Consider the following 55,603-nt stretch of genomic DNA (forward strand, 5'->3'; position numbering starts at 1 on the left):
AACGTTGCCCACCGCCTCAACTCCCGTCCACGCAAAACGCTCGGCTGGAAAACTCCAGCCGAGCGTTTACGTGATCTACTGACAGGCATCTGACCATCAGGTGTTGCGAGGACCCCTAGAATCCGCCCGTTCGGGTTGGGGGCTTCGTCGTACTACCCGAAAATCAGTGAGCGTGTCCGTGGCCGGTTGCGGCCTCGGACTCTTCTTCGGGCTTCTCGACGATGGAGCTCTCCGTCGTCAGGATCATGCGCGCGACGGATGCGGCGTTGACCACGGCAGATCGGGTCACCTTCACCGGATCCACCACACCGTCGGCCAGCAGGTCGCCGTACGTCAGGGTCGCAGCGTTGAAACCGTGGCCCTTCGGCAACTCGGCCACCTTGCTGACGACGACGGAACCGTCGATGCCGGCGTTGGTGGCGATCCAGAACAGCGGTGCGTTCAGTGCAGTGCGCACCACTGCGACGCCGGTGGCTTCGTCACCGGTGAGGCCGAGATCGTCGGCCAGCGACAACGCGGCCTGAGTCAGAGCGGAGCCACCGCCGGGAACGATGCCTTCTTCCACCGCAGCCTTGGCCGCTGCAACTGCATCGTCGACGCGGAACTTGCGTTCCTTGAGCTCGGTCTCGGTTGCGGCACCGACCTTGATGACGGCGATGCCTCCGGAGAGCTTCGCGAGCCGCTCTTCGAGCTTTTCACGATCCCACTCGGAGTCGGTGTTCTCGATCTCGCGACGAAGCTGGCCGACGCGGGCATCGATGTCGTCCTGCGAGCCGGCACCGTCGACGATGGTCGTCTCGTCCTTGGTGACGACGACGCGACGCGCCCGGCCGAGCAGCTCGAGGCCGGCTTCCTTCAGGCTCAGGCCGACATCTGCAGTGATGACCTGGCCCGCGGTGACGACTGCGAGGTCGTCGAGGAACGCCTTGCGACGGTCGCCGAAGAACGGAGCCTTGACGGCAACGGCCTTGATCGTCTTGCGGATGGAGTTCACGACCAGAGTCGACAGAACCTCACCCTCGGTGTCCTCGGCGATGATCAGCAACGGCTTGCCGCTCTCGGCAACCTTCTCCAACAGCGGAAGGAAGTCGGGAAGCGAGGTGATCTTCTCGCGGTACAGCAGAACGTAGGCGTCCTCGAGCACAGCTTCCTGCGTGTCGACGTCGGTGACGAAGTACGGCGAGAGGTAGCCCTTGTCGAACTGGACGCCCTCGGTGACCGACAGCTCGGTGAGCAGAGTCGAGGACTCCTCGACGGTGACTACGCCGTCTGCACCGACGCGAGTGAGCGCCTCACCGACGAGTTCGCCGATCTCGGGGTCCCGCGAGGACACGGTCGCAACCTGAGCGATGGCCTGCTTGCCCTCGACCGGGGTGGCGGCGGCGAGCAGCGCCTCGGCAACCTTGTCGGCTGCCTTGGAGATGCCGGTGCCCAGCGCGATGGGGTTGGCTCCGGCGGCGATGTTCTTCAGTCCGCCGCGGACGAGAGCCTGTGCGAGAACGGTCGCCGTGGTGGTGCCGTCGCCTGCGACGTCGTTCGTCTTGGTGGCGACGCTCTTGACCAACTGGGCGCCGAGATTCTCGAACGGATCTTCCAGGTCGATTTCACGAGCGATCGACACACCGTCGTTGGTGACCGTGGGGCCACCGAAGGCCTTGGAGAGAACGACGTGGCGACCACGCGGTCCGAGAGTGACCTTGACTGCGTCGGCGAGCTTGTCGACGCCGCGCTCGAGAGAGCGGCGTGCTTCCTCGTTGAATTGGATTTGCTTTGCCATGTTTCGGTGTTACTCCTTCGAGTAAAGAAACTCGATCGAACGCACTCCGCCCCGGGACCGACACTGAAATCGGATTCCGGGGCGGGATGCGTTGTGGCCTACTTGGCGATGACTGCCAGCACGTCGCGTGCCGACAGAATCAGGTACTCCTCGCCGGCGTACTTGATCTCGGTGCCGCCGTACTTGCTGTAGATGACGGTGTCACCTTCTTTGACGTCGACCGGGATTCGGTTGCCCTTCTCGGTGACACGGCCTTCGCCAACGGCGACGACGGTGCCCTCCTGGGGCTTCTCCTTGGCTGTGTCGGGGATGACCAGACCGGAGGCGGTCGTCGTCTCGGCCTCGTTGGCCTGGACGAGGATCTTGTCCTCGAGCGGCTTGATTTTCACGCTCGCCACGTTGAGCCCTCCAAAGTTATGGGGTACGCGTCCGGGGTCGGATCCCCGGACAGCTGTGTGTAAGTACTTCTCGTGCGGTCCTGACAAACTCGGCACGAAACTCGGTCCCGTCGTCGCGGGTGCCGGGACTTCGCTCGGTGCCAACTAGCACTCTATACACGAGAGTGCCAGCACTCAAGGGCTGGGTTCGCCAGGCTTGCGTTCGGGCGACCGACTCGGCCGGATCGCACTTCCACCCGACCCGCACCGGTCGCCTCGGCACGCGACACGGGGATTTCCACACTTTTTTCTCGACGCCGCGACACTGCCGAAGGTGCAGGTGAGGCCGCACCCGAGCCTGCGATGTAACCGACCGAGCAGATTATTACGGTCGCGCAACGGGATCGGTAACGTTACGATAACGGAGCTGTCCGAACGATAACGATCGACAGCCGTGCCACGGCTCGACAGACGAGAGGCACTGCACGACATCGGCGGAACCGAACGGTTCCCACACACGGACAACGGGGCGGAGGTACACCATGCGGGTAGGAGTCGGTGTATCCACCGGATCCGAGGGCGTGTGCGCAGCCCTGGTCACCGTCGAATCCGACGGCAGCCATGCAGTCGAGTACCGCACCGTCTCGGCGGATCGCCAGGCGAAGATCGATGTCGGTGATCTCGTGACGTCCGCGGTCGAGCTGATGGCGTCCCTCGTTCCCGGCGACCGGCAGCCCGATTCCATCGCAGTCACCTTCCGAACCGAAGAACATGCGGCGCGCATCCGCGCTGCACTCGCACACACCACGCGAGACGTTCGGCTCGTTCCGGAAGCCGCCGCCGCGTCGGCACATCTGGCCACCACCGGTCTGGTCGACGGGTACGACACCATTGCCCTGGTGGACCTGGGAGCCAGTGGACTGTCGGTGACCGTGGCCCGCCGGACCGACGGTGTCGTTCTGTCCTACGGCCGATCCGAGGCCATCGGCGGCGTCGTTCTCGACGCACTGGTCAAGGACCTCGTTCAGAACATGACGCTCGACAATCTGCGAGACGACATTCGCGACGACCGCGGAATCGGATCGGCGCGGTACCGGGCGATCAAAGAACTGCTCTCACACGAGAACGAAGCACGCATCGAGCGTTACAGCGGTGTACCGCTCACCGTGAGCCGCGCTGCTTTCGAGACCGCTGCGTCGCCCCTCTTCGACGAGGCAGCGCAGTTCGTGCGCAGCGTGTTCGACGAAAGCACCCATGAACCCGAGGCCATCGTGCTGATCGGCGGCGGTGCCCACATCCCGCTGCTGGCCACGTCTCTGACCGACACGTTCCATGCACGCATCGTTCGTCTCCCCGAGCCGGATGCCGTGCTCGCTGTGGGCGCGGCCGTCGTCGCCGCATCGGTGACCGACAACGATTACCCCCTGGTCTCGGCCGCACGCCGGACTGCGGGCCGGATGGGTCGCTACTCGGGTGCGATCGCGGCGGCCGTCGTCGCAGGCGGGCTGGTCCTCGCCTACGGGCTGCAGACGATGACCCCGGCAGACGACCCCAGCGTGTCCCCTGCCGGTAGCGCCACCGAGCCCGTCGCAGCCGGGGACGCAGGACGACCCGCAGCCGAGGGCTACTCGCCGAGCGATACGCCGACTTCGACCCGTTACTCGGCTGACCCGATCGGCCCCGCAGCGACCACAGCCGATTCCTCGCGTCCGACGTCCCGACTCCCCGCGTCCTCCGCACCGACCACCACGCCGACGCTGCGACCTGCTCCCGACCTCCCGCGGATCGACTGGCCCATGGATCCGGCACCGGAGTCGTCGTCGCCCGACGCGGGCACCAGCGTCACCGTCGAGCCGTCGACGCCGGTCTCGCCCGAGCCCACGACGACGCCCGCGCCGACCACCAGCTCGCCCGTCGAGCCGACCCCGGCCCCGGGTGAGACTCCCGAACCCACCACGCCGTCCGGCCCGATCGAGCTCAGTCCAGGACCGACACCTCGGCCCTCGGCAGGGTCGGTTCCGGAAAGCTCGGAAGTACCGACCGGATCGATCACCGTTCCCACGACGGTCGTCCGTGGCTCGGATCCCACTCCGGAATTGACCGCTCCGCCGACGGTCTGGTCACCACCACCTGCTGTGTCCGGTCAGAGCGTCGAACCCCGGACGTCACCGGACACGGCAGCGCCGCGAACCTCCGAGCCCCCTCAGGACGCTCAGCCGGGAACCTGACTGGTCGCGACCGACAGGCCGGGGTCCGTCACCGCTGTCAGAGCCGACGGTGCCGCGCCCCCGGCAACCAGGTGAGCACCGAGGGCGGCAATCATGACACCGTTGTCGGTACACAGCCGCGGCTTCGGAATTCGCAGCGTCAAACCGTTGTCGGCGCACCGTGATTCGATCAACGAGCGGATCCGCGAGTTGGCCGTTGCACCTCCACCGAGAACGACGGTATCGACGTTCACGTCGGTCGCGGCGCGAACCGCCTTCATCGTCAACACATCCGCAACGGACTCCTGGAACGACGCCGCGATGTCGGCGACCGGAATCGGATCTCCGGCCCGCTGACGGGCCTCGACGAAGCGGGCGACGGCCGTCTTGACCCCCGAGAACGAGAAGTCGTAGCGCGCGTCCCGTGGGCCGGTCATTCCGCGGGGAAAAGCAATCGCAGTCGGATCGCCTTCGCGCGCCGCATCGTCGAGCGCCGGACCGCCCGGGTAGCCCAGACCGAGCAGGCGGGCCACCTTGTCGAACGCCTCACCGGCCGCGTCGTCGACAGTGGTACCCAGCTCCGCGATGGGCTTGGACAGATCGTCGACGTGCAACAGATGAGTATGTCCACCGGAGACCAGAAGTGCCACGCACGACGGCATCGGACCGTGCTCGAGGGTGTCGACCGCGACGTGGCCGCCCAGATGATTGACGGCGTAGAAGGGGACGTCCCACGCCGCTGCGTAGGCCTTGGCAGCGGCAACTCCGACCAGCAAGGCACCGGCCAGTCCTGGTCCGATGGTCACTGCGACCGCGTCGGGACGATCGATGTCGGCGGCGGCGAGAGCGCGGCGCATCGTCGGAACCATGGCCTCGAGGTGGGCCCTCGACGCCACCTCGGGCACCACTCCGCCGTACCGGGCGTGCTCGTCGACACTGGATGCCACCTCGTCGGCCAGCAACTCGCACACACCCGAGTCGCGCCAGCGGACGATGCCGACTCCTGTTTCGTCGCAAGAGCTTTCGATACCCATGACGATCATCGGGCAGCCTCCGTCTTCTCCGGCCGACGCATGGTGAACGCATCGGCTCCGCTGGGCTGGTAGTACTTCGCCCTGGTACCCACGATCTCGAAGCCCTCACGTCGGTACAACTCGATGGCCGGGTCGTTGTCGGTGCGCACCTCGAGAAACACCGGCCCACCGTGATCGTCGGCGACGCGCAACAATTCGCTCAACAGTCGTCCGCCGATCCCCCGGCGATGGTGCGCGGGATCGACTCCGATGGTGTGCACCTCGGCCTCACCGGCGACGAATGCGCCGCGGCTCGGTTGCCCCAGCAGAGAGATTCCCGCATAACCGACGATCTCGCCGGCCTCCTTCGCCGTGACGTAATGATTGTGCGGCGCAGCCAGTTCCGCGACGAATGCGTCTGCCGACCACGGGTCGTCACCCTCGAAGAGCACCGTCTCCAGATACGCGCATCGTGCGCAGTCGTGCACCGTCATCGGTTCGATCGTCACCGTCATCGAGCGGCCTTCTCCGCAGCCCGTTCGGCGAGTGTCTTCGCGTCCGGGCGCCGTAGATAGAGCGGAACGAGCGGTCCCGGTACAGTCCCGCTGCCGATGTCGGTGGCAGCCACCCGGACCAGACCTGCCGGGGACGGGGCCTGCACGTCACGCACCGGCAACCCGAACAGTGCGGCATGCGACGCGGAACCGGCAACGGCGTCGACACCTCCGTGCTCCAGTTCGGCCGGAGCGATCACGTCGGGGCCCGCTACCCGAACCCCGGCTTCGTAACGTGCCCAATAGATTTCGCGACGACGCGCGTCCGTGACCACCAACAGCGATCCGGATTCGTCGACGTCTGCCGCGATCGCGTCGAGACTGCAGACACCGTGGACCGGCAGTCCGAGCGCATCACCGAATGCGGCCGCGGTCGCCATCCCCACCCGCAGGCCGGTGTACGGACCGGGGCCCACTCCCACGACGACGGCCGCCAGATCGGTAGCCACGATGCCGGCCTCGGCCAGGCACTCGAGGATGTGGGGAGTCAGAACCTCGGCGTGCGATCGGGCGTCGACCTTGATGCGGGTGGCGACGGTGGTGACATCGGCCCCGTCGGCAGCGGAGTCGGACAACCGCACCACACCTGCGGTGACGGCAGGGGTCGAGGTGTCCACGGCAAGTACGAGCACGAGGATCAAGGCTACCCGCCCGGTGGCCGCACCCAGCACTCCCGTAGCCGCGGCACCACGAACCCGGGATACCCGCATCGCACGCTTCGTCGAGTGCCGTTACGGGCGCGCCGGGTTTCGGTGCTCACTCGGGTAGGCGGCCGAGCGCATCGCCATTCACCCGGCGAGCACTCACCCTTCGGACGTCCGATTCCGGATCGCGTGACAAGCGCACGGAGACATGCTGATCCGTCAGGGTCTCCACCACGCCCTCGCCCCACTCGACGACGACGACGGCGTGCTCGAGATCGGTATCGAGGTCCAACGCGTCCAGCTCGTCGAACGCGGACTGCCCTGTCATACCCAGACGGTAGGCGTCGACGTGCACGAGGGCGACAGGCGGTAAACCGTTGGGGCGCACGCCTGGTCGATGCTCGCGGGCGATGACGAACGTCGGTGAGGTGACGCGACCGTGCACCCCGAGACCCGCCGCGATCCCCTTGGTCATCGCGGTCTTCCCCGCACCGAGCGGACCGTCGAGTACGACGAGATCGCCGGCGACCAGAATGTCCGCGAGCCGAGCACCGAACTCGGCAGTGTCCGTCGCCGTCGCCAGTTCGGCCTCGACGGGCAGGTCCAGCCCGGAGTTCGGTGGACTCTCGGAATCAGACAACGCCCCACCGCTTCTTCTTGGGCTCCGAGGCTCGCGCCACCAGGCGAAGGATCGCACCGTTGACCTGTTCGGGGAACTCCAACTGCACCAGGTGCCCACCTTGACGCACCCGCACCATCTCCGATTTCGGCAGCGCGTCGGTGAGTGCCTCCGAACTCGCGAAGGGAATGATCCAGTCCTCGTCGCCGCACACCACCGACACCGGAATGTTCTCGAATTCCGCCAGAGCCGCCGACTCGTCGTGCAGTTCGAGGGTCTCGAGAAAATTCACGATGGTGACAACGGAGGTGTCGTCGATCATCGACTGCGAGAATGCCACCAGCCGAGGAGACACCCGCGTTCCGTACGAGGCCGCGCGCAGCACCGGTGAAATGATGGCGCGCACCGCTCCTCGCCCGAATTGCACCAGGCCGGGTGACGTGCGTACAGCCAGTCGAAAAGCATCGACCGCCGGATTCTGCAGGCTGCGGCCGACTCCCGTCTGTGCGAGGCCGGCAGCCGTAGTGGAGATCAGCACGGCACCGATCACTCGCTGCCGGACGACGGACGACCGCTGGCGCGCCATGGAAAGAATCGACATGCCGCCCATCGAATGCCCGACCAGGACGATGCGTCCCTTGGGCACGACCGAACGGATGACCGCGTCGAGGTCGAGGCCGAGCTGACCGATGGTGCAACTGCTTGCACTGGGCACCCCGGAGCGGCCGTGACCGCGCTGGTCGTAGAACACCATGCGCACGCTCGAACCCCACTGCTGTTCGAGCGCACGTCGTTGGAAATGCCACGACGACATGCGCAGGCAGTATCCGTGCACGAACACGACGGTCAGTTGTGCATCCGCCGGCCCCACCTCACGGACCGCCAGCGGAACACCGTCGTCCGCCGTGACGATACTGCCTCGATCGGCGTCCATCAGGTCGAGATTCTCGGTTGCCAGCGGATCCTTGTTGGATCGAAACGCCGTCTCCCGCACCACTATCGCAAGACTCTCCAGCAATCCCAGCATGGTCTACTTCGTCGCCTCCCCTGAGCGCGTGCCGACGAAACGACGTCGAACACGTCCACGAACGCCGGTGACGACCTCGTAGCCAATGGTGTCGAGCGCATCCGCCCAATCCTGAGCGTGCGGCTCTCCGCTGTCCCCCGGCCCGAACAGTATCGCCTCGTCGCCGATGGCGACACCCGAGCTGTCGCCGCCGAGATCGACGACGAATTGGTCCATGCACACGCGCCCCACCGACGGGTAACGACGACCGTCGATGGTCACCTCGAAACGACCGCTGAGTCGGCGCACGACCCCGTCGGCATAACCTAGCGCTACCAGTGCGACCACGGTGTCGGTCGGAGCTGTCCAGGTGTATCCGTACGACACCGATTCACCTCGGTTCACCTTCTTGATGTGGGCCACCTGCGCGGACAATGTCATGACCGGACGCAAGCCGAAATCTCCCATATCGGGCACCGGCGACAGGCCGTACAGCGCAATACCCGGGCGCACCATGTCGAAACCGAGGTCCGGCCTGGTCAGCGTTGCCGCCGAGTTGGACAGATGCACGACGGTCGGCGAGATACCGCGCCGGCCGGCGCGCGCAACAGCGTCGCGGAGCCGCTCTGCCTGGGCGTCGTTGGCCGGGTGATTCGGTTCGTCGGCACAGGCAAGATGCGAGAACATCCCCGTCAATCGCACGGACCCCTCGGCGACGGCCGACGCGGTGGCATCCAGGACGACGTCGAGGTCCGCCCGCGCAACGCCGTTGCGATTGAGGCCGGTATCGATCTTGAGCGAGAGGTCGGCAGTGAGACCGGTCCGCCTGGCTGCGGCGATCACCGAGTTCAGCTGGCCGGCCGTGGAGACCCCGACTCCGATGTTCTCGGCGATCGCAGCACCGAAGTCCGAATCGGCCCGGTGCAGCCACGCCAGCACCGGCACGGTGATTCCGGCTGCGCGCAGTTCGAGGGCCTCGCCGATCGTCGTGACCCCGAATTCGTGCACGCCGGCCGCGACGGCAGCGTGTGCCACGGGGCCTGCCCCATGGTTGTAGGCGTCGGATTTCAGGACGGCCATCACGGCGGCGTCGCCTGCGACTTCCTGCAGAACCCGGACATTGTGGGCCACGGCATCGAGATCGACGGTTGCCAGAGCACCCGAATCCGTCCGCGGATCGGTCTCCACGTCGCCGTTACCGATAGTCACAACATTCGATAGTGCCATCCCTTCCGCACACACCACGGATCAGGTGGCACAACTCATGACACACCGTTGGGTCGGCCGGCGAGCCCAGTGCAGCTCAGACAGCGACCGAGCGGACCGTCCGGATGGCTTCTCGCAGGCTGTTCGACAACGGTGTCGCCGAGATCGGGGCGGCGAATTCGCCATCGGCTCCGTGCGCGGCATGGGCTGCGGCCAGTGCGTGCACCTTGGCCCCGCACGCGGCCGCGGTCGACGGTGCCATTCCGGTTGCGAGCAGGGCACCGAGGACGCCGGACAGCACGTCCCCGGATCCGGCGGTGGACGCGGCGGATCCGCCCGCGTCACTGACGAACGCGGTGCCGTCCGAGTCGGCGACGACCGTCGCGCGGCCCTTGAGCAGCACGGTGACGCCCCACCGAGCGGCGAGGCCTCGTACGGCCGCGACGCGGTCGGGACCGGGTTCCGATCCGGTCAGGCGGGCGAACTCAACGGCGTGCGGGGTCAACAGCGTCGGTGCAGTGCGATCGACGACCCACTGCTCGTTGTCCGCGAGGATCGTCAATGCATCGGCGTCGACGACCACCGGCAGATTCGATTCGAGAACTCGACGCACGATGTCCGCCGAGGATTCGTCAGTGCCGAAGCCGGGGCCGACGACCCACGACTGCACCCTCCCCGCTGCATCCAGATCCGGTGCGACGACGACCTCCGGGTGGTGCGAGACCACTTCTGCGCCGGCACTTCCCACGTACCGAACCATCCCGGACGTGGCGGCGACGGCTGCGCCGACACACAGCAACGCGGCCCCGGGATACGTGGCGCTGCCGGCCAACACGCCGACGACTCCCTGCGAGTACTTGTCGTCCGACGCGGTGGGAATCGGCCAGATTCGGCCTACGTCGGCCGGTTCGAAGGACTCGATCTCGGGCGACGGCAGGGTCAGCCCGATGTCGATCACGTCGATTCGGCCACAACGAGGTACGGCCAACACGTGCACCGGTTTGCGAGCGCCGAACGTGACGGTGACATCGGCGGTCACCGCCGGTCCCGACACCTCACCGGTTTCTGCATCGACGCCACTGGGGATGTCCACGGAGACGATGGGCGCGGTGATCCGGTCGACCATCCCGGCAGCGTGGGGACGTAGCGGACCCTTCCCTGATATCCCGACGATGGCGTCGATGACGAGGTCCGGATCGTCCGGCTCCGTGACGACCCGTCCCCCCGAGGCTCGCAGGGCCGCAAGACCTTCGGCGTGGGCACGGTCCGGATCGAGCAGCAGCGCGGACACCGCGACGCCGCGCCTGCGCAGGAACGCACCTGCCCACAGGCCGTCTCCGCCGTTGTCTCCCGATCCGACCAGTATCAGTACTCGTCGCCCCGCGACGCCGCCGGTTCGCGAGAAGAGCTCGCGCGCCACCACCGAGGCCAAGCCGTACGCAGCGCGGCGCATCAACGTGCCGTCGGGCAACGATTGCAGCAGCGGAGCCTCGGCGTTCCTGATCTGCTCGGGTGTGTAGTAGCCGCGCATGCCGAGGTCCTCCCGCTCGTGCCGTCGTGTGTGTCGAGCCCCGCCGGTCCTTCTACTCGACCGTGACGGACTTGGCCAGATTTCGCGGCTTGTCCACGTCGTAGCCGCGCGCCTGAGCGACCTCGGCTGCGAAGACCTGCAGCGGAATCGTCGAGAGCAACGGCTGCAGCAGTGTCGACGCCGCCGGGATCTCGATAAGGCTGTCCGCGAAAGGCCGGACCGCTTCGTCGCCCTCCTCCGCGATGACGACCGTCCGAGCGCCGCGGGCCTGGATCTCGCGGATGTTGCTGAGCATCTTCGAGTGCAGCACCGCACGGCCCTTCGGCGACGGCATGACGATGATGACCGGAACGCCGTCCTCGATCAGCGCGATCGGACCGTGCTTGAGCTCACCGGCGGCGAATCCCTCCGCATGCATGTAGGCGAGCTCCTTGAGCTTGAGCGCGCCTTCGAGAGCGACGGGGTAACCGACGTGTCGACCGAGGAACAGGATGGTCGACGACGTCGACAGCTCGCGCGCGAGCGCACGCACCGGCTCGACCGTCTCGAGCACCCGCTGCACCAACTCCGGCATCGCTTCGAGCTCGGCGAACTCGCGCGCCACCTCGTCCGGGTACTTGGTGCCGCGCGCCTGCGCCAGGGCCAAGCCGACGAGGTAGTTCGCGGTCACCTGGGCGAGAAACGCCTTGGTCGACGCGACGCCGATCTCCGGACCTGCACGCGTGTACAGAACTGCGTCGGCCTCGCGGGGAATCTGCGAGCCGTTGGTGTTGCACACCGCAAGAACGCGCGCCTTCTGGTCCTTCGCGTGCCGCACTGCTTCGAGGGTGTCGGCGGTCTCGCCGGACTGCGAGATGGCCACGACCAGGGTCGACCGATCCAGTACCGGGTCGCGATAGCGGAACTCGCTGGCCAGTTCCACTTCCACCGGCAGCCGGGTCCAGTGCTCGATGGCGTACTTGGCGAGCAGACCCGAGTGGTAGGCACTGCCACAGGCGACGACGAACACCTTGTCGACGTCACGCAGTTCCTGATCGGAGAGACGCTGCTCGTCGAGCACGATCCGGCCATTGTCGAAGTGGCCGAGCAACGTGTCGGCCACGGCGGCGGGCTGCTCCTGGATTTCCTTGAGCATGAAGTAGTCGTGGCCGCCCTTCTCGGCGGCCGCGAGGTCCCAATCGATCCGGAACGGACGCCCCTGCGCCTCGTTGCCGTCGAAATCGCTGATGTCGTAGCCATCGGCCGTGATGACGACGACCTGGTCCTGCCCGAGTTCGACGGCGTCGCGCGTGTGCTCGATGAATGCAGCGACATCGGAACCAAGGAACATCTCGCCGTCGCCGACTCCGAGCACCAGAGGGGTCGACCTACGCGCGGCGACGATCGTGTCCGCGTGATCGGAATGAGTGAAGACCAGCGTGAACGCACCCTCGAGGCGACGCAGCACTGCCTTCGCACTGGCCACGAAATCGCCCGCAGTAGGCCCGTCCGCGTATGCCCGAGCGACGAGGTGGACAGCGACCTCGGTATCGGTGTCGGACAGGAACTCCACACCCGCCGTTTCGAGTTCGGCACGCAGCGGACCGAAGTTCTCGATGATGCCGTTGTGCACCACCGCCACCGATCCGGACGCGTCGCGATGGGGGTGAGCGTTGCGGTCGGTCGGACGCCCGTGCGTCGCCCACCGCGTGTGTCCCATGCCGGTGGTCCCGACGAACGTATCGGTGCCGATGTCGTCCAATTCGGCCTCGAGGTTTGCCAGCCGCCCGGCCTTGCGCTCGACCGCGGTAGAGCCCGCGCCGTCCAGTATCGCGATTCCTGCGGAGTCGTAGCCCCGATATTCCATACGCCGAAGCGCCTCGACCACCACACCCAAAGCTGGGCGGTGGCCGACATATCCAACGATTCCGCACATGGTGCATCAGGGTACTCGGCACGACGCGCACGACCCATTCGCTCAGGTCGCCGTGTCCGGCGTCCCCACACCCGAGCACATTCGGTAGCGTCATCTCTCGTGGCGAAACCGAAGAAGCTGGCATCTGCTCTCTCCAAGCGTGGCCCGCACAAGGTACTGAGAGGGAACCTGGCCCTGGCCGGGCAACCTGGCGTCGTCTACACCCCGGCCGAAGGCTTCGGCCTGCCCGGTGTGGCGTTCGCGCACGGTTGGATGCTGCGCCCCGGCAGTTACACCGACACCCTGAAGCACCTGGCGTCGTGGGGGTTCGTCGTGGCAGCACCCGACACCGAGCGTGGCCTCGTGCCCTCGCACCGCGGACTCGCCACCGACCTGGGCACTGTGCTCGACATCATGACCGGCGTTCGCCTGGGCTCGGGCAACATCAGTGTGCATCCCGAGAATCTGGCCACAGTCGGTCACGCGATGGGCGCCGGGACCGCCGTACTCGCTGCCTCCCGACGACCGGATGTCAAAGCGGTCGCCGCCCTGTTTCCGGCACCGACGGCACCGTCGTCCGAGGACGCCGCCGCAGGCCTCGACGTGCCCGGACTGGTCGTCGGCGACAGCTCGAACGCAGATTCGCTCAACGATAATTCACTGGCTCTCGCCCAGGCCTGGCACGGACCATCCGTCCTCCGACGGATCGACGGCTCGACGGCAGACGGATTCGTCGAAGGCCGGCGAATGCTCCGCGCACTGGGAGTCAACAGCTCCGACCGCAAGACCCAGCAACGCACCCGCGCTGTACTGACCGCATTTCTGCTCTACCACCTGACCGGCGACTCCGACTACGAGGAATTGGCCGGAACGAACGGCGACATCGCCGGCACCCGTGCTGTCGATCCTCACGCGCCGCTGACCGAGCAGCCCAAGCCGAAGGCGACCGCCTCGATCAAGGCTCTACTGGGACGCGGCTGACCCTTCCGGGTTCGGCGTCGTCACACCAGCCACGATCGGGGTTGCTCGTCGGGGTCCGGTTCGACGTGTGGTGCGCCGTGCCGCCGATCCAGGTGAGCCGGGCGCAAAACCGAGCCCGCTGCCGACCGAGTGCCGTCTCCGCTCGGTTGGCCTGAAAACTCTTGTCCCGCATCGTGTCTCACTGATTCTTCTGGATGACGTAGCTGTTCTGCGGCACCCGCTATCGCCGCCCGATGCGCGTCGCGAATGCGATGCAGTTCACGACGCCACGCCGGATCCGAATTCACAGTGCACCCGCCTCGCTCAAGCCCGCGCCGGAACCCGCCGAGCTGGGCTGTGGTTCGGTGACCGGAGGGGCCACGGGAGCGGGAGGCACCTCGCTCACCTCATGAGCCTCGTTCGGGCCCTGCCGGACGGAGTGCTCCTCGTCCGAAGTTTCAGGAACGCATACCTCCGGGGTGTCTGCGGTCGATGCGGGTTGCAAGTCCGTCGGTGCACTACCCACCTGCGGCTCGTCGGCCGGTGCGACATCCACCGGCGGTGAGGTCGCTGTGTTCAGCTCGGGAGCGCCGGACTCGGCAGAAGGAGGTGCCGGTTCGATCTCGGGTTCTGCATCGGGTGTGGTTCGATCCCCCGCGGCGGGCTCCGGCGGTTCCACGGTCGCCGAAGACCGGTTCGACACCCCGACACCGCTCGGATCGACGGTCCCGGGAACTTCGACGATCTCCGGCAACCCGAAGGGACCGACGCGCAACTCGAACGTGCGCACCCCGAGGCCCGGTGTCTCGAGTCGAAGCGATACGGCCCCATCGTGTTCGAGCGCGATACGGGCACGATGGCCGTCGAGTTCGGCCTCGAGATGGCCGCGCTCGCCGACGACCTTCGATGCATCACCGAATTCCGGCGACGGGATCGAAGCGGGCGGATCATCGAGCGTTGCAGTCGGATTGGGTTCTGCGGTGGGGTCGGGTTCTGAGGCGGGGTTGGGATCTGCCCTGGGGTCGGGTTCTGCAGTGGGGTCGGCATCGGTCTCGTCGCCGAGACTCCCGTCGCCGGTCGTGTCACCGAGCGCCTCGACAACCCGGTCCACGATGACGTCCACAATGCCGTCCACGATGCCGTCGACGAGTCCGGCGACTGCATCGACCCGACTGTCTTCACGACCATTGTCGTTCTCGGTTTCGCCCCACGCCGTGGGACCGGTGGCACGTGCATCCGGAGCAGGTGCCGGTTGCGCCGGCGGAGCCGAGGCCGGCACCTCGGACGGAGGGTGGGCTGCCGATGCGGGTCCGGTGACGGCTGCCTCTCCCCCGGCTCCGCCCGTGACCGCCGCAGGGCAGTTCTCGGGCGACGACCGCTCACTCGACTTCTCGGCAACAGCCAGCGGCACCCAGCTGCGCTCGTCGAGCTCGTCGAACACGGGGTGGACGACTTCCTCGATGATCTTCACCACCAGGGCCAGGCACTCTCGAACGGCCGTGTCCGTGGCCGTGCAGGCAGACGAAACCGCTGTACACGTGCGTTGCACATGTGGCACGAACTCGCCCTCGATCCATTCTCGAGACCGGTCGGCGACCTCGGCCGCGAACTCGTCCGATACGTCTGCTCGCGCAAATCGCTCGGCCCATTCCGGAAGCGCCGGTGCCAGGCGGGCGAACACGGTTGCCCGGTCGACCGGGACGCACTCGATGCCCGAGGCCAGCAGAAGCGCATCGATTCGGTCGGGATCGTGTCCTTCCACGGCGTCGGTATCGAGGCTTCCGACGAGCTCGGCCTTGTCGGTCACAGCCTCACGCAGTACGTCCACAGCCGCGTACATCGTTTGCAGCGCATCCTCGACCGAGTCGAGAAGCACCCCTGCTCTCTCCTGCTCGGTGGCCACATATCGCTGGGCCGTCTCACCGGTGTCACCGTGCCACCGCAGTCGAAGAACGATCAGGAGCTGCGTCTGCTCGTCCAATTGTTCACCCAGCGCCGCAGCCATAGCCCCGACCGCATCTGCGTCGGACGCCAGAGCCTCCAGGTTCAGGCCGCGCTGCTCGTCGTACCGTGCACACACCTCGTCGTAGCGCGGGACTTCGCTGCCGGGAACGCGCTCGGCCAACGGCAGGAAACGCTCGAAATACAGCAGCCCGACGGCATTGGCGTCGAGAATCTCGTCGACCGATGCTGCCTTGGCGGGCGAGGTGGAAGAAACAGTCACCGCAACGAGTCGATCGCGTGGGCACCGGCGTCGTCCTGTATTTCGTACGCGCTCATCGCGGCGACGAGGGCATCCGCGATGTCGTCGACCGACGACCGCCACACCCCGACGGCTCGCCCGAGCCCGGAGTGGGCGTCGAGATAGGCCGCGCCCAGGTCTCCGTAGTTCCGTCCTGCGGCGGCGGTACCGAATGCCGGTGATGCGATCGAATCGGCTCCCGCACCCAGGGCCTCCGCCGACGCCGTCATCGAGTCCGCCACCTCGCGCACGCGGACCACGTCCACCCAGAATCCGTCGCTCATCGCCCGCCCGTTCCCGCTCGAAGTGCCCCTTTCCCACTATGACGTGCGCCGACTCCCATCGGTTCCCCGGCGAGCGGTAACGTCCCGATACGAAACGTCGGTAACAGACAACCGAGCAGCTCCACCAGCTACTCGAGAACGAGGAGTCCCATGCACATCGGAACGATGCTGAACTACAGCGGTGGTTTCACCGAGACCGTTGCCGAGGTAGCCGAACTCGAGAAGGCGGGCCTCGACATCATCTTCGTGCCCGAGGCCTATTCTTTCGACGCCGTCAGTCAACTCGGGTTCCTTGCGGCCAAGACGAGCACGATCAAGATCGCGTCGGGCATCTTCCAGATCTACACGAGAACGCCGTCGCTGACGGCCATGACGGCCGCCGGCCTCGACTACGTTTCCGACGGGCGCTTCGTTCTCGGACTCGGCGCATCCGGGCCACAGGTCGTCGAGGGTTTCCACGGCGTCAAGTACGACGCACCCATCGCCAGAACCCGTGAGGTCATCGAGATCTGCCGCCAGGTGTGGCGTCGAGAAAAAGTGCAGTATCAGGGCAAGCACTACCAGATCCCGTTGCCGGCGGACAAGGGAACCGGCTTGGGCAAACCACTCAAGCTGATCAATCACCCTGTGCGCGAACGCATTCCGGTCGTCATCGCCGCTCTCGGACCGAAGAACGTCGAGCTCACCGCAGAGATCGCAGAGGGCTGGCAGCCCATCTTCTACTTCCCGGAGAAGGCGGCCGACGTGTGGGGCGAATCGCTGGCCGCAGGCAAGGCCAAACGCGATCCGTCACTCGGCGAACTCGAGGTGTTCGCCAGTCCCACCCTGGCCATCGGCGAGGACGCCGACAAGTACCTCCCCTGGGTCAAGCCGCACCTGGCGCTCTACATCGGCGGCATGGGAGCCAAGGGAAAGAACTTCTACAACTCCCTTGCTCAGCGCTACGGCTACGAAGCCGAGGCCGAGAAGATTCAGGATCTGTACCTCGCCGGCAAGAAAGAGGAAGCAGCAGCGGCGGTTCCGGACGAGCTCGCGCGTTCGGTGAATCTCATCGGACCGGAGAGCTACGTCAAGGAGCGCGTGGCAGCCTTCGCCGAAGCCGGCGTGACGACACTCAACGTCGCACCGTTGGCCGAGGACACCGCAGGACGCGTCGCGCAGCTCACCGCGTTGCGAGAACTCACCGCCTGACGATCGGACACCGCCTGACGATCAGACCGCCGCGACCCGGCCCGCCAACTCCTCGGCGAGCCGGGTCGCGACGTCGAGTTCCGACGCTTCCACCATCACTCGCACGAGCTGTTCGGTCCCGCTGGGACGCAACAGAACTCGCCCCGATTGGCCGAGCTCGAGCTCGGCGACGGCCACGGCGTCCGACACCGACGGTGCCGACGCCACCGCAGCTTTGTCCGAGACACGTACGTTGATCAACACCTGGGGCAGCGTGCGCATCGGCGACGCCAGATCCGCCAGGGTGCGTCCGGTCCGGGCCATCCGCTCCATCACACGCAGCGCGGTCGCGATCCCGTCGCCGGTCGTCCCGATCGCAGGGAGTACGACGTGTCCGCTCTGCTCACCACCGAGTGCGTACCCTCCGCGGCGCAACTCCTCGAGGACGTATCGATCACCGACTGCGGTGGTACGCAACGTGATTCCCGCTTCGCGCATCGCGATGTGGAGCCCGAGGTTGCTCATGACGGTGGCGACCAACGTGTTGTCGGTCAGCGTGCCGTTCTCACTCATCGCGATGGCCAGCACAGCCATGATCGCGTCCCCGTCCACCACCGCACCGGAGGCATCGACCGCGAGGCAGCGGTCGGCGTCGCCGTCGTGCGCGATCCCGAGGTCGGCCCCGTGCTCGACGACAGCCTTCTGCAGCCCTTCCAGGTGCGTCGAACCACACCCGTCGTTGATGTTCAGCCCGTCTGGCTCGGCGTTGATCGCCACGACCGTCGCACCGGCCCGGCGGTAGATCTCCGGTCCGACCGTCGAGGCTGCACCGTGCGAGCAATCCACCACGACGGTGACACCGTCGAGTCGGTGCGAGAGCGGTGCGACGAGGTGCCCGGCATAGAGCTCGGCAGCGTCGGGAGCGACGTCGATGCGACCGATGGCAGCGCCGGTCACATCGACCGGCTTCTCGGTGCGGCCGTCCACCCCGAGCAACGCCTCGATGCGATCTTCCATGTCGTCGTCGAGCTTGTGCCCGCCTGCGGCGAAGATCTTGATTCCGTTGTCGGGCATCGCATTGTGCGAGGCGGAGATCATCACGCCCAGCGCCGCGCCGTATTCGCCGGTGAGGTAGGCGACCGCGGGGGTCGGCAGCACGCCCACGTCGATCACGTCGACACCCGAGGCAGTGAGCCCGGCCGACACTGCGGCACCGAGCATCGAACCGCTGATTCTGGGGTCACGGCCGACGACCGCTGTCCGTCGACCACCGTCGACATCCGGTGCCAGCACGGCGGCGGCAGCCCGGGCGATGGTCATCGCGAGCTCTGCCGTCAGGACCCCGCCTGCGAGTCCCCTCACTCCGTCGGTGCCGAACAATCGCGCCATGAATGAAGACCCCTTCGAACAGAGAGAACATCGTCGGAAAATGCCTCGAGGGCAGGCATCCGATCTTGCTGGAGCCTGCCCTCGAGGATGGAACGGGTAAGACGCGTCAGCGCTTGGAGTACTGCGACGCCTTACGGGCCTTCTTCAGGCCGTACTTCTTGCGCTCGACCGCACGCGCGTCACGCGTGAGGTAGCCGGCGGCCTTGAGAGCCGGGCGATCGTCCGGGGTGAGCTCGATCAGCGCACGCGAGATGGCCAGACGCAGCGCGCCTGCCTGTCCCGACGGTCCGCCACCGTGCAGCAGTGCCACGATGTCGAAGGACTCTGCGCGGTCGACCAGCACCAGAGGAGCCTTGATCAGCTGCTGGTGCACCTTGTTCGGGAAGTAATCCTCGAGGGTGCGGCCGTTGAGCTTGAATCCACCGGTGCCCGAGGACAACCGAACACGAGCGACGGCTTCTTTGCGGCGGCCGACGGTCTGGATCGGGCGATCGAACACGATGGGGGCCGGAGCTGCAGCAGCTTCGATTTCCGTGGCCACCTCGGGATCTTCCACTGCCACGAACTCGTCGGCGGCGATCTCTTCGATGTTCTCCTGCGACGTCACGTCATTTCCCTCCGGCGCCGTCACTGGGACACCTGCTTGATCTCGAACGGAACGGGCTGCTGAGCGGCATGCGGGTGGTTCGGTCCCGCGTAGACCTTCAGCTTGCTCGCGATGGCATTTCCGAGCTTGTTCTTCGGGATCATGCCGACAACGGCCTTCTCCACGAGACGGTCGGGGTTGTTCTCGAGCACCTGACGCGTCGAGCGCGACTTCAGACCGCCCGGATGGCCGGAGTGGTGGTGGTGGAACTTGCCATCGAGCTTGTTGCCACTGATGGCAACTTTCTCGGCGTTGATGATGACGACGAAGTCGCCACCGTCGACGTTGGGTGCGTAGGTGGGCTTGTGCTTACCGCGGAGCAGTGTCGCGGCCTGGACGGCGAGGCGTCCGAGCACGACGTCCGTGGCGTCGATCACATGCCACGTCCGGGTGGTGTCCCCGGCCTTCGGGGCGTAAGTAGACACAGAAAATTCCTGTCTTCATGATGTCGCTGCTGGCCAAGACGTGTGGATGCCCTCGGCGGCCAGTTGAGACCCGAGGACAAGAGCTCTGCGCATCGAAGAAATGCGGCGAGCCCATACACGCCAACGGGGAACGATACCGGGAGCCGGCACCCAGGTCAAAACGCCTCCGACGCGGAAGACCGGCTCAGGACAGGCGAACGCACCGCACACAGCGGCGGGCCGCAGGCAATGCCTCGAGCCTGATCGCCGGTATCGACTCTCCGCACCGCTCGCACGTGCCGTACGTCCCGAGATCCCACCGCGTGGACGCGGCGTCGAGCTCGCGCATCTCGGACTCGGTGTCGGAGATCAGGGCCGCGATCTTGGCACGCTCGAAGGCGATGGTGGAACCCTCCGGGTCGTGTTCGTCGTCGTCGGTGGTCCACCGGCTGCCTTCGATGACCGACGCGAGCTCGTCGCGAAGGGAGTGCAGGCGGTGTTCGGCGCGAGAACGCTCGGCATCGATCGCCGTCCCGAAATCCGTCATCCGTCCAGTACACACCGCCACCACAACCCGCGCCAGGTGCCGCGCCCCTCGACAGTCGTCTGCCCCGACCGACAAGTGCCGATCGGGGCATACGACGCTCGTGGTCTACGGTCAGCGCGCCATGCGCGCCTTGTTCGCCATCTCCACCCCGTGCATGGCCTCGCCGCCGGTGCGGGCGGCCGCGACGAGGCTCGACAGAATGAGATTGAGCTCGTCGGATGCGGAGTTCCACTGACGCTGGAGTTCGTAATAGGACGTCATCGCGTCGCCCTCCCACGATTCGTAGAGTCTCTTCGCAGTGCCGTCCACGTCGGCGAGAAGGTCTTTGGTCACGTTCGCCTGCTTGTTCATCGCCTCGGTCAACGCCGCGATCTGAGCGAAGTCGTACTTCATGTCGAATCAGTCTCCTAAATAGAGCTCGGTCGTGTGGTCGGTCGTTCGGTGGCCGGTCGTGCCGTCAGTTGAACGTGGTCAGTCCCGAACCGAGCGATCCCGCCACCTGGTTCACAGCCGCCACGTTGTCGTCGTCCGCATCGGAGTAGCCGTGGCCGTTGGTCTTGATGTCCGCCGAGATCTGCTCGAGCGCGCTGCGCATCTTCTGGGCACTGGTGTCCCACTGCGACATGACATCCTGAAACGACTTGCCGGCCTTGCCCACCCACGCCTCGGCGGTCTGCTCGACGATGGAACGCACGGCCGAGTTGGACGCATCGATCGACACGCTCAGGCCCTCGATCGTCGCCCCGGCAGCAACGAGCTCCTGCGGTGTGACGGTGACGCCGTTCGACGAACCCATAGATTCCGGTCCCCCTGGATATCCCACTTCGACTCCTCTGCTTCGATTTTCGTATTCACGTACGCCCGCGGCGCACATGACGCTCGACCGAGGGACCGCGTGCGGCCCGCTCACTCCCCTACATCTCCTTGGACGCAGCCACCCCTTGGTTCGGTTCCGGCATACGGCGAAAATTTGCGCGGCGGCCTCAACTCATCGGCACGATCTCCAGAGTCTGGGTGGCCAGATCACATTCGGTGTCGATCGCGGACGAGTCCGGTCCCTCGAACTGGCAGCCAATGCTCACCTGCACATCCGATTCGACCAGCACACGCCACAACACAGTGGACGCATCGGCCGGCCGCTCGACGTACGAGATCCCCACCCGACCTCCGAAATCACGGGCAGGCTCCAGCGATCCGATCGGGGAGTCGGGTCCACGCGCGTCGACTGCCGCACCGAGCTCGGACGCAACCTGTTCGAGCGTCGAGCCGGGCACCAGTTCCTGCACTGTGACGACGATGCGACGCTCGGGTGCTGTCGGCGGAATCAACACCATCCGGGCCGGGTCCTCCATCCTGGTCCAGGTCGCCGGTAGTCGCAGCGACGCCCGGCCCGAGACGAACGTCGCCGACGGGATCACCGACGGTGACTCGCTCGTCGCCGATACTGCTGTCGCCGAGGTCGTTTCGGTCGCGGGGGTCGTTTCGGTCGCGGGGGTGGCTTCGGTCGCCGATGCCGCCAGGGTGGCAGGCACCTCGAACGGCGGCGAGGTCGCGACGGCCACCTCTTGCGGAGACCGAAGGACGAACGTCAGTGCAACGACACCACCGGCAACGATGACCGATGCGGCCACCGCACCGAACACTCGAACCGGCAATCCGCTTCTTCGGGGAGGTGGCACCGCGACGGTCACTTCATCGAGCCATGCCGCCGAGCGCCCTGCCGCGGCTCGCCCTGGCGGGGCAGTTTCCACCTCAGCTCCCGCACGTCGATACAGAGACCTGGCGACGTCGAGTCCGGTCAGCCATCGTGCCGGATCTTCCGCAGCGGGGCTCGAGCTCGAACCCGACTCCGCCACGATGAAAATGTCCTCGGGACATTGCGACACCGACGATCGAAGGTAGTCGTCGGCTCGTCGTCGCCAGCTGTCGTCTCGTTCTCCGACAGCAAGTACTGCACCGATGTCGCCGCCGTGAGTTCTTGCCTCGTCCACCAGGACGACCGTCGTGTCGAGGGTGCCCACTTCGATCACCACCGCAGCAGCCGGTGCGCGTTCTCCCGCCGATGCGACCGCGGCGATCGCCGTCTCCACGACGACGACCTCGCTCGCCGACGTGGCGAACACGGCTCGGAGGAGCTCTCGACGCTCGTCGCCCCACGTCGAGGGATACGCGATCTCGAGCAGATCGAGTCGGTCGTGTATCCCGGCTCCCTGCAGCGCCGACCACACGATCCCGTGCAGGACTTCGCCGCGATCCCACACTGCGTCGCCCACGAGGATCGATCGATCGTCGAGACACAGCAGCGGAGGGACCTCGGTGTCCGCGCCCGCCCGCCCGAAGACGAGTCGACCACCCTCCGATACCGCGTATGCGGATCCGACGTGTTCGCGTGGACCCTGCAGCGTCGCACCGGACGCGACGACAGCAATCTCCGAATGACTCAGGTGCACAGCCGCGTAACGCCACTGCGGCCTCGTCAACTCGAGTGCCCGAGCTGCACGAGCGCGGGGCCGGACCGATCGACGAACACTCCACGTCCGGGCGGCATCGGGCTCGGACGCACGGTGCCGATCAAGCTCCCCTCGTCTCGGCTCCCGCTCATGACCAATCCCGGGGTCACCAGGTCGCGTAGCCGCCCGATCACCGGGTCGAACAGCACCCGCCCCGCCCGAACACTGCCGGTGACCACCGCGAGACGAATCGGCTGCATCGTGTCGGCACCGGACCCGGCGCGATCGTCGCTCATCCTTCTCCTCCACAACATTCGTCGCCGACTATTGCCGGTCGAGTCTCCCGGGTGGCAGCATTGCGCGCGGCCAACATGTCGGCGGGTGGATAGTCGACCCGCACCAGGGCAAGTCCGTGGGCCGGGGCCACTGCCACCTCGCTCGCGCGTTCTCGACGACCGAGCAGGGAACGTGCCCAGTCGGGGGTTCGTCGTCCTTCACCGACGGCCTGCATCGCCCCGACCAGACTGCGCACCATCGACCAGCAGAACGCATCGGCGCTGACGTACGCGGTCAATCGATCCCCCTCGCGTTCCCAGTCGAAGCGCTGCAGTTCTCGCACCGTCGTGGCACCGTCTCGCCTCTTGCAGAACGCTGCGAAATCGTGCAGTCCGATCAGTGCCTGCGACGCCTCGCGTACCGCGTCCAGATCGATCGGCCGAGGCCAGGACACGACTCCGGCGACATCCAGAGGATCGACGCCGTAGAGCGCTGTGCCGAATCGGTACTCGTAGTGACGGCGATATGCCGAGAACCGAGCGTCGAAGTCGGGCGAGACCCCCGTGATCGCACGAACCCGGACGTCGGCGGGAAGGAAGCGCGCCATTCTTCGAATCAACCGGTCGTGCTCGTCCGGCACACCCACGGCGTCGAAATGTGCAACCTGACCGGTCGCGTGAACTCCGGCGTCGGTTCGACCGGCCACCGTCAGCTCGACCGGTTGACGGAGCACAGTGGAGAAAGCCTCCTCGAGCACGCCGCACACGGTTCGGATACCGGGTTGCCGAGCCCAGCCGGAGAAGTGCGTGCCGTCGTACGAGATGTCGAGCCGGTATCTGGTGGGGACCGACAAAGCGGGCCCGCCATCTCCTGAGGAAATGGCGGGCCCGCTTCGGTCGTGCTCGGAGCTCACAAGGACTAGTCCTTCTTCGCATCCTCGGCCTCGGGGGCGTCCGACGCGTGAGCGTCGTTGTCCTCGATGCCTTCGATGACTGCGTCGGCGTTGGCCACCTCGGCGTCGGTCGCGTCGGCTTCGACAGCCTCGACGACGTTGTCGTCTGCCGTGTCTTCGGCCGGAGCCTCGGTTGCGGCGGGAGCAGCCTTCGATGCCTTCACGCGGCGTGCGCGGTCGGCTTCGTTGGACACCGTCTGCTCGTTGACGAGCTCGATGATGGCCATCGGCGAGTTGTCACCCTTACGGGGGACGGTCTTGATGATGCGCGTGTAGCCACCGTCGCGATCGGCGAAGAAAGGCCCGATCTCGGCGAAGAGCTTGTGCACGACATCTTTGTTGTTGATCGTCTTGAGAACCTCACGACGATGGGCCAGATCACCCTTCTTGGCATGGGTGACGAGCTTCTCGGCGTGGGGACGAAGGCGCTTGGCCTTCGACTCGGTGGTGGTGATGCGGCCGTGCTCGAAGAGTGACGTCGCCAGGTTGGCCAGGATGGCCTTCTGGTGTGACGCCGACCCGCCGAGACGGCGGCCCTTGGTGGGCTTGGGCATGATGAATCTCCTAGTAAGAGCTCCAGCGAGCTGATTACAGCTGTTCTGTCTCGGCGTAGTCCTGCTCGGCGCCTTCGGTATCGCCGAAGGAGCCTGCGTCGGTGTCACTCCACGTGCCGGTGGTGGCGTCGTAGCCAGGCACGGTGCTCGGATCGAACGACGCGGGGCTGTCCTTGAGGGAAAGGCCGAGCGAGTGCAGCTTGACCTTCACCTCGTCGATGGACTTCTGCCCGAAGTTACGGATGTCGAGCAGATCGGACTCGGTACGACCAACCAACTCACCGACGGTGTGAACACCTTCGCGCTTGAGGCAGTTGTAGGAACGAACCGTCAGGTCCAGATCCTCGATGGGGAGTCCGAAGGATGCGATGTGATCGGCCTCGGCGGGCGAGGGTCCGATCTCGATGCCTTCTGCTTCGACGTTCAGCTCACGGGCGAGGCCGAAGAGCTCAACCAGGGTCTTGCCCGCCGAAGCGAGCGCGTCCCGCGCGGTGATGGAATTCTTGGTCTCCACGTCGAGAACGAGCCGATCGAAGTCGGTGCGCTGTTCGACGCGGGTGGCCTCCACCTTGTAGGTGACCTTGAGCACGGGCGAGTAGATCGAGTCGACCGGAATACGGCCGATCTCGGCACCCGATGCCTTGTTCTGAACGGCGGGGACGTAGCCGCGACCGCGCTCGACGACGAGCTCGATCTCCAACTTGCCCTTGTCGTTCAGGGTCGCGATGTGCAGATCCGGATTGTTCACCGTGACGCCGGCCGGAGGCACGATGTCGCCTGCGGTGACAGCGCCGGGGCCCTGCTTGCGGACGTACATGGTGACCGGCTCGTCTTCTTCGGAGCTCACCACGAGTCCCTTGAGGTTCAGGATGATGTCGGTGACATCTTCCTTGACTCCGGGAACGGTGGTGAATTCGTGGAGGACGCCGTCGATACGGATGCTGGTGACAGCAGCGCCGGGGATCGACGACAGCAGGGTGCGGCGGAGCGAGTTGCCGAGTGTGTAACCGAAACCGGGCTCGAGCGGCTCGATGACGAATTTCGAGCGGTTGTCGGCGATGACCTCTTCGGTCAGCGTCGGGCGCTGTGAAATGAGCATTCTGTGTTCCTCCTGTACGGGCGTCCGCTATTTGACGCCCACGTGTGGAGGCGAAGACGCATGTGAGCCTCGCGGGGAGACTCACATGCGTGCTGCGCCTTACTTCGAGTAGTACTCGACGATGAGCTGCTCCTGGAGCGGCACATCGATCTGTGCGCGCTCCGGCACCCGGTGAACCAGGATGCGAAGACGGTTGGGGACGACCTGCAGCCACGGAGCCACCGGACGATCGCCGTAGCTCTCACGAGCGATCTGGATCGGCAGGGTCTGCGCGGACTTCTCGCGGACATCGATGATGTCGTACTGCGAGACGCGGTAGCTGGGGATGTCCACTCGCTTGTTGTTCACGAGGAAGTGGCCATGGGTGACCAGCTGGCGTGCCTGACGACGCGTACGTGCGAGACCCGCACGGTAGACGACGTTGTCGAGGCGAGTCTCGAGGATGGTCAGCAGGTTCTCACCGGTCTTGCCGGCGGCCCTGTTGGCTTCCTTGTAGTACAGACGGAACTGCTTCTCCATGACGCCGTAGGTGAAGCGAGCCTTCTGCTTCTCCTGCAGCTGGAGCAGGTACTCGCTCTCCTTGATCCGCGCGCGGCCGTGCTGGCCGGGCGGGTAGGGACGACGCTCGAACGCCTGGTCGCCTCCGACGAGGTCGACGCGCAGACGACGCGACTTGCGGGTGATAGGACCGGTATAACGTGCCATTTTCTAAACCTTTCCTTCCCGCTAGACCCGACGCCGCTTGGGCGGACGGCAGCCGTTGTGCGGCTGAGGGGTGACATCGGAGATGGTGCCGACCTCGAGGCCTGCGGCCTGAAGTGAGCGGATCGCGGTCTCACGGCCGGAGCCGGGACCCTTGACGAACACGTCGACCTTCTTGACGCCGTGCTCCTGAGCCTTGCGCGCAGCGTTCTCGGCTGCGAGCTGTGCGGCGAACGGAGTCGACTTGCGCGAGCCCTTGAAGCCCACGTGTCCCGAGGACGCCCACGAGATGACGTTTCCGGCGGGGTCGGTGATCGACACGATCGTGTTGTTGAACGTGCTCTTGATGTGCGCAGATCCGTGCGGGACGTTCTTCTTGTCCCTGCGACGCGTCTTCTGCGCCTTCTTCGGACCGGTACCGCGTGCTTTGGGGGGCATTACTTCGCCTTCTTCTTGCCGGCAATGGTGCGCTTGGGTCCCTTACGGGTACGCGCATTGGTCTTGGTGCGCTGTCCACGGACGGGCAGACCACGACGGTGGCGAAGACCCTGGTAGCAGCCGATTTCGATCTTGCGTCGGATGTCGGCCTGCACCTCGCGGCGCAGATCGCCCTCGACCTTGAGGGACTCGTTGATGTAATCGCTGAGCTTGCGCAGATCGTCGTCGCCGAGATCCTTGCTGCGCAGGTCGGGGCTGACGCCCGTTGCTGCGAGAATTTCCTTGGAGCGGGTACGGCCGACGCCGTAGATGTAAGTCAGTGCGATCTCCATGCGCTTTTCGCGCGGCAGATCCACACCTGCGAGACGTGCCATGTGGCATTTCCTTTTCTTGTCCGGAGGTCTGCTCCCAGTCCGTCCCCTGTGTCCTTCTCACCGCTGGGGTGGGAAGCGTCTTTCAACAAACTCAGTGGGGCCCCGGCCTCCGTGCCGGGGGTCTGCCGCAACGCGTGTGTTGCGGTTGGTGCTGGGAGGTCATCTTCTAGCTGTTGCCAAGCCGACGTGCGTGATGCTCGGTGGTTATCCCTGACGCTGCTTGTGACGCAGGTTGTCGCAGATCACCATGACGCGTCCGTTACGACGAATCACCTTGCACTTCTCGCAGATCTTCTTGACGCTCGGCTGAACCTTCACGTCGTTGATCTCCTGTGTGTAGCTCGGACGCGCTGCGAGCAGCGGACCGAGCATGGTTCTCCCCGACCGGACATGGCCGAGGAAGCTCTTACTTGTAGCGGTAAACGATGCGTCCACGCGTGAGGTCGTAGGGCGAAAGCTCTACCACGACGCGATCCTCGGGAAGGATGCGGATGTAGTGCTGACGCATCTTTCCGCTGATGTGGGCGAGTACCTTGTGGCCGTTTTCGAGCTCAATGCGAAACATCGCATTGGGCAGCGGTTCGACAACTCGGCCCTCTACCTCGATAGCACCGTCTTTCTTGGCCATATCCTCCGCGATCCTGGCTCTCACACCTGGTTGATTGCATCTGTTTCCGTTACCGTGATGCCCACTGACCGACTCCTCGGAACCGAGTCGGAGTATCGCCGGAGGGCCGCACAGCCCTCGAGGCATGCGAACATCCGGTACGCAGGGCGCACCGTCGATCTATGTTACCGGCAAAGACAGATCTGGCCAAATGCGCGCGAAGCGGGCACGAAACGCGTCGGATGGCGACGTTAGATTAACTGAGCTAACCTTTCGTCCGCCCGCCATCGTTCAGCCACCGAGCCCGCAAGGTGCCCTCTTGAGTTCCAACCCGTCCGGCCCAGCCGTCTCCGTGATCATTCCCGTACACAACGCCAGAGATGTGCTCGACGAGCAACTACGCGCGCTCGCACACCAGGACTACGACGCCCCGTTCGAGGTCGTCGTCAGCGACAACGGCTCGACCGACGGAGTGCGCGAGTTCGTGGAGGACCACGCGCTACGGGCCCACTTGAATCTGAAGTACGTCGATTCGTCCGGCACCCCAGGCGCGTCGCATGCCCGCAATCGCGGAGCGGAAGCAGCCGAGGGCCCGCTGCTGGCCTTCTGCGATGCCGACGACGTCGTACACCCGACATGGCTGCGGCGCATCACCGCCGAACTGGACAGCTACGACCTCGTGGGAACCGGCCTGAGCACCGAGGCGCTGAACTCCGAAGCGACGCGCGCCGCAGTTCCGTTCGCCCCACCTTCGAATCAGGGCAAGTCGCCCTTTCGCCCGTTCGTCATCGGGGCGAGTATGGCGTGCCGCGCGTCGACCTACCGAGATCTCGGCGGGATGCTCGAATTCGTTCATGCCAGCGAGGACATGGAATTCTCCTGGCGCGCACAGCAATCGGGTGCCCGCCTGCACTTCATAGCCGAGCCGCTGGTCGAATATCGTTTGCGCACCGGCCGCCGGGACAATTGGAAGCAGGCCGGGGCACTGGGATACGGATCGGCCCACGTCCGCGGAATGTATCGGGCTGCCGGATGCCCGCCGTTCCGAATCCGCACAATTTCCGTAGCGCTCCTCGCGCTCGCGGTACGAAACCCGTTGCTGCCGACCGCAGTGACTCGGATGCCGACTCGCCTCTGGCTACGCCTGACGGCCGCCCACCTCGGACTCATCCGAGGGGGCCGCCGGTACTCGTCACTCACCTGGTGAGCGTTGACCTGGTAGTTCTAACGAGGCCGAACCGTCAGGATTCGCGGGCCGTCCTCGGTCACCGCGACCGTGTGTTCCCAGTGCGCCGCACGAGAACCATCGGTGGTCACCACGGTCCACCCGTCGTCGAGAATGTCGGTCTCGTAGGTACCGAGCGTCAACATCGGTTCGATGGCCAGCGTGGAACCCACCACGAGCTCCGGTCCTTTGCCCGGCGCGCCCTCGTTCGCGAGGAACGGGTCCATATGCATTTCGCGGCCGATTCCGTGGCCGCCGTAACCGTCGACAATTCCGTATTTGCGACCGTGAGCATCCTCGGCCGCGTGCGTACCGGACTCGATGGCGTGGGAGATGTCGGTCAGACGATTGCCGGGGATCATCGCAGCGATCCCGGCCTCCATGGAAAGCCTGGTCGCGTCGCTCAGCAACGCATCGGCCTCGATGATGTCGCCGACGCCGAACGTCCACGCCGAATCTCCGTGCCAACCGTCCAGAACGGCACCGCAGTCGATGGACACGAGATCACCGGCGACCAACAACTCGTCCGCCGACGGAATGCCGTGCACGACGCGGTCGTTCACCGAGGAGCAGATGCTGCCGGTGAAACCGTGGTACCCCAGGAAAGAGGGCACCGCACCGGCATCACGGATGACCGCCTCGGCAACTCGGTCGAGTTCGAGCGTCGAGACCCCGGGCTTGGCTGCATCTCGTACGGCGACGAGAGCGGCACCTACCACGGCACCGGCTGCCGCCATCGCGTCGAGCTCACCAGCGCTCTTGAACGGGACGACTTTTCGTTTACGGCCGAACGCCATTACTTGCCGTGGTCCTCGATGGACTTCAGCGCGCGGGCGTTGACTTCGTCCACCTCACCGATCGCATCGACGGTGACCAGCTTGTCGGAGTAGTAGTCCAACAGCGGTGCCGTCTCGTCGCGGTACACCTTGAGCCGATTACGGATGACGTCCTCTTTGTCGTCCTCACGGCCGCGCGCCAGCATACGGTCCACGACGACGTCCTCGTCGACGACGAAGGACAGCACTGCATCGAGATGCGCGTTCAGGTCGGAGAGGATGTCGACCAGAGCTTCGGCCTGACCGACCGAACGCGGGAAACCGTCGAGCAGGAATCCGTTGACGGCGTCGGGCTCGGCGAGTCGACTGCGCACCATGTCCACGGTGAGTTCGCTCGGCACGAGGTCGCCCGCGTCGAGGTACTTCTTCGCTTCCAATCCGAGCGGGGTCTTCTCGCCGATGTTGGCGCGAAAGAGATCGCCTGTCGAAATGTGTGGCACGCCCAGCTTCTCGGAGAGGAGGACGGCCTGAGTGCCTTTGCCGGCACCGGGGGGACCGAGCAGAACAAGTCTCACTTGAGGAACCCTTCGTAGTTACGCTGCATCAGCTGGCTTTCGATCTGCTTCACGGTGTCGAGGCCCACGCTGACCATGATCAACACGGCGGTACCACCGAACGGAAGGTTTTGAGCTCCGCCCGAACTGCCGATGTCGAGGAACAGGTTGGGAAGCACCGCAATGGTGCCCAGGTACACCGCACCGGGCAGCGTGATGCGACTGAGAACGTAGTTGAGGTAATCGGCTGTCGGCTTACCCGGTCGGATACCCGGGATGAATCCACCGAACTTCTTCATCTCGTCGGCCCGCTCTTCGGGGTTGAACGTGATCGCCACGTAGAAGTACGTGAAGAAGACGATCAGCCCGAAGAAGATAGCGATGTACACCGGGTTCGCCGGGTTCACCAGATACTCGTTGATGATCCGCTGCCACCAGCTCGGATCGGTTGCGGTGCTGGCGGACGTGAGCTGGGCGATGAGATTGGGTAGGTAGAGGAGCGAGGACGCGAAGATCACCGGGATGACGCCGGCCTGGTTGACCTTGAGCGGCAGATACGTGGACGAGCCGCCGTACATCTTCCGGCCGACCATGCGCTTGGCGTACTGGACCGGGATTCGGCGCTGACCCTGCTCGACGAAGACCACACCGGTGATGATGAGGAACGCTGCGAAGCAGACGAACCCGAAGACCAACCCGCCGCGGCTCTCCAGAATCGAGTTGCCCTCGGACGGGATGCGCGAGGCAATTCCGGCGAAGATCAGCAGCGACATTCCGTTGCCGACACCGCGCTCGGTGATGACCTCGCCGAACCACATCACGACGGCTGCGCCTGCAGTCATGACCAGCACGATGATGACGAGCCCGAAGATGGACTGGTCGGCGATGATGTCCTGCTGACATCCCTGGAGCAATTGGCCGCGCGAAGCGAGGGCCACCAGGCCGGTCGCCTGCAGGATGGCCAGTGCGATCGACAGGTAACGCGTGTATTGCGTCATCTTGGCCTGGCCCGACTGTCCCTCCTTGCGGAGTTCCTCGAACTTGGGAATGACGACGGTGAGCAGCTGCACGATGATGCTGGCGGTGATGTACGGCATGATGCCGATCGCGAACACCGAGAGCTGGAGGAGCGCTCCACCGGAGAACAAGTTGATCAACGAGTAGATGCCCGCCGAATCTCCACCGGAGACCTGGTCGATGCATGCTCGGACATTGGCGTAGTCGACACCCGGCGACGGCAGTGTTGCACCGAAGCGATACAGGGCCACCAGACCGAGCGTGAAGAGGATCTTCCGTCTCAGGTCAGGAGTCCTGAGGGCCGACACGAAGGCGGAAAGCAAAGATCCTCCTGGCACGACTGCGTTGACGCCGCGAGTGCTTCGTCGGGAGCGACTGATGCTCCCGTGAGCCTCACGAGCATGGACTGCGGACGACATACATCGACCGCATCGGTACGAACTTCTCTGAACTCTAGAACTCTAACAGTGCGCATCGAACGGACCGACGGTCAGTGTTGGACCCTGGCCGATCGGTCGACACACACGACATTCCGTGTAGGCAACGATGGCCGCAGCTCAGCTCCGAGAGCTGTGGCTGCGGCCATCGTCACGAACTGCTGCTCGACGCGCTGCTACTCAGCACATCGAAGCAATGCTCATACCTCGGTTGCAGAACCGCCGGCAGCGGCGATCTTTTCCTTGGCGGAGCCCGTGAACTTGTTGGCCGAGATATCGACCTTCACGGTGAGGTTTCCGTCTCCGAGAACCTTGACGAGCTCGTTCTTGCGAACAGCTCCCTTGGCGATCAGCTCGGGGATACCGATCTGACCACCCTCGGGGAACAGGCGCTCGATGTCGCGCAGGTTCACGACCTGGAACACGACACGGTTGCGGTTGGTGAAGCCCTTGAGCTTCGGGAGCCGCATGTGGAGGGGCATCTGGCCACCCTCGAAGCGTGCCGGCACGTTCTTGCGTGCGCCGGTTCCCTTGGTACCGCGACCTGCGGTCTTGCCGCGCTTGCCACCTTCACCACGGCCGACGCGAATCTTCGTCGACTTGGATCCGGCTGCGGGGCGCAGGTGGTGCAGTTTGATGGTCATGGTTAGACCTCCTCAACAGTTACGAGGTGGCGCACCGTGTTGACCAGTCCGCGGTTCTGCGGGTTGTCCTCGCGGACGACCGTCTGGCGGATGCCCTTGAGCCCGAGAGTACGCAGGCTGTCACGCTGGTTCGCCTTCTGGCCGATGGTGCTCTTGATCTGAGTGACCTTCAGCTGAGCCATTACTTCACCGCTCCTGCCTGTGCGCGTGCGCGCAGCATTCCGGCGGGTGCAACCTCTTCGAGGGTCAGGCCGCGGCGAGCCGCAACTTCCTCGGGACGCTGCAGACCCTTGAGGGCTGCGACGGTCGCGTGCACGACGTTGATGGCGTTGTCGCTACCGAGCGACTTCGACAGCACGTCGTGGACACCGGCGCACTCCAACACTGCGCGAACAGCACCACCGGCGATGACGCCGGTACCGGCGCTGGCCGGACGCAACATGACGACGCCGGCAGCGGCTTCGCCCTGGATGGGGTGGGTGATGGTGCCGGCGATCATCGGGACGCGGAAGAAGCTCTTGCGAGCCTCCTCGACACCCTTCTGGATGGCCGCGGGAACTTCCTTGGCCTTGCCGTAGCCGACGCCGACCAGTCCGTTGCCGTCACCGACGATGACGAGGGCGGTGAAGCTGAAGCGTCGACCACCCTTGACCACCTTGGAGACGCGGTTGATCGTGACGACCTTCTCGATGAAGTTCGACTTGTCCGCAGCGTTGCCGCCACGGCCGTTGTCACGACGATCGCGACCGCCACCACCGCGGTTGTCGCCGCGCTGGTTGTTGTCGCCACCTGCGTTGGGGCCACTGTTCTGTCCGGCGGGGCCGCTTCCGCCGTCACGCCGTTGACGTCCCGGCATCAGGCTGTCCTTCCGTTGTCAGTCATTGTCATCATCAGAACGTCAACCCGCCTTCGCGGGCAGCGTCTGCGAGTGCCGCGATGCGGCCGCTGTAGTTGTTGCCGCCGCGGTCGAACACGACTGCCTCGACGCCGGCTGCCTTCGCACGGCTGGCGATGAGCTCGCCGACCTTCGCGCTGACGGCCTTCTTGTCGCCCTCGAGTGCGCGCACATCGGCTTCGATGCTCGACGCGCTGGCCAGCGTGTGGCCCGCCAGGTCGTCGATCAACTGCACGTGGATGTGACGCGAGGACCGGTTGACGACCAAGCGCGGACGCTCGGGCGTTCCGGAGATCTTCTTGCGAAGGCGGAAGTGACGACGTGCCTTCGACAGGCGACGCTTCGTCGAGACGTCGGTGCCGCGCGGTGTGCGCTTGACGACGTTCGCCTTGTCTGCTGTTTGCTGGCTCATATCACTTACCCGTCTTTCCGACCTTGCGGCGGATCACTTCACCCTCGTAGCGGATGCCCTTACCCTTGTACGGGTCCGGACGCCGCAGACGACGAATGTTGGCAGAGATCTGACCGACCTTCTGCTTGTCGATGCCGACAACGGTGAATCGCGTGGGCGACTCGACCGTGAACGTGATGCCCTCGGGTGCTTCGATCAGCACGGGATGGCTGTAACCGAGTGCGAACTCGAGGTCCTTGCCCTTGAGTACGACGCGGTAACCGACGCCGTGAATCTCCATCTTGGTGGTGTAACCGTTGGTGACACCGGTGATGAGGTTCGCGACGAGAGTGCGCGAGAGACCATGCAGCGAGCGGCTCTTACGCTCGTCGTCGGGCCGAGTGACGGCGATGGTGCCGTCGTCGGCGCGGGCGATCTTGATGGGCTCGGCGACTGTCAGGCTCAGGGCACCCTTGGGGCCCTTGACCGCAACGTCCTGGCCGTCGATGGTGATATCGACGCCAGCGGGGACTGCGACCGGCAATTTTCCAATACGTGACATGGTGTGGCCTCCCCTACCAGACGTAGGCGAGGACTTCTCCGCCCACACCCTGCTTGGCAGCCTGACGCTCCGTGAGCAGACCGGTGGACGTGGAGATGATCGCCACGCCCAGGCCGCCGAGAACCTTGGGCAGATTGGTGGATTTTGCGTACACCCGGAGACCGGGCTTGGAGACGCGTCGCACGCCGGCGAGGCTGCGCTCACGGCTCGGGCCGTACTTCAGATCGACGATGAGGGTCTTGCCCACCTCGGCGTCTTCCGTGCGGTAATCGGAGATGTAGCCCTCGCGCTTGAGGATCTCGGCGATGTTCGCCTTGAGCTTCGAGTGGGGAAGCTTCACCTCGTCGTGGTACGCCGAGTTGGCGTTGCGCAGACGGGTCAAGAAGTCTGCAATTGGATCGGTCATCGTCATGGTGTGACCTGTGCACCTTTCTCGCAGCGGTTCCCATGCAGCACGCGCGGGCTGGTGCCTTCCGGTTCCGGAGAACCCATCGGGCCTGGCTCGTCACATCGTGGGCCTACAGCGAAGTGAACATGTCCTGACCGACTGTTGCCGGTCAGGGGTTGCGCTCCAAGCAATGCATCGCTGCACTGCCAGGTGTTACGAGCTTCCGCATGTTCAATGCTGACGTGCGGAGAACTCGAGGTTGCGTTTGTTGTATTGCAAGGACTCGCGTGCAGGCACGACGAAGCCCGGGCAACCGCTCTAGTGTAGGCATCGCGCACCCGAAGACCAAATCGCCTTACCATTGCGGGACAGCTCGGGTCCAGTCGGACACCCCGACGAGTACTTCTTCGCTAACGTCGGACCATGACGGACTCGAAGGCAGTCGACATCGACCACCTCACCCACACTCTGCGTGACCGCAACATCGCAGGGGTGACGATCGGCTGGGTCGACAACAACGGCATCGTCCGATCACGCACCGTGCCCACCGCAGAATTGACTGCAGTCGCACGGCGTGGAGTGGGAGTCACCGCGGTGTTCGCGGTATTCGATTCGCATGACGGGATCACATTCGCCCACGAAGGACTGTCGACACCGTCCGGCGATGTGCGGTTGATTCCGGTGATCGAGAGCGCGTCGAGCGTGGTCGCCCTGTCCGGACAGCCGGGGCTGGCCTGGGCGCACGGACGACAGGTCTCGGCAGACGGCACACCGTGGCCCTACGATCAGCGCTCAGTTCTCGAGCGGCAGGTGCAGAAGGCGTCCGATGCCGGTTTCGAGGTACGGGCCGGATTCGAGATCGAGTTCGCCCTGACTCGCGAGTCGGACGGACTGTCCGCTCATCGCGGACCTGCCTACTCGGCGAACGCACTCCGCGATGTCGATCAATTCGTCGTTCTATTGCTCGAGGCGCTGTCTGCGAATGGCCTCGACATCGGGCAGATTCATGCCGAGTACGGCGGCTCCCAGCTGGAGATCGCATTGAGTCCACTCGATCCACTTGCTGCGGCCGACGCGCAGGTACTCGCGCGGCAGACCATCCACTCAGCGGCCAAAGCCCAGGGCCTGAGGGCAAGCTTCGCTCCCCTGCCCTCGTCGAGCAGTGCGGGTAACGGATGGCACCTACACACATCACTGGTTCGCGACGGTCACAACGCTCTGACCGGCGACGGAGAGTACGGACTGTCCGACACCGGGCAGGCGTACATCGCGGGCCTCGTTCGAGAACTCCCGGGACTCACTGCCATCACGGCACCGAGTTCGGGGTCACTGCTGCGTCGTCGACCGGGGTACTGGGCAGGTGCCTTCGGATTCTGGGGCGTCGAGAACCGCGAAGCTGCAGTGCGACTCGTACCGGCCACGCCCCTTCTCGGCCCGGAACACACCAACGTCGAGTTGAAGGCGTGCGACGCGTCCGCCAATCCGTACCTGGCGCTGGCCGTCACGATCGCGGCCGGTCTGGCGGGAGTGGTGGATTCGGCGCAGTTGCCGCCTCCGGTCCAGGAGGACGTAGGAGGTTGGGACGATGCTCGTCGGGATGCCGCGGGGATCTCGCCTCTCGCGACGACCCACGCGCAGCAGCGCGAAGACCTCCTGTCGTCCGCACTGGTCCGAGACGTGTTGGGCATGGAACTTCTGGGCGCGTTCGTCGCCTGCCGGGACGCCGATGCCACGTGGGCGGAGAGTCATACCGAGGACGAACTGCTCGAATCGTTGCGTTGGATCTACTGAGATGCTGCGCAGGTTCGCCGGGGCAACCACCATCGTCTCGGCCCTCGATCATGCTCTGCCGCAACCGGATCAACTCTGCGGACCGTTCTCGGCATCGGTTGCGCTGACGGCCGTCATGGGCGACGACGCACCGGGCGTGACGGCACTCGCGGTCGCGTCGAGGTCCGCGATCTGGCCGGGTGCAATCGACTCGGCCCGTCCTCCCGGAACCCCCCGAATCACCGACGGGTGGGATCTACTGCCGAGAGCCGCATCGATCGACGCAGCCGGGACCACGGCAGCAGGTCTCACGGAGGGCATCGAGACCGCGACCGATCACCGCGTCGCCGTGGTTCCCATCGTGGGGCCCTCCGTCGAGCGATTGCGTCTGCTACTCGACCGTCTTGCCGACGGGCCTTTCCGCTTCGCATCGTTGGCGAATGTACATACTGCAGAGTTGACCGACTTCGACTGGAACGTAGGACATTTCGTGACCGTCTGGGGATTCGATCCAGTCGAGGACGTAGTGGCGATTGCCGACACCTACCGGGAACTCGGAGACCCGGACATGCCGCCTGGATGTAGAACCGTCTCCACCGATGCCCTCGCGTCGGCGATGTCCGAGCGTGGCCTGCTGCTGATCGTCGACAGCCAGGATCATCATGCGGCGGTGGATCTGGTCCGCTCTCTGGATCTACGACACGACGTGTGGTAGGTGTGAAAGTCAGGACCTGAGCAACGCAAAATGGGCGTGGGTTCCTTTCGGAACCCACGCCCATCAGCGTGGTGTGGTGAAGCCCGGAGGCCTCAGATCACCAGGAGCTCTTGCGAACTCCGGGAAGCTCTCCGGCGTGTGCCATCTCGCGCACGCAGATACGGCAGAGGCCGAACTTGCGGAACACGGAATGGGGACGGCCGCAGCGGTTGCAGCGAGTGTATGCACGCACCGCGAACTTCGGCTTCTTGTTGGCCTTGTTGACCAATGCCTTCTTCGCCATGGACTCAGTTCTCCTTGAACGGGAAGCCGAGGTGCTTGAGCAGCGCGCGGCCTTCTTCGTTGTTGGTTGCGGTGGTTACTACGGTGATGTCCATGCCGCGCGGACGGTCGATCTTGTCCACGTCGATCTCGTGGAACATCGACTGCTCGTTGAGGCCGAACGTGTAGTTTCCGTTGCCGTCGAACTGCGTGCCCGAGAGGCCGCGGAAGTCCCTGATTCGGGGAAGGGCAATGGAGACCAGACGGTCGAGGAACTCCCACATGCGGTCGCCACGGAGGGTGACGCGTGCGCCGATGGGCATTCCTTCGCGCAGCTTGAACTGTGCGATGGACTTGCGCGCCTTGCGGATCTCCGGCTTCTGGCCGGTGATGGCAGCGAGGTCTGCAACTGCGCCGTTGATCAGCTTGGCGTCACGGGCGGCGTCGCCGACACCCATGTTGACGACGACCTTGACGATGCCGGGGATCTGCATGACGTTCTCGTATGCAAACTCGGTGTTCAGGGCGTCTTTGATCTCGGCGCGGTAGCGCGCCTTGAGGCGGGGCTGTTCGCCCGCGATGTTCTCGGTGGTAGTCATCTCAGATGTCCTTCCCGTTCTTGCGGGAAACACGAACGCGCTTGCCGGATTCTTCGTCGGTCCGGTAGCCCACGCGAGTGGGGTTTCCGTCCGAGTCGACAACTGCGACGTTCGATACGTGGATCGGGGCTTCCTGAGTGACGATGCCACCCGAGGATGCGCCGCGCTGGTTGGCAGAGACCGCGGTGTGCTTCTTGATGCGGTTCACGCCTTCGACCAGAACCTTGGAGTCAGCGGGGTAGGCCTGAATGACCTTGCCCTTGGCACCCTTGTCCTTGCCTGCGATCACGAGAACGGTGTCGCCCTTGTGCACCTTCATTTACAGCACCTCCGGGGCGAGCGAGACGATCTTCATGAACTTCTTCTCACGCAGCTCGCGGCCGACCGGGCCGAAGATGCGGGTTCCACGGGGGTCGTGGTCCGGCTTGATCAGCACTGCAGCGTTCTCGTCGAAACGGATGTACGAGCCATCCGGACGGCGACGCTCCTTGACGGTGCGGACGATGACGGCCTTGACGACCTCACCCTTCTTGATGTTTCCACCGGGAATGGCGTCTTTCACCGTAGCTACGATGATGTCGCCGATTCCGGCGTAGCGACGTGACGAACCACCGAGAACGCGGATGCAAAGGATTTCCTTCGCGCCCGTGTTATCAGCGACGCGTACTCGCGACTCCTGCTGAATCACTAACTTCTCCTTGACCTGGATGTACGTACGTGCCGGATTTCCGTCCCGACACGCGCGGTCGGCTGCCGAGAGCGGGCGCACGAAGACACACCGCTGCCACAGGCAACCGGTCAAGTGTAGGGGAACGGGCCTCCAGGATCCAAATCGCTCCAGACGCTTCGGCGAAAGCTCGGCGCACGCTGGAAACGAACCACCGGTATGGTTTCCCTGGTGACAGCCCAGTATCCCGCAGCGGTGGCTACATGAAGGATTCGCACGTCGATGATTGGCGGCTTCCGCTCGACCGTGCTGCATGCCTGATTGGGGCACCTGGCGATGCCATCACTGTTGCTCTCGACGACTTATCCGCAGCAGGACCGGCGGTCATCAGAGTTCACGTCGAACCCTCGAATACGCAGTCGCAATACATCGCGCAAATTCTGGGCGCTCTCACCAAAGCCGCAATCGACCTCTTCCCAGCTTGGCTGGCCGACGCGGAAACCGTGCACGGACACAGCTCGCTCGACTACGCCGCAGTTCGGATACATGCACGACGCCTGGCGGCGCGCAGCGGTCACTACGGGCCATTCCTGTCCGATCTCGCCGAACGATCACTATCCGGCGAACCAACGTCGCATCGCAGTCGCTTCTCCGATGCTGAGGTCGCGGAAGGTCTAGCCGGCGTGCTGGGAGCCAGCTGGGAAAAAGACAAGGTAGCGCTCGTGGTCAGCTCGGACCAGCTGACCACATCTCGACAGCATTCACTCGCTTCGGCATCGGAATGGCTGGCTGCCCGTGGGTTCGCCATCTGGCTCGTGGACAACCCAGTTCCAACCGTCGAGCGAATGTCCGTCGTCTACGTGACATTGCCGGAATACCTGCAGGCTGTCGACAACACCGACCACCACAGACAGCAAGAACCAACCGCCGAGTACAAGGCGGTCGCAGGAAGGCCCCATCCAGGCAGCGCCGTCGAGAAACATATCGAAAGAGAGTTATCCAATCGGGCCTGGGCCACCGGTCGGCGGCTGAACCATCCATTCCAATACAGCCCGATCGCTCAACTGTATTTTCTCGACATCGCCTGGCTCGACGACTTGTTCGTCGTCGAGCTCGATGGCTACGAACACTCCTCTCCATGGCGTCGCGCGCGCGACCGGAGGCGGGACGACTTCCTTCGCGGTCTGGGCTTTCAGGTTCTCCGCATTCCGAACGAACGCGTGCTGTCGAACATATGGCAAGTTATCGACGAGATAGAGGCCGCTCTACGACAACATCGCCACAACCGAACCTCCACGTCGAACACCCTCACCGCCGCGAAAGAAGGACAACACCCGTGACTACCGATCTGACATTCGTCGAACGGACCACACTGCTCGTACTGATGGCGGAGTCTCGACCGGTGCGGTTGACTGAGCTGTCGACCCTCGGGTCCGGACTCCCGGTGAAGCCACGCAACAAACTGGTCGACGCCGGACTGATTTCCGTCGAGAAGGTCGGTCCCGGGATGGTCGTCGAACTTACGGACGCGGGGTGGGCTCGAGGCAGCGAGGAGTTTGGTGCCGAGGCTCCCTCACAAGCGAGCCGCAGTGGTGGAAAGGCCTTGTATACGCTTCTTCGTGCCATGCGAAGGTACTTCGACCGCGTTGGGATCGAGCCGAACGAAGTCTTCCTCCCCGCCCAGGGCGAGTCCACATCCACCGAGCCGGCATCGCCTACGCCGGCGAAGGAGCCGGATGCCGCGGATGGTCGGGCGGTCGCCCCCAACACGGACGTCGACATCGAAACCCGAATTCGCTCCGCTTACTACCGACTTGCCCGCGAGCCGAAGGCATTCGTGTCGCTAACCCGACTCCGGGCCGATCTCGCCGGACTGGACCGAGGCGCAGTCGATGACGTGCTCAGCTCGCTTTACCGCGAACAGAAGATCAACCTGATTCCTGAAGCGAACCAGAAGGCTCTCACTGGCGAAGATCGTTCTGCTGCACTGCATATCGGCGGCCAGAACCGAAACAATATGGCAGTCAGATGACGATGACTTCTGCAGAACACGACGCGCTGTCTTCGATTCAGCTGACGTGGGCACCCACACCCGACGATGTGTGGCGCACCAACGACCTTCACGTCGACGGAATCAACGAAGCCGCCGTCGAGAGCGTGATCAAGTCCTTCGACAGTGCGCGCACTCGCCCCGTGTCCAAGCCCTTGGGCGTCGTGATCCAAGGGGCTGCGGGGTCTGGAAAGACGCACATGCTCGGTCAGATTCGAGAGCGAGTTCAGCAGCGCGGCGGATACTTCTTCCTCATCGAATTGTTGGACGAGAAGGCATTCTGGGATTCGGTGCTGCACGGAATTCTGACGGACCTCGAGCGGCCGACACCGAACTTCGACACTCAGCTCGAGAAACTTCTATGGGATCTCGGCACTTTGGCCGGCCTCGGTCGAGTCGAATGCCGAGCAATACAGGGTGAACGAACAGTATCGCCCGAGCTGATTACGCAGTTCATCGATTCGCTACGTCGCAAGTACCCGAAAATCAGAGACACACGCCACATCTTGCGGGCCCTGGTTCTGGCCGCCAGCGCGGATTTCGACCTCCAAGACCTCGGCGATGCATTCCTCAGATCGAACGACGCGCTCGACCACCAGCAGCGCACATTTTGGGGACTGCCAAATGCGGTGCTGACGTCGCAGCAAGTTGCCCGGGACATTTCTTGGCTGCTGTCCCTCAGCGCGCCGACAATTGTTGCGATCGACCAGATCGACACCCTCATAGCCCAATCTCGTCAGCAGACCGACGCCGAAACCGGCTCGTTCACTCCTGAGCAGGGAACACAACTGGACAGTATTGCCCACGGGCTCATGGGGTTACGTGAGAACCTGGTCAGTACTGTTCCAGTTGTCTCCTGCCTTCCGGCAGCGTGGACCTTCATTGCCGACAACACGGTCGAGTCCGTCAAAGACCGCTATCCAGTCAAGGAATACCTGAGTCAGATTCCGACCCGAGAGATCGGCGTCGAAATCGTGGCGAAGAGATTCGCGGCGCAATACGCAGAAGCCGGCTTCACTCCCCCGCATCCGACGTGGCCGATTGCGCCCGAAGCCTTCAACGACGTCATCACTTACAACCCTCGAACGCTCCTCCGGGCTGTAAACGACCACATACAATTCTGCTTGCGCAACAACAAGATCACTGAGCTCTCCGACCTCGGCAAGAGTCCCGTCAAAATCGACGAGACTACAACGCCACCGCTTGAGACGGATTTGGCGAAACTCGACGAACGGTTTGCCGAGCTCAAGGCCGATGCCGATCTCGCCGCTCTCGATGCAGATGACGAGGACGACGAGGTACCAGCGATTCTCGGTGCAGGGCTGGACGCCTGGATTGCCGAGACGGGTGTCGTCGAGCACAAGTTCACGCGCGATGCCGACCCCGGGCGCAAACCGGCCCTACACGGCCGAATCCGACGAATTCTCGACGACATCACCGACGATCAGGAACACTGGGGCTTCCGCGCAATCGCCGCTACCCATCCCATTTCGGTTCAAAACCGAATTCAAAAAGCATGTACTGCAGCAGGTTTGACCCAGGGTACCGCCAAGCGCCGTCTGGTGATTCTGCGCAACACGCCGTGGCCGGGCGGGCCCAAGACAGTTAAGACCGTGAGTGCGTTCGAGGAGGCGGGCGGGATCGTTGTCCAATTCAGCGAGGCCGACCTGCGAACCTTGTCCGCCCTGCGGACCATGAGGGACCAGAAGGTAGAGAACCTACAACAGTGGCTCGTGGCGCGGCGACCTGCTCATCAGGTGGCGTTGTTCCGTGAGGTGCTCCCGGACCGTACCGGCGATTCCAACTCAGCCGAACGGACGGCCACCCAGCCGCCGACCACCGAACTCGGCCTCTTCCCATCGAACGAGGTGGGCCCGGCGAAGGCCGAGTCCAAGAACTCATCCACAAGCGCACCGAGCCGCACACCCACTCTGTCGGACAACTCGATCCCACTGGGCACACCCGCGGACGGCGGCCCAGAGGTGAGTGTCGAGTTGGAGACCCTACGCAAGCACACTGCGATCTTCGCCGGATCCGGCTCGGGCAAAACGGTTCTGATTCGCCGACTCCTCGAGGAATGCGCATTGAAGGGAGTTTCTGCCATCGTGCTCGACCCGAACAACGACCTATCTCGATTGGGGGTCGAATGGCCCATCGGCGAACGGACGTGGGCCGATGGGGATGAGGCGAAGGCTCGCGGCTACTTCGACGGGAGTGAAGTCGTCGTGTGGACTCCGCGCCGAAATGCGGGTCGCCCATTGAGCTTTCAGCCGCTGCCGAATTTTGCGGACGTCATCGACAACCCGGACGAATTCGACTCGGCAGTCGAGAGCGCGCTGGCATCACTTGCACCTCAGGCGATGGCAATTGGCCGCACGGCCAAGGGACGCCAGATGATGGCCGTTCTCCGACAAGCACTCGTCGATTTCGGGCATCGATCGCAAGGGAGCCTCGACGATTTCATCGAACTCCTCGAAAATTTCCCGGAGGATGCGAGCACGCTCAAGAACGGGGTCAAGATTGCTTCGGACCTGGCTGAGAACCTCAAGGCATCCACGACGACGGACCCCCTGTTCGGCGGTGCGGGCGCATCGGCTGATCCGGGCATGCTGCTGACACCGAGCGCTGGCAAGCGAGCGCGGATTTCGGTGATCAACATGTCGGGATTGACGACGGCATCGCAGAAGGAGAACTTCGTCAACCAGCTTCAAATGGCGCTCTTTGCCTGGATCAAGAAGAACCCTGCCGGGGACAAGCCCTTGGGCGGGCTCTTCGTTCTCGACGAAGCACAGAATTTCGCCCCATCCGACCGCACCACGATCTGCCTACACAGCACTCTGGCGTTGGTGTCGCAGGCGCGGAAGTACGGCCTGGGAATGGTGTTCGCAACACAGGCTCCGAAGGGACTCAACAACAAGATTCCAGGTAATTGCGCGACGCAGTTCTACGGGCGACTGAACGCCCCGGTTCAGATCGAAGCCGCCAAAGAGGTAGCCCGAGTCAAGGGCGGGACCGTCCCTGATATCGGGAAACTTCCAGCCGGTGAGTTCTACACGGCCGTCGAGGAATCGGTGTTCGTTCGAACCAGGACACGGCTGTGCCTGTCGTACCACCCCAAGAGTCCTCCTACAGAGGAAGAAGTCCTCGCTCTGGCCAACCCTGCGACTGAGGCTGGGCGGATTCCAACGATGCCCAGGGACTGAGTCCAGCGATGGCGGCACGCGCGGCCGTCGCGGAATACACGTCATACGGGCCATGTACGGTTTTCGGTGACAGGTTGCAGGCTCGAACGGCGCAACTTGAGGGGCGTTGATTGTGTCCGCTAGCGGCGGCCCACAGGCTGGTGGCGTACGTTCGAGCGCCTGTCGGACAACGGAGGGAGCTACTCATGGGCGACCGGCTTACCAACTCGGAGGCGGCTGTACTACTCGTGTTGATGGCAGAAGCGAGAGCCGTTTCCAACCCGGAGCTCGCGCGCCTCGGACCACAACTTGGAAGGGCGTCGCGAGAGAAGCTCGTGCACATGGGACTCATCAAGGTCGACGCGTCCAACAGACAAGTGCGCGTCGAGCTGACCGACCGAGGCTGGAAGTACTGCACAGATCTGATGGGCACCGAACCGGCCGATAGGTCGAACGGATCCGATCGCGCGCTGTTTACCGTTCTTGCAGGCATCCAGCGGTGGTTGGATCAGTCCGGGTCTCGGCCATCCGAGATCTTCTCACCGCGGCAGCCTGAAGATAGAGCAGGCGGGCAGGCAAAAGATACCGTCGACATCGAGGCCTCGATTCGCACCGCGTACGCGTCGCTCGCACGTGAACCCGGTAGCACCGTTCGGCTGTCTCGCTTGCGAAACGAGTTGCGAGACATACCTCGTGCCGATCTCGACGATGCACTCGCACGGCTGCGCCGCGCCGCGGACGTCTCGCTGATACCCGAGGAAAACCAGAAGACGCTGACCGACGAAGAGCGCGCCGCAGCCGTCGTCGTCGGTAATCAGCAGAACCACCTTCTCTCGATCGAATCATGATGGGCGTGAACTCCACGATGACGGACAACGAGCAGATCCGGGCTCTGGAATCGGTACGGCTGAGCTGGGCCCCGACCCCCGACGACGTGTGGCGTTCGCAGTCCAACGTGCACGTTCCCGGTATGCACGAGCGGGTGTTCCTCGAGGTGATGAACGCCTACGACGACGCGGACACGTCGGATGACGCCAGCCCGCTCGGAGTCGTCGTACGCGGGCCGGCCGGATCCGGCAAGACGCATCTGCTGGGGCAGGTGCGCGAGGAGGTGCAGCAGAAGGGCGGGTACTTCTTCCTGATCAGGCTGCTCGACGCCGCGGGCTTCTGGCGGTCGACTCTCATGGGGATGCTCGACGACCTGATGCGGCCCTCCGGCCAAGGATCCGACAGCCAACTCGCACTTCTGCTGCGTCGCTTGTGCACGATCGGCGACATTCCCGACGAACAACGCGCAAAGATCATGGGCGAGAACATGATCGACGCCGAAACGCTGAACGACTTCGTCACCGCCGTATACAAGGTCCACCCTCGACATCGGCGTACCTCGCAGCACACGCTGCGCGCCTTGGTGCTGTCCATCGCCCCCGATTCGGCCGTCCAGGATCTCGGTGACGCATACCTGCAGTCGATCGACGACGTCGATGCCGAAGAATTCTCGCCCTGGGGAATCCGCCGGGCCGAGCTCGGTCACCAAGGCATCGCCGAGAACATCTCACGACTGCTGGCCATCACCGGTCCGACAATTCTTGCGATAGACCAGATCGACACGTTGGTCGCGCAATCCCGAACGGGATCGGATCAGGAGTTCGCCGACGCACAGGAAGACAAGGTCGTCGAGCAACTGGCGCACGGTCTGATGTCGCTGCGCGAAACGCTTCCTCGCACCGCGTCGGTTCTCTCGGCACTGTCGAGCGCGTGGGAGTTGATCGCTGCCCGCGGTGTGGCACCGATGCGCGACCGCTTCCGAGTGACGCAGCCTCTCAAGCCGATTCCGTCGTCCGACATCGGACGCCTGTTACTGGGCCGCCGTCTGGCGGCGTGCTTTCTCGAGGCCGGCTTCACCCCGCCGCATCCGACGTGGCCGGTGGCACCCGACGCATTCGAGCAGGCCCCGGACTTCACTCCGCGGCAGCTGCTGATCGCGGTCGACCGTCACATCAGGCACTGCCTCGACACCGGCGTCGCGTCGGAGTTGGAGAGTTTCACGGACAAGTCCGGGCCCGCGGATGCGCAGGACCTCCCCAAAGCACGGGTCGACGAACTCGACATACTCGACGATCGCTACGCAGAACTGCGCAAACAGGTCGACGTCTCCATTCCGCTGAAGCCCGACAGTGAGGACTCGATCGTCCCCGCACTCCTGTCTGCGGGCCTGACCGCGTGGATCCACGAGCATCAGTCCTCGGACGACAGCCTTGCCCAGGACCCACCTCCGAGCGGCAAGCCTGCCCTGCATGCCAGGCTGCGACATACCGTCGACACCGATACGGACGACGAGGAGCACTGGTGCTTCCGCGCGGTCACCTCCGGCAACGCCAGGGCCGCGTTGGCCCGTGTGGAGCGTGCAGTGACCACGGCCGGCCTCAGGGCAGACATGCCGAAACGGCGACTGATCCTCATCAGAAACGACCCGTGGCCGAATGGCGCGAAGACCGAGCAGACCGTCGCCGCTCTGCGACGTGCCGGCGGCATTGTCGTTCCGTTCGGCGACGAGGACCGCAGGGCCTTGGCGGCTCTGTCGGTCCTGCTGGCCGAGAACTCCCCCGCTCTCACGTCGTGGTTGCTCGCGCGCAAGCCCGCACACGAGGTCGAACTGTTCTCCTCCGTGTTGCCTGCAGTCAGCGTCGTCGACGACGACACCGCATTGATCGAACCCGAGAACACCGTCGCGGCCGAACCGATTGCGAGCCGCCGGCCGTCGATCGTCGCCGGGTCGGAAGTGAGCACCGGTGCGGACGTCGCAATCCAACTCGAGGCGCTCCGTAAGCACACAGCGATCTTCGCGGGTTCCGGATCAGGGAAGACGGTACTGATTCGCCGACTGGTGGAAGAATGTGCGCTGCAAGGTGTTTCGGCGATCGTGTTGGACGTCAACAACGACCTGGCTCGCCTCGGCACCGCGTGGCCCGAGGACGAACGGACGTGGCCGCCGGGCGACGAGGCCAAGGCGGCGGCGTATCTACGCGACACCGACGTCGTGGTGTGGACGCCCCGCAAGTCGGCGGGCCGACCGCTGAGCTTTCAGCCACTGCCCGATTTCGTCAGCGTTCTCGGTGATGCCGACGAGTTCGATTCCTCCGTCGAATCCGCATTGGCGTCGCTCGAGCCCGCCGCCGGCGTCCTGGGTACTTCCCAGAAGGCGAAACACGGCCGCGCAGTGCTGAAGTCGGCGCTCGATCTCTTCGGTCGACGCCCACAGGGCGGCACGCTGGCGGACTTCATCGACCTGCTCGAAGAATTGCCCGAGGACACCAGCGACCTGCGCGATGCCGTACGGATCGCGCAGGGACTGGCCGAAAATCTGAAGGCTGCCGTGGCCAACGACCCCATGTTCGCAGGGGCGGGCACCCCGGTCGACCCGGCAGTGCTGCTGACTCCGGCCGACGGAAAGAAGGCCCGAGTATCGGTGATCAATCTGGCGGGCCTGACCACCGACGAGCAGAAGCAGAGCTTCGTCAATCAGCTGCAGATGGGCCTGTTCTCCTGGATCAAGAAGAACCCCGCGGGTGACCGGCCGCTCGGCGGACTGTTCGTGATGGACGAGGCGCAGAACTTCGCCCCCTCCGATCGCACGACCGCAGCGACACACAGCACACTTGCGCTGGCGTCGCAGGCGCGGAAGTACGGTCTCGGTCTCGTATTTGCCACGCAGGCACCGAAGGGGTTGCACAACCGCATCGCCGGAAACGCGTCGACGCAGTTCTACGGACTGCTCAACAGCCCGTCCCAGGTCGAGGCGGCCAAGGAGATGGCCCGCGTCAAAGGCGGCTCGGTACCCGATGTCGGCCGTTTGCCCGCGGGGCAGTTCTACGCTGCCGTCGAGGGCGCAGAGTTCCGGCGAACCGCCACTCCCCTGTGCCTGTCCTACCACCCGAAGAGCCCGCCGACCGAGGAAGAAGTCATCGAACTCGCGCGTTCCTGACAGCACGCGTCGACACTGGCACACTGGATCCGATGAAAAACCTCGCTCGCGGGGAGAACTGCCCCGCTCCGACCGGCCGGCTGACGGTGACACTTGCCGCCTCGACGTCGGTCGACGTCTCCGCGCTGCTGTTGGGGCCGGACGGACGGGTGCGTTCGGACGCGGATCTGGTGTTCTACAACCAACCCGAGGGCGCGGGCCTCGAGTACCAGCGCGGACCTTCCGGCCATCTCGTCCTGATCGATCCCTCCGCGATTCCAGCCGATATCGAGACCGTTGCCATCGCGGCATCGCTGGACGGTACCGGTCCGGCAACGTTCGCTGCCGCCGGCCCGACATCGGTGACCGTCTCCGACGCGTCGGGCGGTGCGATCGTCGGATTCACCGCCGACGCACTCGGCGACGAGAGTGCTCTCGTCATCCTGGAGTTCTATCGCCGCAACCAGCAATGGAAAATTCGGGCGGTGGGCCAGGGGTACGCCGATGGGTTGGCGGGCCTGGCCACCGCGTTCGGTATCAGCGTCGAGGACGACGATCCGCCCACACCCGAGGCACCGACGGCACCGCCCTCGCACCGAAGCGAAGCGATCGTGAATTCACCTGTCCCACAAGGAGTCCTGGCCATGAGAAGTGAACTGTTCGCGCCCGCCCACGCCGAAGTTCCCGGATCGGGGATTCAGAAACAGGGCAGCAAGATGTGCCGGGTCGGCATGAACGGCGAGATCATGGCTCGGGCCGGCTCGATGGTCGCGTACCAGGGCACTCTGCAGTTCGAGGCCAAGGGCTCCGGGGGTATAGGTCGAGCCCTCAAACAAGCCCTGTCCGGCGAAGGCGTCCCCCTGATGAAGGTCACGGGCCAGGGCGACCTGTTCCTCGCCAACGCCGCACAGGACGTTCATCTGATCGATCTCGACGGTACGGACGGGCTGACCATCAACGGGGCCAACGTTCTCGCGTTCGACTCCTCGCTGAGTTACGACATCAAGCGTGTCCAGGGTGCCGCTGCGGGTGGAAACGCGGGGTTCTTCAACTGTGTGTTCACCGGTCGGGGCCGTATCGCCATCACCACCGACGGAGTGCCGGTCGTCCTGAACGTCGACCAGCCGACGTTCGCCGACCCGCAGGCAGCAGTTGCGTGGTCATCGTCTCTGCAGACGAGAGTGAAGAAGAACGACTCGTTCGGGCTCGGAACGTTGATCGGCCGCTCGACCGGAGAGAGGTTCACGCTGGAATTCGCCGGCCAGGGGTTCGTGGTGGTGCAGCCGTCGGAACAGCCGCCGGGTGGACTGGTCGGCGGTACCGGTGGCGGCGAGCAAGCAGGCGTCGGCGGAGCGCTGGGCGGCTTGCTGGGCAGGTAGGCCGCACGCTTCGGAAAGCACAAATGCCCGCCCCCGGGAAGGGAGCGGGCATTTTTGTGCAGGTCCTACTTGGCCTTTTCGAGAACCTCGACCAGTCGCCAGTGCTTCGTGGCGGACAGCGGACGGGTCTCCATGAGCTGAACGCGATCGCCTACGCCGGCGTCGCCCTTCTCGTCATGTGCCTTGACCTTGGTGGTGCGACGAATGATCTTGCTGTAGAGGGGGTGCTTGACCCTGTCCTCGAGCTCGACGACGATCGTCTTCTCCATCTTGTCGGATACGACGTAGCCGATCCGAGTCTTGCGGTTGTTGCGCTCTTCAGTCACAGTCTTTTCCTCGCTCATGCCGCGTCACCTGCAGTGTCCTCGGAAGGACCAGATGCCAAGCCGAGCTCACGCTCGCGCAGGACGGTGTAGATGCGCGCGATCTCGTGACGGACGGTGCGCAGTCGACGGTTGTTGTCCAACTGGCCGGTAGCCATCTGGAAACGAAGGTTGAACAGCTCTTCCTTCGACTCACGCAGCTTGGTGACCAGCTCTTCACCGGTGAGCTCGCGGAGCTCTGCGGCTGGGGTTCCGGTAGCCATCAGAACTGCTCCTCCCTGGTGATGATGCGTGCCTTGATGGGCAGCTTGTGGATGGCGCGAGTCAGTGCCTCACGCGCAATGGTCTCGTCGGGGTACGACAGCTCGAAGAGCACGCGACCCGGCTTGACGTTCGCGATCCACCACTCGGGCGAACCCTTACCGGAACCCATGCGGGTCTCGGCAGGCTTCTTGGTGAGCGGGCGGTCCGGGAAGATGTTGATCCAGACCTTGCCGCCACGCTTGATGTGGCGAGTGATCGCGATACGAGCGGACTCGATCTGACGGTTGGTGATGTAGGCGGGCTCGAGAGCCTGAATACCGTAGTCACCGAATGTCACCTGAGTTCCGCCCTTGGCGGCACCCGAACGCTTCGGGTGGTGCTGCTTGCGGTGCTTGACCCGGCGGGGGATCAACATGCGTCAGCCCTCCTGAGTGGGCTCGGTCGGGGCCGGAGCCTCGGTTGCGGATGCCGCGCGGCCGGCCTCGGTGCTGGTCGCCGTGGTGCCCGAGGCACCGCTGCGACGCGGACGAGTGGGACGCTCACGACGGGGACGGTCTGCACCGGCGGCCGGAGCCGCAGCGGCAGCGAGTTCACGCCGTCCGCCGACGATGTCGCCCTTGTAGATCCAGACCTTGACGCCGATGCGGCCGAAGGTGGTCTTGGCCTCGTACAGCCCGTAGTCGATGTCGGCGCGGAGCGTGTGCAGGGGAACGCGTCCCTCGCGGTAGAACTCCGAGCGAGACATTTCAGCGCCACCGAGACGGCCGGAGCACTGAACACGGATGCCCTTGACGTTCGGCTGACGCATGGCCGACTGGATAGCCTTACGCATTGCGCGACGGAATGCGACGCGGTTGCTGAGCTGCTCGGCAACACCCTGCGCCACGAGCTGAGCCTCGGACTCGGCGTTCTTGACCTCGAGGATGTTGAGCTGAACCTGCTTGCCGGTCAGCTTCTCGAGAGCTCCGCGGATGCGGTCGGCCTCGGCGCCACGGCGACCGATGACGATGCCCGGACGTGCCGTGTGGATGTCCACGCGAACACGGTCACGAGTGCGCTCGATCTCGACCTTGGCGATACCCGCGCGCTCCATGCCGGTGGCGAGGAGCTTGCGGATCTCGACGTCTTCCTTGACGTACTCCGAGTACTGCTTGTCTGCGTACCAACGCGACTTCCAGTCAGTGGTGATACCCAAGCGGAAGCCGTGCGGGTTGATTTTCTGACCCACTACTGAGCCCCTTCCTTGGACGCCTGGCCCTTACGACGGTTACGAGACGTTCCGCCGGTCTTGGGCAGGCTTTCGACGATCACCGTGATGTGGCTGGTGCGCTTGCGGATCCGGAATGCCCGGCCCTGAGCACGCGGCTGGAATCGCTTGAGGGTGGTGCCCTCGTCGACGAATGCAGTGGCGACGATCAGCGTGCTGGGATCGAGATCCAGGTTGTTCTCGGCGTTGGCGGCTGCGGACGCGATCACCTTGGCGACCGGCTCGCTCGCTGCCTGCGGCGCGAACTTGAGGATGTTGAGCGCGTCCTCGACGGAGCGCCCACGAACCAGATCCACGACGCGACGTGCCTTCATCGGCGTGACGCGAACGTGTTTCGCTACGGCCTTGGCAGTCGGATTGGCGGTGGGGGTGAAGTTGGTCATCGCCTCTTCGCCTTCCGGTCGTCCTTGATGTGACCCTTGAACGTGCGGGTCGGTGCGAACTCTCCGAGCTTGTGGCCGACCATCGAGTCGGACACGAACACCGGTACGTGCTTGCGACCGTCGTGGACGGCGAAAGTGTGACCGATGAAGTCGGGGAGGATTGTTGATCGACGGGACCAGGTCTTGATGACCTGCTTGGTTCCCTTGTCGTTCTGGACGTCAACCTTCGCGAGGAGGTGATCGTCTACGAACGGGCCTTTCTTCAGGCTGCGTGGCATTCTGAACTCCCTCCTAGCGCTTGTTCTTGCCGGTACGACGACGACGGACGATGAGCTTGTCGCTCGCCTTGTTCTTGCGGGTACGGCCTTCAGGCTGTCCCCAGGGGCTGACCGGGTGGCGTCCACCGGAGGTCTTGCCCTCGCCGCCACCGTGCGGGTGGTCGACCGGGTTCATCACGACACCACGAACGGTCGGGCGCTTGCCCTTCCAGCGCATGCGGCCGGCCTTGCCCCAGTTGATGTTCGACTGCTCGGCGTTGCCGACCTCGCCGACGGTTGCGCGGCAGCGCACGTCGACGCGACGGATTTCACCGGACGGCATACGCAGCGTGGCGTAGGGGCCTTCCTTACCGAGGAGCTGGATGCTCGCTCCGGCGGAGCGGGCCATCTTCGCGCCACCACCCGGACGGAGCTCGACCGCGTGAATGGTCGTACCCGTCGGGATGTTGCGCAGGGGCAGGTTGTTGCCGGGCTTGATGTCGGCATTGGCACCCTGCTCGATCGGCGAGCCCTGGGCGATGCCCTTGGGTGCGACGATGTAGCGCTTCTCGCCGTCTGCGAAGTGCAGCAGTGCGATGTTCGCGGTGCGGTTGGGGTCGTACTCGATGTGAGCGACCTTGGCCGGCACGCCGTCCTTGTCGTTGCGACGGAAATCGATGAGACGGTACGCACGCTTGTGACCGCCACCCTTGTGCCGGGTGGTGATACGACCGTGTGCGTTACGTCCACCGCGACCGTGCAGCGGGCGGATCAGCGACTTCTCGGGGGTCGAACGCGTGATCTCAGCGAAGTCGGACACGCTGGAGCCACGACGGCCCGGGGTTGTCGGCTTGTATTTACGGATTGCCATGAGTCTTCTCGTCCTCTATATCCGAAGAGTCCCAGTCGCTTACGCGACCGGACCTCCGAAGATCTCGATGGGCTTGCTGTCGGCGGAGAGCGTTACGAGCGCGCGCTTGGTGTCCTTGCGCTTGCCGTAACCGAACCGGGTCCGCTTACGCTTGCCCTGACGGTTCATCGTGTTGACGCTGGTCACGGTGACGTCGAAGATCTTCTCGACGGCAATCTTGATCTGCGTCTTGTTCGAGTCCGGGTGCACCAGGAACGTGTACGTGCCTTCTTCGATCAGTCCGTAGGACTTCTCGGAGATGACCGGTGCCAGCAAGATGTCGCGGGGATCGGCGATCGTGGTCACTTGCTTGCCTCCTCGTTCTTTGCAGGCCCAGCGATGAAGGTGTTCAGCGCTTCCACGCTGAAAACGACATCATCGGCGTTGAGCACGTCGTACGTGTTGAGCTGGTCGGGTGCAATGGGGTGCACGCCGTCCAGGTTCTGAACGCTCTTCCAGGCTGCGATGTCCTCGCGGCCGACGACGAGCAGGACCTTCTTGCGGTCCGAGATCTCGGCGAGGAACGTCTTCGCACCCTTGGTGGACGGAACCTGTCCGGCAACCAATTCGGTGATGACGTGCAGGCGCTCGCTGCGGGCCCGATCGGAGAGGGCTCCGCGCAGTGCGGCGGCCTTCATCTTCTTGGGGGTCCGCTGGCTGTAGTCGCGCGGCTGCGGTCCGTGGACCGTGCCACCGCCGACGAACTGAGGAGCGCGGGTCGAGCCCTGACGGGCGCGGCCGGTGCCCTTCTGCCGGTACGGCTTCTTGCCGCCGCCGCGAACCTCGCCACGAGTCTTCGTGGAGTGAGTTCCCTGACGAGCAGCTGCCAGCTGTGCGATGACGACCTGGTGCAGCAGCGCGATGTTCGCCGGTGCGTCGAAGATCTCCGCGGGGAGATCGACGGTGCCGTTGGTCTTGCCGCCGGCTTCCTTGACATCGAGCGTCAGCTTGGTCTCGGTGTTCTTCTCGAGGCTGGTCATGCCCGTGCACCACCCTTCAATGCAGACTTGACGATCACGACGTTGCCGCGACGGCCCGGGATCGCTCCCTTGATCAGCAGCAGACCGTTCTCGCTGTCCACCTTGTGGACCGAGAGGTTCTGCGTCGTGACGCGGTCGCCACCCATACGTCCGGACATGCGCATTCCCTTGAACACGCGACCCGGCGTTGCACAGCCACCGATGGATCCGGGACGACGGTGCACAGCCTGTGCACCGTGGCTCGCGCCCTGTCCCTTGAAGCCGTGACGCTTCATGGTTCCGGCGAAGCCCTTGCCCTTGCTGGTGCCGGTGACGTCGACGTATGCGCCGTCCTCGAACACCGCAGCCGTGAGCTCCTGGCCGACCTCGAACTGCGAGGCGTCGGCAACGCGAATCTCCACGATGTGGCGACGCGGCGTGACACCTGCCTTCTCGAACTGGCCGGTGGTGGGCTTGTTCACCTTGCGCGGGTCGATCGCACCGAATGCGACCTGGACGGCGCTGTAGCCGTCACGTTCCTGGGTGCGGATCTGGGTGACCACGTTGGGGCCTGCCTTGATCACGGTCACCGGAACGACGCGGTTGTTCTCGTCGAAGACCTGGGTCATTCCGAGCTTGGTGCCCAGAATTCCTGTCGCAGGCCGGTTCTTGTTATCAGTCATCGTTGTCTCCGCGCTCACTGGATGTTGACGTCGACACTGGCCGGGAGGTCGATGCGCATGAGCGCGTCCACCGTCTTCGGTGTCGGGTCGAGGATGTCAATGAGCCGCTTGTGAGTACGCATCTCGAAGTGTTCGCGCGAGTCCTTGTACTTGTGCGGCGAACGGATGACGCAGTACACGTTCTTTTCTGTCGGCAACGGCACCGGTCCGACGACGCGGGCACCCGTACGGGTGACCGTTTCGACGATCTTGCGCGCTGACGCGTCGATCGCCTCATGGTCGTAGGCCTTGAGCCTGATGCGGATCTTTTGTCCCGCCACGCTTAGTGTCCTTTTCTTGCCGCTTGGTCGTAGAACGGGCCGTTCGGCCTGCTCCACCTCGTCTGCACAGTCCCCGAGCCGGGGGAATCCCTCCGACTCGAACTGCCTTCGTGCACACACGACAGTGAAAAACGTTGACGACCAGGCGTGACCTGTATCCGTTGCCGCTCTTCATCTGTCATGGTTCTCCGGTCCACGCGGTCGGGCGTGTCGCGATTCCGCTCATTCTTCTGCGCTGAAACTTTCGCTTCAACCATCCGAGGGAGGGAACCCACACCGATCGAGCTGGTGGTCCGGACGCGCTCACGTGGAGCGCTGGTCTCATGTTCTGCTCAGCCGATCTCTCGATCGACTCACCTGGTTCAGGCCGCACGCAAGCGCGTCCCGTGTCCAGGCAACCCGACCAGTATGCCGCAGTATGCGCGACAGATCAACTCGGGGTCGATCCATACGCTCCGCACGACCTTACTCAGCAGTAAGGTAAGCCCATGAACACAGTCGCAACCACCACCGGGGCCACGTATCGAGCCTGGTCGAAGCTCCCGAACAACACTATCGGATCCACCGTGTTCTCCATCGGCATGTGTCTACGTGTGCCCTACTTCGCGTCCGTGCTGCCGCGGGTGGTTGCGCTGGAACCGGGGCGCTGCGAGGTCACGGCCCCGAAATGGCTGGGGATCCGCAACCACCTCGGCACGTTCCACGCGATCGCCGCGTGCAACCTCGCCGAGGTTGCGATGGGGATGCTCGCCGAGGCCACCGTTCCGACGTCGCACCGCTGGATCCCCAAGTCGATGACCGTCCAGTACCTGACGAAGGCGACCACGTCGCTGCGCGCG

General features: G+C 64.6%; 65 protein-coding genes (1 of these 65 cut by a window edge). 13 read left to right on the top strand and 52 right to left on the bottom strand.

Annotation, left to right across the window (positions count from 1 at the left end; genetic code table 11):
• Positions 1–163 precede the first annotated feature (163 nt).
• Positions 164–1,777 (bottom strand): chaperonin GroEL, encoded by a 1,614-nt coding sequence (groL, locus tag J1M81_RS18110; protein ID WP_027496360.1) that lies wholly within the window; start codon positions 1,775–1,777, stop codon positions 164–166.
• Positions 1,778–1,875: 98 nt separating this feature from the next.
• Positions 1,876–2,175, bottom strand: a complete 300-nt coding sequence (gene groES, locus J1M81_RS18115) for a co-chaperone GroES (RefSeq protein ID WP_008718149.1) — start codon at positions 2,173–2,175, stop codon at positions 1,876–1,878.
• Positions 2,176–2,696: 521 nt separating this feature from the next.
• On the opposite strand from groES, the gene J1M81_RS18120 reads away from it, so the two are divergent.
• The gene (locus tag J1M81_RS18120) at positions 2,697–4,382 is read left to right on the top strand and encodes an Hsp70 family protein (protein WP_206498529.1); all 1,686 of its coding nucleotides are present in this window, start codon (positions 2,697–2,699) and stop codon (positions 4,380–4,382) included.
• Here J1M81_RS18120 and tsaD read toward each other — a convergent pair.
• From tsaD to glmS, 8 genes are all read right to left on the bottom strand, one after another.
• Complete coding sequence (gene tsaD, locus J1M81_RS18125) at positions 4,367–5,404, bottom strand: tRNA (adenosine(37)-N6)-threonylcarbamoyltransferase complex transferase subunit TsaD (protein WP_032365611.1); 1,038 nt, start codon at positions 5,402–5,404, stop codon at positions 4,367–4,369. The two genes, J1M81_RS18120 and tsaD, sit on opposite strands and share 16 nt — an antisense overlap.
• On the bottom strand, positions 5,401–5,889 hold the full coding sequence (rimI, locus tag J1M81_RS18130; RefSeq protein WP_027496358.1) for a ribosomal protein S18-alanine N-acetyltransferase: 489 nt from the start codon (positions 5,887–5,889) through the stop codon (positions 5,401–5,403). Before rimI ends, tsaD begins: the two co-directional genes overlap by 4 nt.
• Positions 5,886–6,560 carry a tRNA (adenosine(37)-N6)-threonylcarbamoyltransferase complex dimerization subunit type 1 TsaB gene (gene tsaB, locus J1M81_RS18135; protein WP_206498600.1) on the bottom strand — a complete coding sequence of 225 codons (675 nt, stop codon included), beginning with the start codon at positions 6,558–6,560 and terminating at the stop codon, positions 5,886–5,888. Before tsaB ends, rimI begins: the two co-directional genes overlap by 4 nt.
• A 124-nt stretch (positions 6,561–6,684) precedes the next feature.
• The gene (gene tsaE, locus J1M81_RS18140; protein WP_374223901.1) at positions 6,685–7,212 is read right to left on the bottom strand and encodes a tRNA (adenosine(37)-N6)-threonylcarbamoyltransferase complex ATPase subunit type 1 TsaE; all 528 of its coding nucleotides are present in this window, start codon (positions 7,210–7,212) and stop codon (positions 6,685–6,687) included.
• Positions 7,205–8,218 carry an alpha/beta fold hydrolase gene (locus J1M81_RS18145; RefSeq protein ID WP_027496355.1) on the bottom strand — a complete coding sequence of 338 codons (1,014 nt, stop codon included), beginning with the start codon at positions 8,216–8,218 and terminating at the stop codon, positions 7,205–7,207. The genes tsaE and J1M81_RS18145 overlap by 8 nt, the downstream gene beginning before the upstream one ends.
• A gap of 3 nt (positions 8,219–8,221) precedes the next feature.
• Positions 8,222–9,424 (bottom strand): alanine racemase, encoded by a 1,203-nt coding sequence (gene alr, locus J1M81_RS18150; RefSeq protein WP_206498530.1) that lies wholly within the window; start codon positions 9,422–9,424, stop codon positions 8,222–8,224.
• 76 nt (positions 9,425–9,500) lie between these two features.
• Positions 9,501–10,934 (bottom strand): NAD(P)H-hydrate dehydratase, encoded by a 1,434-nt coding sequence (locus J1M81_RS18155; RefSeq protein WP_206498531.1) that lies wholly within the window; start codon positions 10,932–10,934, stop codon positions 9,501–9,503.
• A gap of 52 nt (positions 10,935–10,986) precedes the next feature.
• Entirely contained in the window at positions 10,987–12,849 is a 1,863-nt protein-coding gene (gene glmS, locus J1M81_RS18160) for a glutamine--fructose-6-phosphate transaminase (isomerizing) (RefSeq protein ID WP_032365616.1), read from the bottom strand.
• A gap of 99 nt (positions 12,850–12,948) precedes the next feature.
• On the opposite strand from glmS, the gene J1M81_RS18165 reads away from it, so the two are divergent.
• Entirely contained in the window at positions 12,949–13,809 is an 861-nt protein-coding gene (locus J1M81_RS18165) for a dienelactone hydrolase family protein (protein ID WP_027496351.1), read from the top strand.
• A 283-nt stretch (positions 13,810–14,092) separates the two neighbouring features.
• Here J1M81_RS18165 and J1M81_RS18170 read toward each other — a convergent pair whose 3' ends face one another.
• Positions 14,093–16,012, bottom strand: coding sequence for a hypothetical protein (locus tag J1M81_RS18170; protein WP_206498532.1), 1,920 nt, complete (start codon positions 16,010–16,012; stop codon positions 14,093–14,095).
• Positions 16,009–16,314: a type VII secretion target gene (locus J1M81_RS18175; protein ID WP_048319791.1), complete on the bottom strand. Its 306-nt coding sequence runs from the start codon at positions 16,312–16,314 to the stop codon at positions 16,009–16,011. The genes J1M81_RS18170 and J1M81_RS18175 overlap by 4 nt, the downstream gene beginning before the upstream one ends.
• Positions 16,315–16,464: 150 nt before the next feature.
• Between J1M81_RS18175 and J1M81_RS18180 the strand changes: the two genes are divergently transcribed.
• Positions 16,465–17,505 carry an LLM class F420-dependent oxidoreductase gene (locus tag J1M81_RS18180; RefSeq protein WP_027496347.1) on the top strand — a complete coding sequence of 347 codons (1,041 nt, stop codon included), beginning with the start codon at positions 16,465–16,467 and terminating at the stop codon, positions 17,503–17,505.
• Positions 17,506–17,526: 21 nt separating this feature from the next.
• Here the strand turns inward: J1M81_RS18180 and glmM are convergent, their stop codons facing one another.
• From glmM to infA, 16 genes are all read right to left on the bottom strand, one after another.
• Positions 17,527–18,873 carry a phosphoglucosamine mutase gene (gene glmM, locus J1M81_RS18185; protein WP_027496346.1) on the bottom strand — a complete coding sequence of 449 codons (1,347 nt, stop codon included), beginning with the start codon at positions 18,871–18,873 and terminating at the stop codon, positions 17,527–17,529.
• A 106-nt stretch (positions 18,874–18,979) separates the two neighbouring features.
• Positions 18,980–19,504, bottom strand: a complete 525-nt coding sequence (rpsI, locus tag J1M81_RS26685) for a 30S ribosomal protein S9 (protein WP_027496345.1) — start codon at positions 19,502–19,504, stop codon at positions 18,980–18,982.
• Positions 19,501–19,944: a 50S ribosomal protein L13 gene (gene rplM / locus J1M81_RS18195; RefSeq protein ID WP_027496344.1), complete on the bottom strand. Its 444-nt coding sequence runs from the start codon at positions 19,942–19,944 to the stop codon at positions 19,501–19,503. The genes rpsI and rplM overlap by 4 nt, the downstream gene beginning before the upstream one ends.
• Before the next feature lie 184 nt (positions 19,945–20,128).
• Entirely contained in the window at positions 20,129–20,470 is a 342-nt protein-coding gene (locus J1M81_RS18200; protein ID WP_027496343.1) for a TraR/DksA C4-type zinc finger protein, read from the bottom strand.
• Between the two features lie 111 nt (positions 20,471–20,581).
• Complete coding sequence (locus tag J1M81_RS18205) at positions 20,582–20,863, bottom strand: WXG100 family type VII secretion target (protein ID WP_032365622.1); 282 nt, start codon at positions 20,861–20,863, stop codon at positions 20,582–20,584.
• A gap of 64 nt (positions 20,864–20,927) precedes the next feature.
• On the bottom strand, positions 20,928–21,266 hold the full coding sequence (locus J1M81_RS18210) for a WXG100 family type VII secretion target (RefSeq protein WP_032365623.1): 339 nt from the start codon (positions 21,264–21,266) through the stop codon (positions 20,928–20,930).
• Between the two features lie 187 nt (positions 21,267–21,453).
• On the bottom strand, positions 21,454–22,950 hold the full coding sequence (locus tag J1M81_RS18215; protein ID WP_206498533.1) for a type VII secretion-associated protein: 1,497 nt from the start codon (positions 22,948–22,950) through the stop codon (positions 21,454–21,456).
• Positions 22,947–23,216: a hypothetical protein gene (locus tag J1M81_RS18220; RefSeq protein WP_374223902.1), complete on the bottom strand. Its 270-nt coding sequence runs from the start codon at positions 23,214–23,216 to the stop codon at positions 22,947–22,949. The genes J1M81_RS18215 and J1M81_RS18220 overlap by 4 nt, the downstream gene beginning before the upstream one ends.
• Entirely contained in the window at positions 23,213–24,109 is an 897-nt protein-coding gene (gene truA, locus J1M81_RS18225) for a tRNA pseudouridine(38-40) synthase TruA (protein ID WP_032400137.1), read from the bottom strand. Before truA ends, J1M81_RS18220 begins: the two co-directional genes overlap by 4 nt.
• Positions 24,110–24,114: 5 nt before the next feature.
• Positions 24,115–24,702, bottom strand: a complete 588-nt coding sequence (gene rplQ / locus J1M81_RS18230; RefSeq protein WP_027496333.1) for a 50S ribosomal protein L17 — start codon at positions 24,700–24,702, stop codon at positions 24,115–24,117.
• 34 nt (positions 24,703–24,736) lie between these two features.
• Positions 24,737–25,801: a DNA-directed RNA polymerase subunit alpha gene (locus J1M81_RS18235; RefSeq protein ID WP_027496332.1), complete on the bottom strand. Its 1,065-nt coding sequence runs from the start codon at positions 25,799–25,801 to the stop codon at positions 24,737–24,739.
• 99 nt (positions 25,802–25,900) lie between these two features.
• A complete protein-coding gene (gene rpsD, locus J1M81_RS18240; protein WP_008718223.1) occupies positions 25,901–26,506 on the bottom strand; it encodes a 30S ribosomal protein S4 in 606 nt (201 codons plus the stop codon).
• 21 nt (positions 26,507–26,527) lie between these two features.
• The gene (gene rpsK / locus J1M81_RS18245; protein ID WP_027496331.1) at positions 26,528–26,941 is read right to left on the bottom strand and encodes a 30S ribosomal protein S11; all 414 of its coding nucleotides are present in this window, start codon (positions 26,939–26,941) and stop codon (positions 26,528–26,530) included.
• Positions 26,941–27,315, bottom strand: coding sequence for a 30S ribosomal protein S13 (gene rpsM, locus J1M81_RS18250; RefSeq protein ID WP_027496330.1), 375 nt, complete (start codon positions 27,313–27,315; stop codon positions 26,941–26,943). Before rpsM ends, rpsK begins: the two co-directional genes overlap by 1 nt.
• A 204-nt stretch (positions 27,316–27,519) precedes the next feature.
• Complete coding sequence (gene rpmJ, locus J1M81_RS18255; protein WP_025347279.1) at positions 27,520–27,633, bottom strand: 50S ribosomal protein L36; 114 nt, start codon at positions 27,631–27,633, stop codon at positions 27,520–27,522.
• An 88-nt stretch (positions 27,634–27,721) separates the two neighbouring features.
• Complete coding sequence (gene infA, locus J1M81_RS18260) at positions 27,722–27,943, bottom strand: translation initiation factor IF-1 (RefSeq protein WP_005140011.1); 222 nt, start codon at positions 27,941–27,943, stop codon at positions 27,722–27,724.
• A gap of 298 nt (positions 27,944–28,241) precedes the next feature.
• Here infA and J1M81_RS18265 point away from each other — a divergent pair, with 298 nt between their 5' ends.
• Complete coding sequence (locus J1M81_RS18265) at positions 28,242–29,129, top strand: glycosyltransferase family 2 protein (RefSeq protein WP_206498534.1); 888 nt, start codon at positions 28,242–28,244, stop codon at positions 29,127–29,129.
• Between the two features lie 17 nt (positions 29,130–29,146).
• On the opposite strand, the gene map is transcribed toward J1M81_RS18265, so the two are convergent.
• The 9 genes from map to rpsH all read right to left on the bottom strand — a co-directional run bounded on the left by map (position 29,147) and on the right by rpsH (position 34,835).
• A complete protein-coding gene (map, locus tag J1M81_RS18270) occupies positions 29,147–29,944 on the bottom strand; it encodes a type I methionyl aminopeptidase (protein ID WP_027496329.1) in 798 nt (265 codons plus the stop codon).
• The gene (locus tag J1M81_RS18275) at positions 29,944–30,498 is read right to left on the bottom strand and encodes an adenylate kinase (RefSeq protein WP_027496328.1); all 555 of its coding nucleotides are present in this window, start codon (positions 30,496–30,498) and stop codon (positions 29,944–29,946) included. The genes map and J1M81_RS18275 overlap by 1 nt, the downstream gene beginning before the upstream one ends.
• Positions 30,495–31,817: a preprotein translocase subunit SecY gene (gene secY, locus J1M81_RS18280; protein WP_027496327.1), complete on the bottom strand. Its 1,323-nt coding sequence runs from the start codon at positions 31,815–31,817 to the stop codon at positions 30,495–30,497. Before secY ends, J1M81_RS18275 begins: the two co-directional genes overlap by 4 nt.
• 314 nt (positions 31,818–32,131) lie before the next feature.
• Positions 32,132–32,575 carry a 50S ribosomal protein L15 gene (gene rplO, locus J1M81_RS18285; RefSeq protein ID WP_027496326.1) on the bottom strand — a complete coding sequence of 148 codons (444 nt, stop codon included), beginning with the start codon at positions 32,573–32,575 and terminating at the stop codon, positions 32,132–32,134.
• A 2-nt stretch (positions 32,576–32,577) separates the two neighbouring features.
• The gene (gene rpmD / locus J1M81_RS18290) at positions 32,578–32,757 is read right to left on the bottom strand and encodes a 50S ribosomal protein L30 (RefSeq protein WP_008718256.1); all 180 of its coding nucleotides are present in this window, start codon (positions 32,755–32,757) and stop codon (positions 32,578–32,580) included.
• Positions 32,757–33,431, bottom strand: a complete 675-nt coding sequence (gene rpsE / locus J1M81_RS18295; protein WP_032365630.1) for a 30S ribosomal protein S5 — start codon at positions 33,429–33,431, stop codon at positions 32,757–32,759. The genes rpmD and rpsE overlap by 1 nt, the downstream gene beginning before the upstream one ends.
• A gap of 34 nt (positions 33,432–33,465) precedes the next feature.
• Positions 33,466–33,882, bottom strand: a complete 417-nt coding sequence (rplR, locus tag J1M81_RS18300) for a 50S ribosomal protein L18 (RefSeq protein WP_032365631.1) — start codon at positions 33,880–33,882, stop codon at positions 33,466–33,468.
• Between the two features lies 1 nt (position 33,883).
• Entirely contained in the window at positions 33,884–34,423 is a 540-nt protein-coding gene (gene rplF, locus J1M81_RS18305) for a 50S ribosomal protein L6 (protein ID WP_027496323.1), read from the bottom strand.
• A 13-nt stretch (positions 34,424–34,436) separates the two neighbouring features.
• Positions 34,437–34,835: a 30S ribosomal protein S8 gene (gene rpsH / locus J1M81_RS18310; RefSeq protein WP_008718266.1), complete on the bottom strand. Its 399-nt coding sequence runs from the start codon at positions 34,833–34,835 to the stop codon at positions 34,437–34,439.
• Between the two features lie 399 nt (positions 34,836–35,234).
• On the opposite strand from rpsH, the gene J1M81_RS18315 reads away from it, so the two are divergent.
• Positions 35,235–36,602 carry a glutamine synthetase family protein gene (locus tag J1M81_RS18315; protein WP_051365096.1) on the top strand — a complete coding sequence of 456 codons (1,368 nt, stop codon included), beginning with the start codon at positions 35,235–35,237 and terminating at the stop codon, positions 36,600–36,602.
• 1 nt (position 36,603) lies between these two features.
• Positions 36,604–37,296: a hypothetical protein gene (locus J1M81_RS18320; protein ID WP_206498535.1), complete on the top strand. Its 693-nt coding sequence runs from the start codon at positions 36,604–36,606 to the stop codon at positions 37,294–37,296.
• A 97-nt stretch (positions 37,297–37,393) separates the two neighbouring features.
• Here the strand turns inward: J1M81_RS18320 and J1M81_RS18325 are convergent, their stop codons facing one another.
• The 4 genes from J1M81_RS18325 to rplN are packed head-to-tail and all read right to left on the bottom strand — an operon-like array spanning position 37,394 to position 38,844.
• Positions 37,394–37,579, bottom strand: a complete 186-nt coding sequence (locus tag J1M81_RS18325) for a type Z 30S ribosomal protein S14 (protein ID WP_008718273.1) — start codon at positions 37,577–37,579, stop codon at positions 37,394–37,396.
• A 4-nt stretch (positions 37,580–37,583) separates the two neighbouring features.
• A complete protein-coding gene (gene rplE, locus J1M81_RS18330; RefSeq protein WP_008718275.1) occupies positions 37,584–38,156 on the bottom strand; it encodes a 50S ribosomal protein L5 in 573 nt (190 codons plus the stop codon).
• A gap of 1 nt (position 38,157) precedes the next feature.
• On the bottom strand, positions 38,158–38,475 hold the full coding sequence (gene rplX, locus J1M81_RS18335) for a 50S ribosomal protein L24 (protein ID WP_008718278.1): 318 nt from the start codon (positions 38,473–38,475) through the stop codon (positions 38,158–38,160).
• Entirely contained in the window at positions 38,476–38,844 is a 369-nt protein-coding gene (rplN, locus tag J1M81_RS18340; protein WP_027496320.1) for a 50S ribosomal protein L14, read from the bottom strand.
• A 242-nt stretch (positions 38,845–39,086) separates the two neighbouring features.
• Here rplN and J1M81_RS18345 point away from each other — a divergent pair, with 242 nt between their 5' ends.
• The 6 genes from J1M81_RS18345 (at position 39,087) to J1M81_RS18370 (ending at position 49,398) form a co-directional block, all read left to right on the top strand.
• Positions 39,087–40,163 (top strand): DUF559 domain-containing protein, encoded by a 1,077-nt coding sequence (locus J1M81_RS18345; protein WP_206498536.1) that lies wholly within the window; start codon positions 39,087–39,089, stop codon positions 40,161–40,163.
• Entirely contained in the window at positions 40,160–40,855 is a 696-nt protein-coding gene (locus J1M81_RS18350; protein WP_206498537.1) for a hypothetical protein, read from the top strand. The genes J1M81_RS18345 and J1M81_RS18350 overlap by 4 nt, the downstream gene beginning before the upstream one ends.
• A gap of 2 nt (positions 40,856–40,857) precedes the next feature.
• A complete protein-coding gene (locus J1M81_RS18355) occupies positions 40,858–44,076 on the top strand; it encodes a helicase HerA domain-containing protein (RefSeq protein ID WP_206498538.1) in 3,219 nt (1,072 codons plus the stop codon).
• Positions 44,077–44,396: 320 nt separating this feature from the next.
• Positions 44,397–44,903 (top strand): hypothetical protein, encoded by a 507-nt coding sequence (locus tag J1M81_RS18360; protein WP_241258251.1) that lies wholly within the window; start codon positions 44,397–44,399, stop codon positions 44,901–44,903.
• A gap of 17 nt (positions 44,904–44,920) precedes the next feature.
• Complete coding sequence (locus J1M81_RS18365; protein ID WP_206498602.1) at positions 44,921–48,040, top strand: ATP-binding protein; 3,120 nt, start codon at positions 44,921–44,923, stop codon at positions 48,038–48,040.
• Between the two features lie 32 nt (positions 48,041–48,072).
• Entirely contained in the window at positions 48,073–49,398 is a 1,326-nt protein-coding gene (locus J1M81_RS18370) for an AIM24 family protein (RefSeq protein ID WP_206498540.1), read from the top strand.
• Between the two features lie 65 nt (positions 49,399–49,463).
• Here the strand turns inward: J1M81_RS18370 and rpsQ are convergent, their stop codons facing one another.
• The 11 genes from rpsQ to rpsJ are packed head-to-tail and all read right to left on the bottom strand — an operon-like array spanning position 49,464 to position 54,764.
• Positions 49,464–49,742: a 30S ribosomal protein S17 gene (gene rpsQ / locus J1M81_RS18375; protein WP_027496315.1), complete on the bottom strand. Its 279-nt coding sequence runs from the start codon at positions 49,740–49,742 to the stop codon at positions 49,464–49,466.
• A complete protein-coding gene (gene rpmC, locus J1M81_RS18380; RefSeq protein WP_027496314.1) occupies positions 49,739–49,984 on the bottom strand; it encodes a 50S ribosomal protein L29 in 246 nt (81 codons plus the stop codon). The genes rpsQ and rpmC overlap by 4 nt, the downstream gene beginning before the upstream one ends.
• On the bottom strand, positions 49,984–50,400 hold the full coding sequence (rplP, locus tag J1M81_RS18385) for a 50S ribosomal protein L16 (RefSeq protein WP_027496313.1): 417 nt from the start codon (positions 50,398–50,400) through the stop codon (positions 49,984–49,986). Before rplP ends, rpmC begins: the two co-directional genes overlap by 1 nt.
• A gap of 3 nt (positions 50,401–50,403) precedes the next feature.
• Positions 50,404–51,213: a 30S ribosomal protein S3 gene (gene rpsC, locus J1M81_RS18390; protein WP_206498541.1), complete on the bottom strand. Its 810-nt coding sequence runs from the start codon at positions 51,211–51,213 to the stop codon at positions 50,404–50,406.
• Complete coding sequence (gene rplV / locus J1M81_RS18395; RefSeq protein WP_027496311.1) at positions 51,213–51,635, bottom strand: 50S ribosomal protein L22; 423 nt, start codon at positions 51,633–51,635, stop codon at positions 51,213–51,215. Before rplV ends, rpsC begins: the two co-directional genes overlap by 1 nt.
• Complete coding sequence (gene rpsS, locus J1M81_RS18400; RefSeq protein ID WP_008718309.1) at positions 51,632–51,913, bottom strand: 30S ribosomal protein S19; 282 nt, start codon at positions 51,911–51,913, stop codon at positions 51,632–51,634. Before rpsS ends, rplV begins: the two co-directional genes overlap by 4 nt.
• Before the next feature lie 13 nt (positions 51,914–51,926).
• Positions 51,927–52,763, bottom strand: coding sequence for a 50S ribosomal protein L2 (rplB, locus tag J1M81_RS18405; RefSeq protein ID WP_008718311.1), 837 nt, complete (start codon positions 52,761–52,763; stop codon positions 51,927–51,929).
• Positions 52,764–52,802: 39 nt separating this feature from the next.
• Positions 52,803–53,108, bottom strand: coding sequence for a 50S ribosomal protein L23 (gene rplW, locus J1M81_RS18410; protein ID WP_027496310.1), 306 nt, complete (start codon positions 53,106–53,108; stop codon positions 52,803–52,805).
• Positions 53,105–53,782: a 50S ribosomal protein L4 gene (gene rplD / locus J1M81_RS18415; protein WP_008718317.1), complete on the bottom strand. Its 678-nt coding sequence runs from the start codon at positions 53,780–53,782 to the stop codon at positions 53,105–53,107. The genes rplW and rplD overlap by 4 nt, the downstream gene beginning before the upstream one ends.
• The gene (gene rplC, locus J1M81_RS18420; RefSeq protein WP_027496309.1) at positions 53,779–54,444 is read right to left on the bottom strand and encodes a 50S ribosomal protein L3; all 666 of its coding nucleotides are present in this window, start codon (positions 54,442–54,444) and stop codon (positions 53,779–53,781) included. Before rplC ends, rplD begins: the two co-directional genes overlap by 4 nt.
• A 14-nt stretch (positions 54,445–54,458) precedes the next feature.
• Positions 54,459–54,764: a 30S ribosomal protein S10 gene (rpsJ, locus tag J1M81_RS18425; RefSeq protein ID WP_003938093.1), complete on the bottom strand. Its 306-nt coding sequence runs from the start codon at positions 54,762–54,764 to the stop codon at positions 54,459–54,461.
• A gap of 488 nt (positions 54,765–55,252) precedes the next feature.
• Here rpsJ and J1M81_RS18430 point away from each other — a divergent pair, with 488 nt between their 5' ends.
• Positions 55,253–55,603: the 5' portion of a hotdog fold domain-containing protein gene (locus J1M81_RS18430; protein WP_206498542.1), read on the top strand. Its footprint extends 144 nt past the window's final position; only the first 351 of its 495 coding nucleotides appear in the window; it begins with the start codon at positions 55,253–55,255; its stop codon lies beyond the right edge, outside the window.

It is taken from the genome of Rhodococcus sp. KRD175 (assembly GCF_017168275.1).
In the GTDB taxonomy this organism is placed as follows: domain Bacteria; phylum Actinomycetota; class Actinomycetes; order Mycobacteriales; family Mycobacteriaceae; genus Rhodococcoides; species Rhodococcoides fascians.

Excerpts from the sequence above, each read along its gene's own strand:
- groL (WP_027496360.1), bottom strand. The coding sequence starts at position 1,777 with ATGGCAAAGCAAATCCAATTCAACGAGGAAGCACGCCGCTCTCTCGAG.
- J1M81_RS18120 (WP_206498529.1), top strand. The coding sequence starts at position 2,697 with ATGCGGGTAGGAGTCGGTGTATCCACCGGATCCGAGGGCGTGTGCGCA.
- tsaD (WP_032365611.1), bottom strand. The coding sequence starts at position 5,404 with ATGATCGTCATGGGTATCGAAAGCTCTTGCGACGAAACAGGAGTCGGC.
- rimI (WP_027496358.1), bottom strand. The coding sequence starts at position 5,889 with ATGACGGTGACGATCGAACCGATGACGGTGCACGACTGCGCACGATGC.
- J1M81_RS18145 (WP_027496355.1), bottom strand. The coding sequence starts at position 8,218 with ATGCTGGGATTGCTGGAGAGTCTTGCGATAGTGGTGCGGGAGACGGCG.
- alr (WP_206498530.1), bottom strand. The coding sequence starts at position 9,424 with ATGGCACTATCGAATGTTGTGACTATCGGTAACGGCGACGTGGAGACC.
- J1M81_RS18155 (WP_206498531.1), bottom strand. The coding sequence starts at position 10,934 with ATGCGCGGCTACTACACACCCGAGCAGATCAGGAACGCCGAGGCTCCG.
- glmS (WP_032365616.1), bottom strand. The coding sequence starts at position 12,849 with ATGTGCGGAATCGTTGGATATGTCGGCCACCGCCCAGCTTTGGGTGTG.
- J1M81_RS18175 (WP_048319791.1), bottom strand. The coding sequence starts at position 16,314 with ATGAGCGACGGATTCTGGGTGGACGTGGTCCGCGTGCGCGAGGTGGCG.
- J1M81_RS18180 (WP_027496347.1), top strand. The coding sequence starts at position 16,465 with ATGCACATCGGAACGATGCTGAACTACAGCGGTGGTTTCACCGAGACC.
- glmM (WP_027496346.1), bottom strand. The coding sequence starts at position 18,873 with ATGGCGCGATTGTTCGGCACCGACGGAGTGAGGGGACTCGCAGGCGGG.
- J1M81_RS18200 (WP_027496343.1), bottom strand. The coding sequence starts at position 20,470 with ATGACGGATTTCGGGACGGCGATCGATGCCGAGCGTTCTCGCGCCGAA.
- J1M81_RS18205 (WP_032365622.1), bottom strand. The coding sequence starts at position 20,863 with ATGAAGTACGACTTCGCTCAGATCGCGGCGTTGACCGAGGCGATGAAC.
- J1M81_RS18210 (WP_032365623.1), bottom strand. The coding sequence starts at position 21,266 with ATGGGTTCGTCGAACGGCGTCACCGTCACACCGCAGGAGCTCGTTGCT.
- J1M81_RS18220 (WP_374223902.1), bottom strand. The coding sequence starts at position 23,216 with ATGAGCGACGATCGCGCCGGGTCCGGTGCCGACACGATGCAGCCGATT.
- rplQ (WP_027496333.1), bottom strand. The coding sequence starts at position 24,702 with ATGCCCAAGCCCACCAAGGGCCGCCGTCTCGGCGGGTCGGCGTCACAC.
- J1M81_RS18235 (WP_027496332.1), bottom strand. The coding sequence starts at position 25,801 with ATGCTCATTTCACAGCGCCCGACGCTGACCGAAGAGGTCATCGCCGAC.
- rpsD (WP_008718223.1), bottom strand. The coding sequence starts at position 26,506 with ATGGCACGTTATACCGGTCCTATCACCCGCAAGTCGCGTCGTCTGCGC.
- rpsK (WP_027496331.1), bottom strand. The coding sequence starts at position 26,941 with ATGCCCCCCAAAGCACGCGGTACCGGTCCGAAGAAGGCGCAGAAGACG.
- rpsM (WP_027496330.1), bottom strand. The coding sequence starts at position 27,315 with ATGGCACGTCTCGCAGGTGTGGATCTGCCGCGCGAAAAGCGCATGGAG.
- infA (WP_005140011.1), bottom strand. The coding sequence starts at position 27,943 with ATGGCCAAGAAAGACGGTGCTATCGAGGTAGAGGGCCGAGTTGTCGAA.
- map (WP_027496329.1), bottom strand. The coding sequence starts at position 29,944 with ATGGCGTTCGGCCGTAAACGAAAAGTCGTCCCGTTCAAGAGCGCTGGT.
- rplO (WP_027496326.1), bottom strand. The coding sequence starts at position 32,575 with ATGACCATCAAACTGCACCACCTGCGCCCCGCAGCCGGATCCAAGTCG.
- rpmD (WP_008718256.1), bottom strand. The coding sequence starts at position 32,757 with ATGGCTCAGCTGAAGGTCACTCAGATCAAGAGCACCATCGGCCAGAAG.
- rpsE (WP_032365630.1), bottom strand. The coding sequence starts at position 33,431 with ATGCCGGGACGTCAACGGCGTGACGGCGGAAGCGGCCCCGCCGGACAG.
- rplR (WP_032365631.1), bottom strand. The coding sequence starts at position 33,882 with ATGAGCCAGCAAACAGCAGACAAGGCGAACGTCGTCAAGCGCACACCG.
- rplF (WP_027496323.1), bottom strand. The coding sequence starts at position 34,423 with ATGTCACGTATTGGAAAATTGCCGGTCGCAGTCCCCGCTGGCGTCGAT.
- rpsH (WP_008718266.1), bottom strand. The coding sequence starts at position 34,835 with ATGACGATGACCGATCCAATTGCAGACTTCTTGACCCGTCTGCGCAAC.
- J1M81_RS18315 (WP_051365096.1), top strand. The coding sequence starts at position 35,235 with ATGACGGACTCGAAGGCAGTCGACATCGACCACCTCACCCACACTCTG.
- J1M81_RS18320 (WP_206498535.1), top strand. The coding sequence starts at position 36,604 with ATGCTGCGCAGGTTCGCCGGGGCAACCACCATCGTCTCGGCCCTCGAT.
- J1M81_RS18325 (WP_008718273.1), bottom strand. The coding sequence starts at position 37,579 with ATGGCGAAGAAGGCATTGGTCAACAAGGCCAACAAGAAGCCGAAGTTC.
- rplE (WP_008718275.1), bottom strand. The coding sequence starts at position 38,156 with ATGACTACCACCGAGAACATCGCGGGCGAACAGCCCCGCCTCAAGGCG.
- rplX (WP_008718278.1), bottom strand. The coding sequence starts at position 38,475 with ATGAAGGTGCACAAGGGCGACACCGTTCTCGTGATCGCAGGCAAGGAC.
- J1M81_RS18345 (WP_206498536.1), top strand. The coding sequence starts at position 39,087 with ATGAAGGATTCGCACGTCGATGATTGGCGGCTTCCGCTCGACCGTGCT.
- J1M81_RS18355 (WP_206498538.1), top strand. The coding sequence starts at position 40,858 with ATGACTTCTGCAGAACACGACGCGCTGTCTTCGATTCAGCTGACGTGG.
- J1M81_RS18360 (WP_241258251.1), top strand. The coding sequence starts at position 44,397 with ATGGGACTCATCAAGGTCGACGCGTCCAACAGACAAGTGCGCGTCGAG.
- J1M81_RS18365 (WP_206498602.1), top strand. The coding sequence starts at position 44,921 with ATGACGGACAACGAGCAGATCCGGGCTCTGGAATCGGTACGGCTGAGC.
- J1M81_RS18370 (WP_206498540.1), top strand. The coding sequence starts at position 48,073 with ATGAAAAACCTCGCTCGCGGGGAGAACTGCCCCGCTCCGACCGGCCGG.
- rpsQ (WP_027496315.1), bottom strand. The coding sequence starts at position 49,742 with ATGAGCGAGGAAAAGACTGTGACTGAAGAGCGCAACAACCGCAAGACT.
- rpmC (WP_027496314.1), bottom strand. The coding sequence starts at position 49,984 with ATGGCTACCGGAACCCCAGCCGCAGAGCTCCGCGAGCTCACCGGTGAA.
- rplP (WP_027496313.1), bottom strand. The coding sequence starts at position 50,400 with ATGTTGATCCCCCGCCGGGTCAAGCACCGCAAGCAGCACCACCCGAAG.
- rplV (WP_027496311.1), bottom strand. The coding sequence starts at position 51,635 with ATGACCAACTTCACCCCCACCGCCAATCCGACTGCCAAGGCCGTAGCG.
- rpsS (WP_008718309.1), bottom strand. The coding sequence starts at position 51,913 with ATGCCACGCAGCCTGAAGAAAGGCCCGTTCGTAGACGATCACCTCCTC.
- rplB (WP_008718311.1), bottom strand. The coding sequence starts at position 52,763 with ATGGCAATCCGTAAATACAAGCCGACAACCCCGGGCCGTCGTGGCTCC.
- rplD (WP_008718317.1), bottom strand. The coding sequence starts at position 53,782 with ATGACCAGCCTCGAGAAGAACACCGAGACCAAGCTGACGCTCGATGTC.
- rplC (WP_027496309.1), bottom strand. The coding sequence starts at position 54,444 with ATGACTGATAACAAGAACCGGCCTGCGACAGGAATTCTGGGCACCAAG.